The sequence below is a fragment of the Kaistella sp. CFF1-2 genome (assembly GCF_059509915.1).
In genome coordinates this window covers 576,715-634,385 of the sequence record NZ_JCAKLF010000002.1, presented here as the reverse complement: position 1 = coordinate 634,385, position 57,671 = coordinate 576,715, and the positions used below count along the sequence as shown (strand labels likewise).

At 36.4% G+C, this 57,671-nt stretch carries 54 protein-coding genes (1 of these 54 running past the window's edge); 19 read left to right on the top strand and 35 right to left on the bottom strand.

Annotated features, from left to right (window positions below):
- Window positions 1-886 carry the 5' portion of an aminodeoxychorismate synthase component I gene (locus AC5XHR_RS08065; RefSeq protein ID WP_495950265.1) on the bottom strand. It extends 89 nt beyond the left edge of the window, so only the first 886 of its 975 coding nucleotides appear in the window; it begins with the start codon at window positions 884-886; the stop codon falls past the left edge of the window.
- A gap of 89 nt (window positions 887-975) precedes the next feature.
- Here AC5XHR_RS08065 and AC5XHR_RS08060 point away from each other — a divergent pair, with 89 nt between their 5' ends.
- From AC5XHR_RS08060 to AC5XHR_RS08045, 4 genes are all read left to right on the top strand, one after another.
- Entirely contained in the window at window positions 976-1,701 is a 726-nt protein-coding gene (locus AC5XHR_RS08060; RefSeq protein ID WP_495950264.1) for a hypothetical protein, read from the top strand.
- 42 nt (window positions 1,702-1,743) lie between these two features.
- On the top strand, window positions 1,744-2,481 hold the full coding sequence (locus AC5XHR_RS08055; protein ID WP_495950263.1) for a beta-carotene 15,15'-monooxygenase: 738 nt from the start codon (window positions 1,744-1,746) through the stop codon (window positions 2,479-2,481).
- A gap of 82 nt (window positions 2,482-2,563) precedes the next feature.
- The gene (locus AC5XHR_RS08050) at window positions 2,564-3,640 is read left to right on the top strand and encodes an AI-2E family transporter (RefSeq protein ID WP_495950262.1); all 1,077 of its coding nucleotides are present in this window, start codon (window positions 2,564-2,566) and stop codon (window positions 3,638-3,640) included.
- A 3-nt stretch (window positions 3,641-3,643) separates the two neighbouring features.
- Entirely contained in the window at window positions 3,644-3,877 is a 234-nt protein-coding gene (locus tag AC5XHR_RS08045) for a DUF3820 family protein (protein ID WP_495950261.1), read from the top strand.
- Between the two features lie 23 nt (window positions 3,878-3,900).
- On the opposite strand, the gene uvrB is transcribed toward AC5XHR_RS08045, so the two are convergent.
- From uvrB to AC5XHR_RS08020, 5 genes are all read right to left on the bottom strand, one after another.
- Window positions 3,901-5,892 carry an excinuclease ABC subunit UvrB gene (gene uvrB / locus AC5XHR_RS08040; RefSeq protein ID WP_495950260.1) on the bottom strand — a complete coding sequence of 664 codons (1,992 nt, stop codon included), beginning with the start codon at window positions 5,890-5,892 and terminating at the stop codon, window positions 3,901-3,903.
- A gap of 66 nt (window positions 5,893-5,958) precedes the next feature.
- A complete protein-coding gene (locus tag AC5XHR_RS08035) occupies window positions 5,959-6,429 on the bottom strand; it encodes an energy transducer TonB (RefSeq protein WP_495950259.1) in 471 nt (156 codons plus the stop codon).
- 68 nt (window positions 6,430-6,497) lie between these two features.
- Window positions 6,498-7,901, bottom strand: a complete 1,404-nt coding sequence (locus tag AC5XHR_RS08030) for a M56 family metallopeptidase (protein WP_495950258.1) — start codon at window positions 7,899-7,901, stop codon at window positions 6,498-6,500.
- 1 nt (window position 7,902) lies between these two features.
- Window positions 7,903-8,271, bottom strand: a complete 369-nt coding sequence (locus AC5XHR_RS08025; RefSeq protein WP_495950257.1) for a BlaI/MecI/CopY family transcriptional regulator — start codon at window positions 8,269-8,271, stop codon at window positions 7,903-7,905.
- A gap of 114 nt (window positions 8,272-8,385) precedes the next feature.
- Entirely contained in the window at window positions 8,386-9,879 is a 1,494-nt protein-coding gene (locus AC5XHR_RS08020; protein WP_495950256.1) for a GFO_1087 family putative carboxy terminal peptidase, read from the bottom strand.
- An 82-nt stretch (window positions 9,880-9,961) separates the two neighbouring features.
- Between AC5XHR_RS08020 and AC5XHR_RS08015 the strand changes: the two genes are divergently transcribed.
- Window positions 9,962-10,294 carry a hypothetical protein gene (locus AC5XHR_RS08015; RefSeq protein WP_495950255.1) on the top strand — a complete coding sequence of 111 codons (333 nt, stop codon included), beginning with the start codon at window positions 9,962-9,964 and terminating at the stop codon, window positions 10,292-10,294.
- Window position 10,295: 1 nt separating this feature from the next.
- A complete protein-coding gene (locus AC5XHR_RS08010; protein WP_495950254.1) occupies window positions 10,296-11,522 on the top strand; it encodes a PQQ-dependent sugar dehydrogenase in 1,227 nt (408 codons plus the stop codon).
- A 17-nt stretch (window positions 11,523-11,539) separates the two neighbouring features.
- Here AC5XHR_RS08010 and tsaB read toward each other — a convergent pair whose 3' ends face one another.
- The 3 genes from tsaB to AC5XHR_RS07995 all read right to left on the bottom strand — a co-directional run bounded on the left by tsaB (window position 11,540) and on the right by AC5XHR_RS07995 (window position 15,201).
- Window positions 11,540-12,226 carry a tRNA (adenosine(37)-N6)-threonylcarbamoyltransferase complex dimerization subunit type 1 TsaB gene (gene tsaB / locus AC5XHR_RS08005; protein ID WP_495950253.1) on the bottom strand — a complete coding sequence of 229 codons (687 nt, stop codon included), beginning with the start codon at window positions 12,224-12,226 and terminating at the stop codon, window positions 11,540-11,542.
- A complete protein-coding gene (locus AC5XHR_RS08000; protein ID WP_495950252.1) occupies window positions 12,223-12,999 on the bottom strand; it encodes an SDR family NAD(P)-dependent oxidoreductase in 777 nt (258 codons plus the stop codon). The genes tsaB and AC5XHR_RS08000 overlap by 4 nt, the downstream gene beginning before the upstream one ends.
- Before the next feature lie 75 nt (window positions 13,000-13,074).
- Window positions 13,075-15,201 carry a carboxy terminal-processing peptidase gene (locus tag AC5XHR_RS07995; protein WP_495950251.1) on the bottom strand — a complete coding sequence of 709 codons (2,127 nt, stop codon included), beginning with the start codon at window positions 15,199-15,201 and terminating at the stop codon, window positions 13,075-13,077.
- Between the two features lie 130 nt (window positions 15,202-15,331).
- On the opposite strand from AC5XHR_RS07995, the gene surE reads away from it, so the two are divergent.
- Window positions 15,332-16,099 carry a 5'/3'-nucleotidase SurE gene (gene surE, locus AC5XHR_RS07990; RefSeq protein WP_495950250.1) on the top strand — a complete coding sequence of 256 codons (768 nt, stop codon included), beginning with the start codon at window positions 15,332-15,334 and terminating at the stop codon, window positions 16,097-16,099.
- A gap of 98 nt (window positions 16,100-16,197) precedes the next feature.
- On the top strand, window positions 16,198-17,238 hold the full coding sequence (locus AC5XHR_RS07985; RefSeq protein WP_495950249.1) for a GMP reductase: 1,041 nt from the start codon (window positions 16,198-16,200) through the stop codon (window positions 17,236-17,238).
- A 15-nt stretch (window positions 17,239-17,253) separates the two neighbouring features.
- Here the strand turns inward: AC5XHR_RS07985 and AC5XHR_RS07980 are convergent, their stop codons facing one another.
- Genes AC5XHR_RS07980 through AC5XHR_RS07940 form a run of 9 tightly spaced genes read right to left on the bottom strand, consistent with a single transcriptional unit; the run spans window position 17,254 to window position 24,855 of the window.
- The gene (locus AC5XHR_RS07980; RefSeq protein ID WP_495950248.1) at window positions 17,254-17,811 is read right to left on the bottom strand and encodes a 5'-methylthioadenosine/S-adenosylhomocysteine nucleosidase family protein; all 558 of its coding nucleotides are present in this window, start codon (window positions 17,809-17,811) and stop codon (window positions 17,254-17,256) included.
- Window positions 17,812-17,830: 19 nt separating this feature from the next.
- On the bottom strand, window positions 17,831-19,234 hold the full coding sequence (locus AC5XHR_RS07975) for a radical SAM protein (protein WP_495950247.1): 1,404 nt from the start codon (window positions 19,232-19,234) through the stop codon (window positions 17,831-17,833).
- Window positions 19,235-19,243: 9 nt separating this feature from the next.
- On the bottom strand, window positions 19,244-19,489 hold the full coding sequence (locus AC5XHR_RS07970) for a hypothetical protein (protein WP_495950246.1): 246 nt from the start codon (window positions 19,487-19,489) through the stop codon (window positions 19,244-19,246).
- Window positions 19,486-20,244, bottom strand: coding sequence for a prolipoprotein diacylglyceryl transferase (locus AC5XHR_RS07965; RefSeq protein ID WP_495950245.1), 759 nt, complete (start codon window positions 20,242-20,244; stop codon window positions 19,486-19,488). Before AC5XHR_RS07965 ends, AC5XHR_RS07970 begins: the two co-directional genes overlap by 4 nt.
- Before the next feature lie 58 nt (window positions 20,245-20,302).
- Window positions 20,303-21,046: a 3-oxoacyl-[acyl-carrier-protein] reductase gene (gene fabG / locus AC5XHR_RS07960; protein WP_495950244.1), complete on the bottom strand. Its 744-nt coding sequence runs from the start codon at window positions 21,044-21,046 to the stop codon at window positions 20,303-20,305.
- 10 nt (window positions 21,047-21,056) lie between these two features.
- Window positions 21,057-21,791: a 16S rRNA (cytidine(1402)-2'-O)-methyltransferase gene (gene rsmI, locus AC5XHR_RS07955; protein ID WP_495950243.1), complete on the bottom strand. Its 735-nt coding sequence runs from the start codon at window positions 21,789-21,791 to the stop codon at window positions 21,057-21,059.
- Window positions 21,791-22,396, bottom strand: coding sequence for an LbetaH domain-containing protein (locus AC5XHR_RS07950; RefSeq protein WP_495950242.1), 606 nt, complete (start codon window positions 22,394-22,396; stop codon window positions 21,791-21,793). Before AC5XHR_RS07950 ends, rsmI begins: the two co-directional genes overlap by 1 nt.
- Window positions 22,396-23,772 carry a UDP-N-acetylmuramate--L-alanine ligase gene (locus tag AC5XHR_RS07945; protein ID WP_495950241.1) on the bottom strand — a complete coding sequence of 459 codons (1,377 nt, stop codon included), beginning with the start codon at window positions 23,770-23,772 and terminating at the stop codon, window positions 22,396-22,398. Before AC5XHR_RS07945 ends, AC5XHR_RS07950 begins: the two co-directional genes overlap by 1 nt.
- A gap of 54 nt (window positions 23,773-23,826) precedes the next feature.
- Window positions 23,827-24,855, bottom strand: coding sequence for a DUF8457 domain-containing protein (locus AC5XHR_RS07940; RefSeq protein ID WP_495950240.1), 1,029 nt, complete (start codon window positions 24,853-24,855; stop codon window positions 23,827-23,829).
- Window positions 24,856-24,978: 123 nt separating this feature from the next.
- Between AC5XHR_RS07940 and AC5XHR_RS07935 the strand changes: the two genes are divergently transcribed.
- From AC5XHR_RS07935 to AC5XHR_RS07910, 6 genes are all read left to right on the top strand, one after another.
- A complete protein-coding gene (locus AC5XHR_RS07935; protein WP_495950239.1) occupies window positions 24,979-25,569 on the top strand; it encodes a thymidine kinase in 591 nt (196 codons plus the stop codon).
- A 2-nt stretch (window positions 25,570-25,571) separates the two neighbouring features.
- Window positions 25,572-28,019, top strand: coding sequence for a bifunctional UDP-N-acetylmuramoyl-tripeptide:D-alanyl-D-alanine ligase/alanine racemase (locus AC5XHR_RS07930; RefSeq protein ID WP_495950238.1), 2,448 nt, complete (start codon window positions 25,572-25,574; stop codon window positions 28,017-28,019).
- The gene (locus tag AC5XHR_RS07925; RefSeq protein WP_495950237.1) at window positions 28,020-30,185 is read left to right on the top strand and encodes a patatin-like phospholipase family protein; all 2,166 of its coding nucleotides are present in this window, start codon (window positions 28,020-28,022) and stop codon (window positions 30,183-30,185) included. It begins immediately after the preceding gene.
- A gap of 1 nt (window position 30,186) precedes the next feature.
- Complete coding sequence (gene ybeY, locus AC5XHR_RS07920; protein WP_495950236.1) at window positions 30,187-30,600, top strand: rRNA maturation RNase YbeY; 414 nt, start codon at window positions 30,187-30,189, stop codon at window positions 30,598-30,600.
- A gap of 72 nt (window positions 30,601-30,672) precedes the next feature.
- Window positions 30,673-32,535, top strand: coding sequence for a tRNA uridine-5-carboxymethylaminomethyl(34) synthesis enzyme MnmG (gene mnmG / locus AC5XHR_RS07915; RefSeq protein ID WP_495950235.1), 1,863 nt, complete (start codon window positions 30,673-30,675; stop codon window positions 32,533-32,535).
- Between the two features lie 71 nt (window positions 32,536-32,606).
- Window positions 32,607-33,425: a class I SAM-dependent methyltransferase gene (locus AC5XHR_RS07910; protein ID WP_495950234.1), complete on the top strand. Its 819-nt coding sequence runs from the start codon at window positions 32,607-32,609 to the stop codon at window positions 33,423-33,425.
- 109 nt (window positions 33,426-33,534) lie between these two features.
- Here the strand turns inward: AC5XHR_RS07910 and AC5XHR_RS07905 are convergent, their stop codons facing one another.
- A complete protein-coding gene (locus AC5XHR_RS07905; protein WP_495950233.1) occupies window positions 33,535-34,725 on the bottom strand; it encodes a phosphoglycerate kinase in 1,191 nt (396 codons plus the stop codon).
- A 647-nt stretch (window positions 34,726-35,372) separates the two neighbouring features.
- Here AC5XHR_RS07905 and AC5XHR_RS07900 point away from each other — a divergent pair.
- From AC5XHR_RS07900 to AC5XHR_RS07880, 5 genes are all read left to right on the top strand, one after another.
- Window positions 35,373-35,807: an RpiB/LacA/LacB family sugar-phosphate isomerase gene (locus AC5XHR_RS07900; RefSeq protein WP_495950232.1), complete on the top strand. Its 435-nt coding sequence runs from the start codon at window positions 35,373-35,375 to the stop codon at window positions 35,805-35,807.
- Between the two features lie 239 nt (window positions 35,808-36,046).
- Window positions 36,047-38,197: a ribonuclease R gene (rnr, locus tag AC5XHR_RS07895; RefSeq protein ID WP_495950231.1), complete on the top strand. Its 2,151-nt coding sequence runs from the start codon at window positions 36,047-36,049 to the stop codon at window positions 38,195-38,197.
- A 76-nt stretch (window positions 38,198-38,273) separates the two neighbouring features.
- Entirely contained in the window at window positions 38,274-38,954 is a 681-nt protein-coding gene (locus tag AC5XHR_RS07890) for a LysE family translocator (RefSeq protein ID WP_495950230.1), read from the top strand.
- A 6-nt stretch (window positions 38,955-38,960) separates the two neighbouring features.
- Window positions 38,961-39,893, top strand: a complete 933-nt coding sequence (locus tag AC5XHR_RS07885; RefSeq protein ID WP_495950229.1) for a S66 peptidase family protein — start codon at window positions 38,961-38,963, stop codon at window positions 39,891-39,893.
- A 4-nt stretch (window positions 39,894-39,897) separates the two neighbouring features.
- Window positions 39,898-40,263, top strand: a complete 366-nt coding sequence (locus tag AC5XHR_RS07880; protein ID WP_495950228.1) for a YraN family protein — start codon at window positions 39,898-39,900, stop codon at window positions 40,261-40,263.
- A 39-nt stretch (window positions 40,264-40,302) separates the two neighbouring features.
- Here the strand turns inward: AC5XHR_RS07880 and AC5XHR_RS07875 are convergent, their stop codons facing one another.
- From AC5XHR_RS07875 to mraZ, 16 genes are all read right to left on the bottom strand, one after another.
- A complete protein-coding gene (locus tag AC5XHR_RS07875; RefSeq protein ID WP_495950227.1) occupies window positions 40,303-40,713 on the bottom strand; it encodes a BrxA/BrxB family bacilliredoxin in 411 nt (136 codons plus the stop codon).
- A 203-nt stretch (window positions 40,714-40,916) separates the two neighbouring features.
- Window positions 40,917-41,363: a GatB/YqeY domain-containing protein gene (locus AC5XHR_RS07870; protein ID WP_495950226.1), complete on the bottom strand. Its 447-nt coding sequence runs from the start codon at window positions 41,361-41,363 to the stop codon at window positions 40,917-40,919.
- Window positions 41,364-41,378: 15 nt separating this feature from the next.
- Window positions 41,379-43,235, bottom strand: a complete 1,857-nt coding sequence (ftsZ, locus tag AC5XHR_RS07865; protein WP_495950225.1) for a cell division protein FtsZ — start codon at window positions 43,233-43,235, stop codon at window positions 41,379-41,381.
- A 52-nt stretch (window positions 43,236-43,287) separates the two neighbouring features.
- On the bottom strand, window positions 43,288-44,670 hold the full coding sequence (gene ftsA, locus AC5XHR_RS07860) for a cell division protein FtsA (protein WP_495950224.1): 1,383 nt from the start codon (window positions 44,668-44,670) through the stop codon (window positions 43,288-43,290).
- A gap of 42 nt (window positions 44,671-44,712) precedes the next feature.
- Window positions 44,713-45,552, bottom strand: coding sequence for a cell division protein FtsQ/DivIB (locus AC5XHR_RS07855; RefSeq protein ID WP_495950223.1), 840 nt, complete (start codon window positions 45,550-45,552; stop codon window positions 44,713-44,715).
- A gap of 1 nt (window position 45,553) precedes the next feature.
- On the bottom strand, window positions 45,554-46,072 hold the full coding sequence (locus AC5XHR_RS07850; protein WP_495950222.1) for a hypothetical protein: 519 nt from the start codon (window positions 46,070-46,072) through the stop codon (window positions 45,554-45,556).
- A gap of 2 nt (window positions 46,073-46,074) precedes the next feature.
- On the bottom strand, window positions 46,075-47,433 hold the full coding sequence (gene murC, locus AC5XHR_RS07845; protein ID WP_495950221.1) for a UDP-N-acetylmuramate--L-alanine ligase: 1,359 nt from the start codon (window positions 47,431-47,433) through the stop codon (window positions 46,075-46,077).
- A 21-nt stretch (window positions 47,434-47,454) separates the two neighbouring features.
- A complete protein-coding gene (murG, locus tag AC5XHR_RS07840) occupies window positions 47,455-48,570 on the bottom strand; it encodes an undecaprenyldiphospho-muramoylpentapeptide beta-N-acetylglucosaminyltransferase (protein ID WP_495950220.1) in 1,116 nt (371 codons plus the stop codon).
- An 11-nt stretch (window positions 48,571-48,581) separates the two neighbouring features.
- The gene (locus AC5XHR_RS07835) at window positions 48,582-49,817 is read right to left on the bottom strand and encodes an FtsW/RodA/SpoVE family cell cycle protein (RefSeq protein WP_495950219.1); all 1,236 of its coding nucleotides are present in this window, start codon (window positions 49,815-49,817) and stop codon (window positions 48,582-48,584) included.
- Window positions 49,818-49,823: 6 nt separating this feature from the next.
- Window positions 49,824-51,152, bottom strand: coding sequence for a UDP-N-acetylmuramoyl-L-alanine--D-glutamate ligase (murD, locus tag AC5XHR_RS07830; RefSeq protein ID WP_495950218.1), 1,329 nt, complete (start codon window positions 51,150-51,152; stop codon window positions 49,824-49,826).
- A 4-nt stretch (window positions 51,153-51,156) separates the two neighbouring features.
- On the bottom strand, window positions 51,157-52,398 hold the full coding sequence (gene mraY, locus AC5XHR_RS07825) for a phospho-N-acetylmuramoyl-pentapeptide-transferase (protein WP_495950217.1): 1,242 nt from the start codon (window positions 52,396-52,398) through the stop codon (window positions 51,157-51,159).
- A 15-nt stretch (window positions 52,399-52,413) separates the two neighbouring features.
- Window positions 52,414-53,874 carry a UDP-N-acetylmuramoyl-L-alanyl-D-glutamate--2,6-diaminopimelate ligase gene (locus AC5XHR_RS07820; RefSeq protein WP_495950216.1) on the bottom strand — a complete coding sequence of 487 codons (1,461 nt, stop codon included), beginning with the start codon at window positions 53,872-53,874 and terminating at the stop codon, window positions 52,414-52,416.
- Between the two features lie 2 nt (window positions 53,875-53,876).
- The gene (locus tag AC5XHR_RS07815; RefSeq protein ID WP_495950215.1) at window positions 53,877-55,868 is read right to left on the bottom strand and encodes a penicillin-binding transpeptidase domain-containing protein; all 1,992 of its coding nucleotides are present in this window, start codon (window positions 55,866-55,868) and stop codon (window positions 53,877-53,879) included.
- Complete coding sequence (locus AC5XHR_RS07810; protein WP_495950214.1) at window positions 55,852-56,220, bottom strand: FtsL-like putative cell division protein; 369 nt, start codon at window positions 56,218-56,220, stop codon at window positions 55,852-55,854. The genes AC5XHR_RS07815 and AC5XHR_RS07810 overlap by 17 nt, the downstream gene beginning before the upstream one ends.
- 19 nt (window positions 56,221-56,239) lie before the next feature.
- Window positions 56,240-57,133: a 16S rRNA (cytosine(1402)-N(4))-methyltransferase RsmH gene (gene rsmH, locus AC5XHR_RS07805; RefSeq protein ID WP_495950213.1), complete on the bottom strand. Its 894-nt coding sequence runs from the start codon at window positions 57,131-57,133 to the stop codon at window positions 56,240-56,242.
- A 47-nt stretch (window positions 57,134-57,180) separates the two neighbouring features.
- Complete coding sequence (gene mraZ / locus AC5XHR_RS07800) at window positions 57,181-57,651, bottom strand: division/cell wall cluster transcriptional repressor MraZ (RefSeq protein WP_495950212.1); 471 nt, start codon at window positions 57,649-57,651, stop codon at window positions 57,181-57,183.
- Between the last annotated feature and the right edge of the window lie 20 nt (window positions 57,652-57,671).

Here is a 57,671-nt window from a genome sequence, read left to right as displayed (position 1 = left end):
AATAAAGTTGATTTCCTTCCTTCTCTATAAACCGAATCATCACACAAGAATCGAGGTTTTCACCATCAAAATAACCACAAATTCCGGTATACCAACCTCTTTTTTCAGTTTCAGCTTGCTCAATAATCTGTTTGGTTTTGGGTTTTGGTGCGCCTAAAATTGAACCTGCTGGAAGCAATTTTTCCAAAACACTTCCTGTTTTTCCTTGAAAACTTGGCTTTATATCCCCAGAAATTTCAGAACTCATCGCAAGCAATGTTTTATCATGCGTTTTAAGAACGTCGATTCGCTGGAAATAATCAACTTGAACTTTATCAGCAACCATACTTAAATCGTTTCGCAACAAATCAACAACCGTATAATGCTCTGCTTTTTCCTTTTCATCATTTTTCAATAGCGTTTCCGCATCAGGAATAGAAGCGTCAACTGTTCCTTTCATTGGATGCGTATAAATTCGATTTTCTTTAATCTCAACAAACGTTTCAGGCGAGAAAAAAACAAAACGATTGGGATAGCAAACTTTATATTTTGCTTTAGAAACGGCAAAAATCTCTTCCAAACCAAGGTTGGTTTCAATGGGCGTTTTTCTAGTGTAGTTCGCTAAATACGAATTCCCCAATTTCAAATTCTCCTGAACAATGTCAAATCCTTTTTGATACGACTCTAAACTTTCAAAAGAGGCCTTAAACTTGAAATCGCTTTTTTCATGTTTGAAATCGCCAAGTTTAATATTTTGAAAATCAATCAACAAGCCTGAAACAGACAACTCATTTTCATCAAATAATTCGACAGTTTCCACATCAAAATCAACCATAAAGAAAAACGGTTTCTTTTGCGAAGAAAGCAAATCCATTTGTTGAAATCCGAGTTTTGAGTCCCACTTCATGGAGCAAAAATAATTTATTTCCGGAGAACTTCAACTTTAGGGTTCGTTCCGATTTTAAATTTCTATTTTTGCCTAAATTTTTTAGCATTATGCAAAATTATCCGCAACAGCAAGGAATAGATCAAATTTTACGAAACGCTTTTTTCTATTGGAAAAAAACATGGATGTACCAGTTTATGGTTGGCGCGCTGTATGTTTCTGTTTTGATGTTGGTTTATATTTATTTTGCATCAAAATTTGGAATTTTAGACCAATTTATTAGCATTTCTCAGCAGTATGGAAACGACTTTAAGAAAATGCAAACGGCTTTAATCGAGCTAACTAAAAATCCCAATTATGCCACTTTATCATTAATTATTATTGGAACAAAAGTCTTTCTATATCCTTTGGAAGTTGGATTACTTAAAATATATCGAAAGATTGATTTGAAAGAAGAATACAGTGTTCCCGATTTATTATCAGGATATTCCGGAGCTAATTTCTTTATCTATGCGGGTTATTATATGTTTTGGTATACGATTTTTACCTATTCTATTCCAACACTCATTTTACCATTGGTTTGGATCTTAATTACGCTTTTTGTAACTCCCCTGATGTTCTTTAAAAACATCCGCGTATTTGAAGGAATATCATTAAGTATCAAAGCATTAAAATCTAATTTTATTCTAATTTTAGTAGGCTTTCTTGTTGCTTTAATTTTCAAAACGGCTGGATTTCTATTTTTCTTTTTCGGATACTTAGTAACTTACCCATTTATGACTGCCATGGTTTATTCAATGTATCAAGCGTTATTTAAAGAGGACGAATTAGGATAAATTACTATATTTGATATCGTATTGATATTCAAACACAAAACAATGTCCGACTCTCATTTTCCTGGAAACCATCAAAATTCGGCTCCTGAACCGAGGACTTCGAGTATAATTTCACATGCTATAGAAATGTACAAAGGCGTTTTGGTGTATGCAGTAGTAGGCTTTTTAATTTATTGTGCGCTGAATCTTACCGCAGATGCGATACTGAATTTTGATTTGTTTTTTACGCTTTCCAATTTAGAAGAGAGCAACGGAAATTGGGCCATAAACATGATTAATGCACCCGGATTTTTTGGATATGCGTTGGTGTCTAATCTTATTTCCGTCCTAATTTCACCCATTTATATTGGTATTCTTTTTATCATCAGCAAACATAATTCAAATCAAAATGCCGAGGTTAGTGACTTATTCATTGGTTATAAACAGAATTTAGTTAATATTTTAATTTATAGCTTAATTGCTCATATTATATTAAGTATCGCATCAAGTTTTTGTGTTATTCCGATGTTTTTTGTTGCACCATTTTTGTTGTTAGGGTTTCCAATTTTACTATTTGAAAATGCAACCGCAACAGACGCATTAAGAAAATCTTTTGATGTAGCTAAAGAGAATTACGGCGTCTTTTTGGGCGTTTCCATCGTTGGATTTTTTCTTTCGATACTTGGCGTTTTTGTCTGCTTTATCGGCATTATAATTACGGCATTTTTCTTTGTGGCAATTATGTATTCTACGTACGTTGCCTACCTAGGAAAACCCAAACCGCTTCTTGATAAGGTTTAATTTTACAAGTTCTTTCATTTAAAATATAAAGGAAAGTCTTTTGCAGTAGCCTATTTTACCTATTTTTACAAAAAAATTAAGGATGGAAAAACAAATAAGCAGTACAGTAATCAAGCAGATCTTTCTCATCTTGCTGATTTTGGTTTTGGCTTTTCTCATTTGCTCCAATTTATCCATGTTTATCCCATCTTTATTGGGTGCGGTAACCTTGTATATTGTTTGTCGCAATCTAAATTTCTACCTTCAAGAAGATAAAAAATGGAAACCTGCATTGGCTTCCTTTTTCCTCTTATTTATTTGTTTAATTGTGCTCATCTTGCCTATTTATTTCTTGGTTGACTTATTGGTTGCTAAGTTGGGAGATTCACAACAATATCTGGCGAAATTCAATGTTTTTCTAAACAAAATTCAAGAGTTTATCATTTCAAAAACCAATATTGATGTTTTGAGCAAACAGAATATCACGAAAATTCAGGATTTTGCAGCAAAATTTTCAACTACGGCTTTGAGCGGAACATTTAATACGCTTTCGGTTGTCGCATCTATGTTTTTCATCTTGTATTTCATGTTTGAACGAGGAAGAGCTTTCGAACGTATGGTGAAAAATGCTATTCCTTTGAAGAAAGCAAACATCAATATGATTGGTGAAAAATTCAGAAAATTAGTGATCGCCAACGCTGTTGGATTGCCCGTAGTTGCCTTTGGTCAAGGCTTAGTTGCCTTGGTGGGTTATTTAATCTTTGACGCTCCGAGTCCAGCTTTGCTTTTTGCACTTACCGCCGTTGCGTCCATGATTCCAATCGTTGGAGCTGCAATTATCTATGTTCCGGTCGCCATTTTCATGATTGCGGAAGGAAATACAACCAATGGAGTTATCTTAGCGATTTACTGTTTGGTTGTTGTTGGGTTAACAGACAATGTTTTGCGATTTACGTTGCTTAAAAAGTTAGAAGATATTCACCCTTTGAATACCGTTTTTGGAATTATTATGGGTATGAACTTATTTGGATTTATGGGTTTAATATTTGGTCCTATCATGGTTTCCATCACAATTTTGTTGATTCAGGTTTATAAAAGTGAGTTTGCGAATGACGATAATGAACTAATCTTACCCGATAACGATCAAGAACTTGAAAAGAAAATTGATTTAACAATCTAAAAAATGGCAGAAATTAACGGACCTGATGTTGAAATTTTAAAAGAAATAGTCACCGTAAAAATGCCTTTTGGACGTTTTCAAGGTCGAATATTAGCAGATTTGCCGGTTTCGTATTTAGAATGGTTTTTAAGGAACGGCGGTTTCCCACCTGGAAAATTGGGAATGCAACTTTCAACCGTTTATGAAATCAAATTAAATGGACTCGAGCAACTTCTTGCTCCGCTACGAAAAAAATAAAAGCCGCAAGAATGCGGCTTTCTTTATGCTTTTAAGGCCATAATCTCATCTCGGATTTTGGCAGCTTTTATAAAGTCTAGATTTTTTGCGGCCGCTTCCATTTCCGATTGTTTTTCTTCAATCAATTTCTCGATTTCATCAGAAGAGTACGTACTTTTTGTTTCTGCAACTTTCTGCATAATTTCTTTTTGCGTGTATTTTTCGTCTGGAAAGTCTTTCGTACGACCAACTAAAGATTCGGATATTTTCTTATTTAATTGGGTCGGAACCATATTGTGTTCCTCGTTGTATTTCTCTTGTTTTGCTCTTCTGTAATTGGTTTCGTCAATGGTTGCTTGCATCGATTTTGTCATTTTATCTGCATACATAATCGCTTTTCCATTGATGTTACGCGCAGCACGACCAACTGTTTGTATCATCGAGCGTCGTGACCTCAGCATACCTTCTTTATCGGCATCGAGAATTGCTACCAACGAAACTTCGGGTAAATCTAAACCTTCTCGTAATAAATTCACACCAACCAATACATCAAACAATCCTGCTCGTAAATCGGTCATAATCTGAATACGCTCCAAGGTTTCAACATCCGAGTGAATGTATCGCGTTCGGATTCCAAATTTGGTGAAGTATTTGGTTAATTCTTCCGCCATTTTCTTGGTTAATGTCGTGACCAAAACACGCTCGTCTTCCTCAACGCGTTTATGAATTTCTTCAATTAAATCATCAATTTGATTCATCGTTGGGCGAACTTCAATAATCGGATCCAAAAGTCCAGTCGGACGAATAATTTGTTCCACATATTCCCCTTCCGTTTGCGTTAATTCATAATCAGCCGGAGTTGCCGAAACATAAATAACTTGATTTTGCATTCCCACAAATTCCTCAAATTTCAGCGGACGGTTATCCATCGCCGCAGGAAGTCGGAAACCGTATTCCACCAAAGCTTCTTTACGACTTCTATCGCCACCATACATGGCATGGACTTGCGGAATTGTCACGTGACTTTCGTCGATGACCATTAAATAATCCTTAGGAAAATAATCAAGCAAACAGAATGGTCGTGAACCTGGTTCGCGTCCATCCAAATAACGCGAATAGTTCTCAATACCAGAACAATAACCCAGTTCTTTAATCATTTCCAAATCCAATTCAGTGCGCTCCTCAAGTCGCTTCGCCTCCAAAGGTTTTTCAATGCTTCGGAAAAAGTCAACTTGCTTTACTAAATCATCTTGGATACTTCGAATTGCACCATTTAAGGTTTCTTTGGACGTAACAAATAAGTTGGCTGGATAAATTTGAATTTGATCAAAATTAGCCGTTACATTACCCGAAATTGGATCAAAAGTTTGAATTTTTTCAATTTCATCTCCAAAAAACTGAATTCGAACGGCACTATCTGCGTATGCTGGATACACATCGATCACATCGCCTTTAACACGAAATGTCCCACGAATAAATTCATTTAAAGACCTTGCGTACAGGGCATTAACGAGTTGATGAAGCAATGTTGTACGTGTTAATTTTTCACCAATACTTACGGAAATCAAAGATTTATGAAATTCGGAAGGGTTTCCGATACCGTAAATACACGAAACCGAAGCGACAATTAAAACATCACGACGCCCTGAAAGTAAGCTCGCCGTCGCCGAAAGTCGAAGTTTTTCTACCTCTTCATTGATACTTAAATCCTTTTCAATATACGTTCCCGTCGAAGCAATATAGGCTTCTGGCTGGTAGTAATCGTAATAGGAAACAAAGTATTCCACGGCGTTATCCGGAAAAAATTCTTTGAATTCCATAAACAGCTGAGCCGCCAAGGTTTTGTTATGCGCCAAAACCAAAGTTGGCTTTTGCACATTGTTCACCACATTGGCAACCGTGAACGTTTTTCCAGAACCCGTAACCCCCAAAAGCGTCTGGTATTTTTCACCGGACTCCAAACCATGCGTTAGAGATTGAATTGCTTTCGGCTGATCACCAGTAGGTTGATATTCGGATTGTAAGTTGAATTTCATACCACAAAAATACGAAATAAAAAAAGAGCTCGAAAAGAACTCTTTTGTTTTTGGTTAGATTTTAGCTTACTCAAAAATCATCGTGACAGGAAACTTGTATTCGCTTCGAACTACTTTATTATTAACTTTTGCTGGGTTCCATTTTTCTTTTTTTAGAAATTTTTCCAACGTATTTTTAGATTCTATATTGAAATTTTTGTTACTTCCAGAACTTTTCATATTCGTAATGCTTCCGTCCTTTTCAACAACAAAGGTTATCACCGTTTGTACCTTTCCTACTCCAAAAAGTTTTTTTACGTCTAGCTTATTCGCAAAGGCTCTTCGCAACTCATTCATGTCGTTTCCTTTTTTTGGCGAAGCCATTTCATCTACCCGAATGTGAATTTCGTCCGGATTTTCAACTTCTATTCCACGCATTGGTGGTGGGGCATAAACCGAAGGATTTTCACTGGTTTCCTTTTGAACTTGAGCATAGGCAAACTGACAAAAAATAAGACTTAAAATTCCACTAAAAAGAACTTTCTTTGAATAACGCATTTTCATTGTATGTATTTAATGCTAGCTAATCTACAAAAAAAGAGCTCATCTCTGAACTCTTTATTTTTCTACTTTTGGGGCGTTGGAACCTTTCCTTCAAACTTCATGGTTAATGGAAGTCTAAATCGACTACGGACATTTTCTCCTTTGCTTTTTGCGGGTTTCCACTTTAAACCTTCGTTAGCAAGTGTTAGCGCTTTTATTGCTTCCACGTTAAATACTTCATCTGCACCAGTAGCCGTGACATTGCTAATAGAGCCGTCCTTTTCAACAACAAAGGAAACGTCAGTTTTTATTGTACCGACTCCTTCCATTTTCTGAGCATTAAAGTTTTCAAGAACTTGTCTTCTCATAAAATTCAATCCGCCAGGAGTTAGTACATCTGCTCCCTCTTCTACCGTTTCATAAACGTCATTTTCTCCAACTTTCTGTTTTTCAGGATTGGCTGGCGAAACTGGTATCGCTTCTCCTTTCTTCTTCTTAATTGTATCTGAAACTTTTGGTTCTTCAATCGTTTGCGTAGGTTTATCTTGTTCTAAAACTGGAGTTTTTGAAACGATAACTTCGGCAGGAACTGCTAATTTTTTGAATGAATTGGTAACTTCTTCAAATTCTTTTGGTGTTTCTGCATTCACAAATTGAATGACTAGCAAGGAAACCCCTGCGATAATAGGTGTGATTCCTATTTTTTTCCAAATATTGAATTTGGATTTTTGTTTTGACATCATAATAAGTCTTTTTTTGGTGTTAGTAAAATTAAAAGTATGCACCAAATTGCTCGTCTGCAGCTTCACAATTTCGGATACTACTAGTTTTTGATAGGATTTTATATCATTTGACTTGGATAAAACGGCTTCGTCCGCTAAAAACTCGTGATTGGTTTTCATTGCATTTTTATAGGCATACAAAGCGGGATTAAACCAAGAAATAATCTTCAGAAATTCAACAAAAAGAATGTCCAAGCTGTGTCTTTCCCGAACATGGCAAAGCTCATGTTGAATAATTCGATTGTCAGTTTCTTCAATAGACATCGGCAAATAGACTTTGTTAAGAAAGCTAAATGGCGTTGTAACTTTCGCACTTCGAACAAGGGTTATTCCATCGTTTTTACTTTGATCTCCTCGAATTCTAAATAGTTGAACTAAAGCAATCGAAAATTTTATCAGTAAAATCATAGAAACTGCGAGAATTCCATACCATAGAAAATCAGCTATTTGAAATGGTGTTTTTTCTGGAACCTTCGAAATCGGAACTAAAACTTCTTGCGCAAATTCGCCAATAACTAATTGCGATTTCGTTGTCTCGGCAGTGGGAAGTGTGATCTTAATCCAAGGAGCGATGTACGATATCAGCAACGTAATAATTAAATACCATCGGTTGAACCGAAACATTTTTTCTTTTTGTAAAAACGCATAGTAAATCCCAATAAAAAGGATGGAACTCAATGCTATTTTTAATAAAATTAAAGCCATTTTAGTCTTCTATTTGTTGATCGATAATTTCACGTAGCTCTTTCAATTGCTTTTGGGAAAGCTGGGAATTCGATGTAAAAAACGAAGCAAATTTCGTTACCGAATTATCAAAAAAGCGGTCAATCATGGACGTCATTTCGTTTCCGAAATACGTTTCCTTTTGGATTATCGGATAATATTCTCTACTGTTTCCAAATGTTTTATAGCCAATCAAATTTTTGTTTTGCATTCGCTTAAGTAGCGTTGCAATGGTTGTGGTTGCCGGTTTCGGCTCGGGATATTCTTCGAGAAGGTCTTTCATAAAAGCCTTGTTTTTCATCCAAAGAATTTCCATCACATCTTTTTCTGCTTCTGTTAGTTTTTGTTCCATCTCTACAAACAATTATCTTGCTCTACAAATATAGAACAAAAATTAAAACGTGCAACTTTTTTCAAAAAAAAATTCGCAACATGTGCGAATTTATATGGATTTAGTTTATTTAACTTACTTCATTTCAGAAGGTTGAACATACATTTCGGTTCCGAATTTCTTCATTGTTTTGGTTGAATTTAGGAATGCTCTAGATCGATCAAAATCAACTCTTGAAGCTTGTTTCGCGACAACTTTACCCAAAATTAACTCCAACGCTTTGTTTAAACCTGGATCACTTGCATTACCAAATTCCTTTAATTTTCCGAAATAAGCAAACGGATTAATCGCATAATTAGGAACAATTCCTTTTACTGGATGCGGATCGTTTTTCCCATTAAAATACGAGAATGTAATTGGTTGCATTGCATAATTATGAGACTTATTACGCTCTTCATAGGATAGATAATCTTTGCTTGGCGAATCAAATAGCGTGATAGAACCAACAAATTTTCCATACGTTTCGCCACCAATCGTTACGACATCAATGTATGGTTTAAGTCCATCAATAGTCAACTCACTCGCAGACGCTGTTCCTGACGAAGTTAAAACATAAACTTTTTTCATCTGTAAGCTATTAATCGCCTCCTCTCCTGCTGGTTGATTATTTCCATTTACATAATTGAACAAAGGAACTTTATCTGAAAGTTTATCCGTTTCGTTGTATTGACTATGTTTATCGTTGAATTTTAAACTTACGAAAGGGCTACCTGTAAATTGGCCTGTAATCATTTGTCCCAACGCAACCGCAGAACTTACGGAACCTCCTCCATTATAGCGCAAATCTAAGATAAGCTCGGTTGCACCACCTGCTTTCAACTTGGCAAAAGCGGCGTTCAGCTCATCATTATAATTCGATTGGAAACCATTGTAAACCAAGTATCCAATTTTCTTATTGTCATAATTCAATACCTGCGCAAAGGCAACCGGATTTTCTTCTAAAACGACCGCCGAAATATTCACTGTTTTAGGTGTTCCAGAGGTCACCACTCCCGATGCTGTAACTTCCGTTTTTTCAGCAATTTCTACAGAATATTGGTCTTTTAGTAAATTGGTGTAATTATTAACCGTTAAAGCCGCACCGTTCACGGCTGTTAAAACATCCCCTCTTTTAATTCCCGCTTTTTCTGCTGGTGAGTTCGGCATAACGTAATTTACGATACCAACAACATTGGTGTTTCCTGCATCTTTCAAATATAAATTGAAGTCGTAACCTGCGCTTTTAGAAACTCCACTAAAACCACTCAACAATTCGTTTACATCTTCAACAATCCATGAAAAACGATCTGTATTTGGGTAATCATTTAACAAAGAATAAAACAAATCACTTGGCTTTTTACCATTTAGAAAATTCACATAATCCGAATTTGAACTAAAAGCTTTATCACCCAGCTTCGGAACACTGGATTGCCAAAAATACCAAGAATTAAGACCTTTCCAAACGAAATCTTGCACCTTTACATCTGATACATTTGGATTCACCGGTCCATCTGGATCATCATTATTCGAACAAGAAAGTGTTAATAGAGCTCCTAAAGCCAAAGCCCCTATTTTTTGATAATGTTTCATATATTTGGTTTATTATAAATTCAAAAGTATGAATTTCAATAAAATCTGCACTCTATTTACTTTAATTTTTTTATTCAAGTTATTGAGTTCTTGCACGAATGCTAATTTACCTGCAGATCTACCGAACGTATATAACGCAGAATATACGCCTTATGATATACGAGGTGAACGAGGATATGAGATTTATTTTGAACTCGACCCATCCGAATACGAACCAGTTTGGGTAACGTATAATAAAGTAAAATCGCCTATTCTAATAGAAAATAAAGTAGATAATTTATATCAAGTCAATATCATTGCACAATCCATGATTATCAATGAACAACGACCACTTGCATCGAAAGAAGTAAATGGCATCACCTTCAAAAAAGGAAATAATATCTACCATTTACCCGTTAATTTTAAAAAGAAATAATATGAAATTGAAGTCAAAATCTCTAGGAATTGCGTTACTAAGCTTTGCGTGTACCATTTCTTGTCAACAAAATACAGCCAGTCAGGAAGGTGAAAAGCCCAACCAAAATCCATCGGTAGAAACCAATAAACCGAACACCAATTACAAACCTGCATTTGAAGGTCAAACAAGAATTGGAGCTGTAAAAACAACCACTCCTTTTGAATTTAGTGTGATAACGGAAAACCTTGGAAAACCATGGGGGATTATCAATTTACCGGACGGTCGTTTTCTAATTACAGAGAAGTCAGGATTTATGAATTTAGTTTCAGCGGATGGTAAGAAAACATCTAAAATAACTGGACTTCCGCAAGTAGATGCTTCTGGGCAAGGAGGTTTGCTTGATGTTGCGCTGGATTCTGATTTCCAAACCAATCGTGTTATCTTTTGGTCCTATTCGGAGCCATTTGGAAAAGGAAATTTAACATCAGTTGCTAAAGGAAAACTTTCACAAGACGAAACGAAAATTGAAAATCCACAAGTTATTTTCCGAGCAACTCCCGATTATAAAGGAACCTTGCACTATGGAAGCCGACTTGCATTTGATAAAGACGGAAATCTTTTCGTGAGCACGGGAGAGCGTTCTGATAAAGAAACACGTGTTTATGCCATAAAACCGGACAATTATTTAGGGAAAATCATTAAAATTACCAAAGACGGAAAACCCGCACCAGGAAATCCATTTATTGGAAAAGAAGGCTACAAACCCGAAATATACACCTATGGACATCGAAACCCGCAAGGTCTGGCATTGGATGAAAAAGGCCAACTTTGGGAAACCGAATTTGGACCTCGTGGCGGTGACGAAATCAACCTCATCCAAGCTGGAAAAAATTACGGTTGGGGTGACGTAACCTATGGACTGGAATATTCTGGCGATCAAATTAGTGGAGGAACGACTCAAAAAGAAGGAACAGAACAACCTGTTTATTATTGGGATCCGTCTATTTCTCCAAGTGGAATCACCTTCTACACCGGAACTATTGACGAATGGAAAAACAATTTGTTTATTGGAAACCTCAGCGGACAACATATCGCGAGAATCGTTATTAAAAACAACAAAGTTGTAGGCGAAGAACGTTTACTTGAAAAAGAAAATCAACGTTTCCGAGATGTTCTTAATGGAAACGATGGTAATTTGTATGCCATCACGGACAGCGGAAAACTCTATAAGATTTCTAAAAAATAGAAAAAAGCTGAGAATTCTCAGCTTTTTTTTGTCTTATCCGCTAATTTCACCCCTTGAAATTCTTTCAAATAAAAAGGTTCAAAATACGCTATATCTTCGGTTTGATTGTTTTCTAAACGTTCGTTTCCTTCTCGAATCAAGAATTTTGCACTTGGATAAACATCGGCTTTGAATGTTGCATTTGGAAGTTTTAAAACCTCTTGTGCTTTCACACAACCGTCACCAACAAACAAAACGTTCTTATCTGAAAATTCAGCAAAACTGGTTTCATCCAAAATCAAATTGGTCGTTTCTTGAAGCTCTTCCCCTGAAGTTCCGTCGCTAACCAACGTATAGACTTCCATTCGACGTGCATCAACGAGCGGAATAATTACATCATATCCTTGTTTAAGAAACGGTTCTACCATAGAATGCATGGAATTAACCGCCACTAACGGAATTTGTAAAGCAAACGCAAAACCTTTCGCTGCAGAAGCGCCAATTCGAAGTCCGGTATACGATCCTGGTCCTTTTCCTAAATTCACAGCGTGAATGTCTTGCAAGGTAATTTCAGCGCCTTCCAGAGCCCACTCTACAAACGTATGTAGGTTTTCAGATTGTTTAAAACTATCCGAAACTTCTTCACACACACATAAAATCGTTTCGACATCGGAAATAGCAACCGAACAGTTTTTGGAAGAGGTTTCTAAATGAAGTATTTTCATGAGTTTAACTTTCTATAAATGGTTCTTGCTTCGCTTTGCGCTTGCGGATAAATGGTCATTTCGGCAATGGAAACATGTTTTGGAGCATTCACAATATAAGAAATTGCATCGGCAATATCTTCCGCTTTTAAAGCTTCATAACCAGCGTAAACCGCGTCCGAACGATCTTGATCGCCTTTAAAACGAACCATCGAAAAATCCGTAGCTACCGCTCCAGGTTGAATATTCGAAACTTTAATTCCGAATTCGGTAAGCTCCAAGCGCATGCCTTCTGAAATGGCATCAACCGCTTTTTTCGAAGCACAATACACAACGCCGTTTGCATAAGTTTGCCGTGCAGCAACCGAAGAAATATTCACAATATGACCGCTTCCGCGTTGCTTCATCTGTGGAAGTACGTTTTTAGAAACGTATAAAAGTCCTTTTACATTGCCATCCATCATCGCGTCCCAATCGGCAACATCGCCGTCACTTAACGTTGCTAATCCATGTGCGTTTCCGGCATTATTAATCAAAATATCAATATTCGAAAATGAACCGGGAAGAGATGCAAAAGCTTCATTCACTTTCTGCTGATCTCGAACATCAAAAACCAACGTATGCACTTCTGTTTGATTTTTTAATTCCTCTTTCAATGCTTCTAAAGCATCGTTACGCCTTCCACAAAGAATCAAACGATAATTTTGTTTTGCAAATAATTCGGCACTTGCTTTTCCAATTCCTGAGGTTGCCCCCGTAATTAAAATGGTTTTTTGATTTTCTGATATCGCCATAATTCGTTTCGATTAGGAAGCATCAAAATTACGGAACAAAAAAAAAATAAACCCGGTTTCCCAGGTTTATTTCTATTATTTCTTCGTCATATCTCCCATCACGTTTACCGCTTCTTGAAGATAGACATCTCGTTCTAAGTTTTTCTTCCAATTTTCAGTTTTCTTACGGAAAACTTCATCGGTTTTTTCTCGCTGAACTTCGTCCGGATGAACGGAGAACATCAAGCCGTTATTGAATTTCTCCAACGTTCTGAATTTCTCAATCTGCGCTTTTCTCTTTTTCATCAACTCGTTGAATTTATTTTGATTCAACGTAATGGTTTCTTCTTTATCTAAAGCTTCTTTCCATTGTGCCGATTCAATTAAAAGCTGATAGTTTTTATTTTGAGCCATTCTCGATTCGCTGTTTTTCATCAACGACGGGATGTTTAATGAATTCATTTTCGTGAAACTCGTCGCTGGAATTTTATCCCAAGCCAAAGCATAATCGTCATAACGCTCCCCAATTTCAGCATAGCTAAACAAATCTTTCAACTGAATATCCGAAGCTACCCCTTTTCTCTGAGTCGATTCACCAGTTACTCGATAATACTTTTGAATAGTTAATTTCAAAGATCCGAAATCATCATTTGAGTTTAAGAAACGATTCAAATCAACAAACGATTGTACCGTTCCTTTTCCAAAAGATTGAGGCGAACCAAAGATGACTGCACGACCGTAATCTTGCATTTGACCCGTTAAAATCTCAGAAGCCGAAGCAGACAATTCATTTTGCATAATCAAAAGTGGACCCGTCCAAACTGGAGCATTTCCTTTATTTTTCAGCGTTTGAATTTTCCCTTGTCCATCTTTTACTTGAACGTAAGCACCTTCATTCATAAACAAGCCCATGATATCACCAACCTCGGTTAATGAACCTCCACCGTTGCTTCTCAAGTCTAAAATTACCCCATCAATATTATTTGCTTTCAAGCGCTGAAGTTCTTTCTTCACATCATCAGAGGCGTTTCTTCCTTTCTCATCTTCAAAATCAGCATTGAAACTTGGTAAGAAAATAAATCCGTATTTCTTTCCGTCTTTTGCATTAACAATAATACTTCTAGCAAACGTATCTTCGATAGAAACTTCTTCACGAACCAAGGTTACTTCACGAATTGATTTATCTTTTTTCTCAACAGTTAAAGTTACTTTCGTTCCTAATTCACCACGAATCAAACGTACCGCTTCATCTACCAACATTCCTGAAACGTTTACGGGTTCAGCATTCGGTTTCGAGCGAACTTTTAAAATCTTATCGCCTTCGGTAAGTTGTTTTGATTTCCACGCAGGAGCACCAATTGTTAACGCACCTAAGAATAAGTTTCCTTTCTTTTCTTGAATAACAGCACCGATACCAATGACTTTTCCTTTGAATTGAACATCAAAATCTTCTTTATTGGTTGGTGAAAAATAGTTGGTATGCGGATCGAAAACTTCTGTGTACGAATTCATATACACCGTAAACCAATCCATTTTCTTTCTCTTTTTGAAACGTGTAAAGTATTCAGAAACATAATCTTTCACTTCATCCGTTGCTTTTTTCAACTTTTGCTCTTCTGTGAATTTTTCCACCTTAATCGTGTCTTTCAACTTATGAGCAATAACCGAATCTTTCTTTTTTTGCTGAGATTCTTGTCTTGCATTGATGGTCTCAATTTCTTGAAGAATATTGTATTTGATGAATTTCTTCCATTCTGCATACAACTCTTTATCGTTTGCTGGAGTTGCTTTTTTCTTAGGTTCCAAAGAAAGCACATCGTCCTCTTTCAAGTCAATCGGTTTGGTAAAAATGTCTTGCGTCATTTTATCAATTTGATCTATTCGCTGATACAAACGATCCACAGTCACTTTATAAAAAGTAAGCTCTCCAACTTTAAAATAATCGTCTAATTTGGTTTTATGCTTGGCAAACTCATCCATATCCGCCTTCATGAAAATCCTCTTTCCAGGATCTACCATTTCAAAATATTTATCGTACACCTGCTGCGAATACGCGTCATTTATCGGTTTCGGGTTATAATGCAAATATTGAAGCGTGTTTTTTACACTCTTCATAATTGTCATCATTTTTTCATCGTCATTTTGTGGCGAATTAAAACAAAAAACAAGCGTAGTTAGCGGGAATAATAATAGGAGTTTATTGAACTTAAAATTTTTAAACATACGTTACATTTATGCTATAAGTTATCAAAAATAGGGTTTCGTTACGAAAAGTAACAAATAATCAAAATTAATACCTTATTCCTATTAACCAATTTTTTTTTTTGATAATTTTGAAAAAAAAGTAAAGTTTATGCAAAAACCATTAATACTGGTTACGAATGATGATGGAATCACAGCGCCGGGGATTCGTAACTTGGTAGAATTTATGAATGAAATTGGAGAGGTTGTCGTTGTTGCGCCCAACTCACCTCAAAGTGGAAAAGGTCATGCAATCACCATTAATTCTACACTTACCTATGAAGAAATCAGCTTAGATGGTCCACAAACAGACTATTCGTTAAGCGGAACTCCTGTAGATTGTGTGAAATTTGCACTGGATAAAGTCCTAACTCGAAAACCAGATATTGTGGTGTCGGGAATCAATCACGGAGCCAATTCTTCGATCAATGTTATTTATTCTGGAACCATGTCTGCTGCTGTAGAAGCCGGTGTTGAAGGTTTACAAGCCATTGGTTTTTCGTTGTTGGATTTTTCATGGGATGCCGATTTTTCCCAAGCGAAAGAATATATTCAAGCCATCGTTAAAAAAGTTTTAGACAATCCTCTTCCGAAAGGAGTTGTATTGAATGTGAATATTCCAAAACTTAAAAAAGACGAAATCAAAGGAATCAAAGTTTGCAAACAAGCAAATGCGAAATGGGAAGAAAGTTTTGATGAGCGCATTAATCCGCACGGAAAAAAATACTATTGGTTAACAGGATATTTCAACAACATGGATCACTCTGAGAACGCTGACGAAACGGCTCTTTCAGAAGGATATATTTCCATTGTTCCGGTTAAATTTGATTTAACAGCGCACGAATACATTCAAGAATTATCAGATATTATGAAATTCTAAATCAAAAATTAAAAGAGCGAAAATTTCGCTCTTTTTTTATTTCATAATCTCCAAAAGACCAAATCTTTTTTCTAATTTTAATTAATATTTCTTCCCTTATGAGAATAGAATACGATATTAAATTAGGATTTAAAGATGTGATGTTTCGTCCAAAACGATCTACATTGCAATCCCGTTCTCAGGTTCAATTGGAACGTGAATTTTTTTTCAAAAATTCAAAAAAGACCTGGAAAGGCGTTCCCATTATTGCTGCCAATATGGACACTGTTGGAACGTTTGAAATGGCAGTTTCTCTTGGAAAACAACAAATTATTACCGCGATCCATAAACATTATAGTCTTGGCGAATGGAATCAGTTTTTGGAAGGAAAACCCGATTCTTTTTACGAGTATATTGCCCTAAGCACAGGAACAGGAAATGCAGATGCAGAAAAAATTGCAATGTTACTTCAACGACATCCGAAAATTCAGTTTTTATGCATCGATGTTGCGAATGGTTATTCCGAGCATTTTGTTGATTTTGTTCAGAAAGCGAGACAACAATATCCTGATAAAACCATTATCGCAGGAAACGTCGTAACGGGGGAAATGGTAGAAGAACTTCTGCTTGCCGGCGCCGATATTATCAAAGTGGGTATTGGTCCTGGTTCTGTTTGTACGACTCGTGTAAAAACGGGTGTTGGCTATCCTCAACTTTCTGCGATTATTGAATGTGCAGACGCAGCTCACGGACTTGGCGGGCATATTATTGGCGATGGCGGTTGCAAAGTTCCAGGTGATGTCGCTAAAGCATTTGGTGGCGGTGCTGATTTTGTTATGTTAGGCGGAATGCTTGCTGGACACGACGAAAGCGGTGGTGAATTAATTGAAGAAAACGGAAAAAAGCTTAAACTTTTCTACGGAATGAGTTCAAAAATGGCGATGGATAAACATTCTGGTGGTGTTGCAGAATACCGTGCTTCCGAAGGAAAAACGGTAAAAGTTCCATACAAAGGTAAAATCGAAGAAACCATCAAAGATATTCTCGGTGGCGTACGATCTACATGTACCTATGTTGGAGCTTCTCAACTCAAGGAATTAACGAAGCGTACGACATTTATACGCGTGCAAGAACAAGAAAATCAAATCTTTAACCAGTAATCGGTTTCAAAAAATTTAAATTGCTTCTAAGGCATTTCGTAATGCAATGGAGGCTTTTTTTATTTCTAAATTCCAATCGTCAACGGCATTTCCATCTGCTCCATCCGAAATATATTTCAAACATAAAAACGGAATGTTTTCTATGAGAGCGACTTTAGCCAAAGCATACGCTTCCATTTCAATCACTTGATATTCCGAGTTGGTGTGCTCCATTTCGAATTGATCTCCACTTCCGCATGTTCCTTGGGGAAGGTTTTCAACTTCAATTCCGTTATTTAAAACTATTGGAATTGACTCGAAAGGCGTTTGAAATTTCTCAAAACCCAAAGCTGAAACTTCCATATCTCGTTGGATAAAATTGGTGCAACAAACCACGGTTCCACGATTGAAAGTAGTACTTCCAGCCGTTCCCAAATTAATAATCATTTCAGGTTGAAATTGCGCAATTCCCTTCATTAACGCATGTGTAGCATTCACTTTTCCAACACCTGTAAAAATACAATTGTAGTCTTGGAACGCATCTGCAGCTTCCTCCTTCATGGCAAAAGCCAATAAAACGTTTTTCCTATCCATTAGAATTTATCTATACTATTTAAAATAACACTTTATCATCTTTTCGTAACTCCTCTAAATATTTCATTTTATCGTCTCGATAAAACAAATTCATGGTTTCAAAAGGAATCATTTTAAGATCTTTATTGATGATATGAACACATGATTTTTTTACCGCACGAACATCAAAATCATGAGCATCCATAAAATTCATGATGATGATTCTGAAAAGATTATCGTAATCTAAATTGGGGGCCGAAACATCTGGTAAACAACACAATAATTGATTAACCTTTGGTTTTACTTTATCGACCGAAATTCCAGTGCTAAAAATATCCAAAAGCTGCATTTGCAATCCCGTATCTTGTTCGTAAACAATTGTGTTTTTTGATTGATTGTTCAACAAATCTGCTGGATTGATGTATCGAGTTAGCGGAATAATTTCGCCTTCCAATTTTAAAATATAGCCCATCGCCAAAGCATCGGGATTGCATGGAACCGGAATTAAATCTTCTGAAGTTAAAAACGGAGATTGCTTCAAAATTTCGGTTCGAACTTCTGTTAACGTCATTTTTTCAGAAGCCGAATCTTCGCGGTTTCGACCCGCAATTTCCACCGGTTGAAACGTAATTCCGCGAACGCATTTTTGCTTCAATGCAAAATCGATAATCTTTCCTATTTCCTGATCATTTTTTCCTTTTTGAAGAACCACAACCAACGTTGTCGAAAGATTGAGCGCATTTAGTTTTTCTAAAGCTTTCATGCGAACATCCTTTAAATCCTTTCCTCTAAAATCTTTTAGAACCTCAGGATCAAATGAATCAAATTGAAGATAAATTTCGAATTCTGGAGCGTAGGTTGCCAACTTTTCTGCAAAACCGGGATCATTTGCAATTCGAATTCCGTTGGTGTTCAACATCAAATGCTTGATCGGTTTTGTCTTAGCAATATCCATAATTTTAAAAAACTCGGGATGAATTGTTGGTTCGCCACCGCTAATTTGCACGACATCGGGTTCGCCTTCATTCCGAACAATCGTATCGAACATGGCTTCAATTTCTTCCAACGTACGATGGCTTCCATAATGCGGCGACGACATGGCGTAACACGTTGGGCAAGTTAGGTTACAACGATCGGTAACTTCCACAATGGACAAGCAGCTATGTTGCTCATGATCAACACATAAGCCACAATCATAAGGACAACCATACTCCACATCTGTCCCAAAATGAACGGGCGTTTCTGAGGCTTTATTATAGTTTCTTATATTTTTATAATAATCAACATCCGTAGCGATTTTGGTTCTAAAAAAACCATGATCTGGACAGCGTTTGTGCATAAAAACTTCATTATCTTGGATGACAATTTTGGCTCCAACACGTTTTAAACATTCCGGACACAAACTAATGGTATAATCGTAATACGTATAATCTCGAACTGGCATAATTCTATTTTATAATCCACAAACAAAACCACTTATCAAGCCACAAATTGCTAGACAAAGCAAAACAACACGCCAAAAATTTCCACGAGACATTTTTCGATCACCTTTAGATTCGTAAATAAATTTTAAAATTGCTGCGACGATCAATGAAATAACAATAGAAGCAATAATCATCATTGAAACAATTGCGACCACAATTCCAGTAAAATCACCTCCTTCTAACAGGATCACTAATGGTAAAGAATGTACTATCATGCTCGTTTTTTTATAAATGGTTTAGCAGAATTCACTTTATAAATGTAGTAAAATATCATCAACATACAGGTGATTTGTATCGCACCCAAACTCAAGAAAATCTCGTTTCTAGGTTTAAGAAAGTCTAACAAAAACCGAAAACTAAAGTAACTCAACATAAAAAGTTGAAACAAAAAGCCGGAAGGATAAGCCCATTTTTTCTTAAACCTATTCAACTCAATCCAAAGTAAAATGAGAAATCCAATTTCGTATAAAGCAACGGGATGTCTATGTAAACCATCTCCCAAATCCATCCCTAGGAAAAAGGTTGTTGGAATACCGTAGGTTTGTTCATAAATCCCCGTAAAAAAGCAACCAATTCGGCCTACAATCATAGCAAGAATTAGAGGAAAAACCATGATGTCTCCCGTACTTTCTTTGTGACCGACCACCTTCTTAGCCAATTCAACTCCGAGTAAACCAAATGCTAATCCTCCAACAATCGTATTATTTGTCCAGAATTGTTGAAAAGTGAGATTTCCAGAAAAAAGTAAAGCTGGATTCTCTAGATTTCCAATTATTTTTGAACCAATCAAAGCTCCCAATGTCGCTCCCAACAAAACAGCAAGTGACGTTTTTAAATCGTTCTTGGATTTTGATTTCCTTTTCAAGAAATAGTAATAGCGCATCCCAAGAAAAATCCCCAAAGTTTCTGTAATGGGATGAAGCAAAATATCTTTTCCGAAAAGATGCAACGTCACTGGGAAATCTACCATAGGATGAAGATAAAAAAAGCAGCCCGAAAGCTGCTATAGTATTTATAAAAAATGTTGATTACGTCAACATTCCTCCGTCAACATTGATTACTTGACCTGTAATGTATTCCGACATGTCGCTTCCTAAAAACACACATGCGTTTGCAACATCTTCTGGTTGACCACCACGCTTTAATGGAATTGCTTCTCTCCAACCTTTTACGGTATTTTCATCCAAAACAGCAGTCATTTCCGTTTCGATAAATCCTGGTGCAATCACGTTACAACGTATATTACGAGAACCTAATTCCAAAGCAATTGATTTAGAAAATCCAATAACGCCCGCTTTTGAAGCTGCGTAATTTGCTTGACCAGCATTTCCTTTCACCCCAACAACAGAACTCATATTGATGATAGAACCTGCTTTTGCTTTCATCATTGGTTTAATCACCGCTTTTGTCAAGTTGAAAACCGAATCCAAATTCACTTTAATAATTGTATCCCAATCTTCTTTCGACATCCGAAGCATCAAATTATCTTTCGTGATTCCTGCATTGTTGATCAAAATATCAATTTGACCGAATTCTGCCATTACATCATCCACCAATTTTTGCGCAGCTTCAAAATCCGATGCATCCGATTGATACGATTTTGCGGTTGTTATCTTAGAAAGTTCTTCTTCCAAAGCTTTTGCTTTATCAACAGAACCTGCATACGTAAACGCTACTTTTGCTCCCTCTTTAGCAAAAACCTCTGCTATTCCTTTTCCGATTCCACGTGTAGCTCCCGTAATAAGTGCTACTTTTCCATCTAGTAATCCCATATGATTTAGTTTAATTTTCTATGTTTTTATATTTGTTTTTGAAAGTTTTTTTCTCCGTTTCTTCTTCAGAACCACCGACATTATTGATGATTAAAACAATTTCTCCTTTTAAAGTTTTACTTTTGGAAAAGTCAATTAACTCATTGATTGTCCCACGTTTCGTTTCTTCAAACTTTTTTGAAATCTCGCGGCTCAAACTCACTTTAGTTTCTTCCCCAAAAAACTCTTTGATTTGTTCTAAAGTCGTATTAATCTTATGCGGACTTTCGTACAAAATAATCGTTTTTTTCTCTTCAGCGAGTTGTTTCAATTTGGTTTGACGACCTTTTTTCTGAGGTAAAAAACCAGCAAAATAAAAATCGTGATTCGGTAACCCCGAAACCACCAAAGCGGGAACAAATGCCGTCGCTCCTGGAAGACAAATCATTTCCAAATCTTCGTCTGCTCCAGCTTTTGCAAGTAAATAACCTGGATCTGAAATCCCTGGAGTGCCTGCATCCGTGATAATCGCAACACTTAGTCCGTTCTTCAAATCCTTAATCACATTTTCGGTCGCCTGATGCTCATTATGAAGATGATACGACCGAAGCGGTTTTGAAATTTCAAAATGCTTCAACAAAATTCCTGAAGTTCGTGTGTCTTCACACAAAATATAATCTACTTCCTTCAGAACTTTAATCGCTCTGAAAGTCATGTCTTCTAAATTTCCGACCGGTGTCGGTACAAAATACAATATCCCTGACATTAATTGGGTATTTGTTCTACTAATTCTAAACGTTTTACAATGGATTTCTTTTCTAAAATGCTTCCTGGCGAAAGTACGGCATTGGCGCCAATTTTAGAAAAATCACCAACTAAAGCACCAAATTTATCAATTTCCGTTGAAATGACTTGATCGAAAACTTTCACCCAAATATTCTTTTCATCTCGATCATTATGATGATTCGCAATTAAAGATCCTGCTTCAAAATTGACGTTATTTCCAACGATGCTGTCTCCAATATAGTTGAAATGGGCAATTTGAGCATTTTCAAACAAAAAAGCGGTTTTTAACTCACTTCCGGGTCCAATTTTGCAATTTTTGCTTAAAAAAACACCATTTCTGAAATAATTACCCGAAGCTACAAAACAGTTTTCTTCGATGATAATTGGTCCTTTCAAAACCACATTGTCTTCAACAACAGCTGATTTATGAATCGCTATTTGATTTTGAATGACATACTCGGAAGTCTTCAATGTTTTTTGTTTTTCCAAAATCCATGCTTCCAAATTTCGGGTAACGTCCCAAGGATTCGGGTTTTCTGTAAAAACTGACGAATACGACGCTATAAATTGACTCCAATCAGCCATTAAAGTTCTTGATATACTTTTTTAGAAAAATCTTCTAAACTAGGATCGCGAGCTCCCATCAACAGAAGAACATCGCCTTCTTGTAAATGGTTTTTCAAATGCTCAACCAAATCATCTCGATTTTCAATAAACTTGGCTTGACTTCCTTTCGCCTTTAAATCTTCAATTAAATCATTCGCCGAAATATCTTTCACCGCCGTTCCTCCAGCATAGAAAATTTCACTCATCCAAATTTCATCTTGTGGACGAAGCGCATCTGAAATTTCTTGAACAAAATCATTGCGCAAAAAACGAGTTGGCTTGTATCCATGCGGCTGAAACCATGCAATTAAACGCTTCGCAATTGGCTGACAAGCACGAATACTTGCAGCGCATTTTGCAGGATTGTGCGCATAATCATCAATCACCCAAACGTCATTTTTCTCGCCTAAAATCTGATGTCTTCGGTAAATTCCTTCATACGAGCTCAAACTTTTTGCACACGTTTCAAGTGAAACTCCAATTTGATTGGCTACAGCAACTGCTGCTGCTGCGTTTTCTGCACTATGTTGTCCCAAAGCGTTCATTTGAAACGCTTGTTCTTTTATCTTAAATTCTAAAGAAAATCCATTTTGATGAAAATCCATTACATTAAATCCGGCCTCCGAATTGTTGAAACCAAAATCCTGATCTGCGTTTTCAGACAAGGTTTTCGCTAATGCATTGGATTGATTTACAACAAATAAGCCTTTAGAATTTAATTTAAAAATTCCAAATAAATCCATCAATTCCTCAATTTCTTGATGATCTTTATCTACATTCAACAACAATCCAATTTCGGGATGGTATTGCACGACTGAACCATCGCTTTCATCGGCTTCAATAATCAACCAATCGCCTTTTCCAACGGCTGCATTTCCAATTTTTCCGTTCTTAATAATGCTCGTTAAACCAGCGCCAGAAATAATACTTGGTTCTAGTTTCGCATCCAAAAGAATCTGATACAACATTGCCGAAGTCGTGCTTTTCCCCGAAGTTCCAGCCACCGCAATGGTTTTCTTACTTTTCGCAATTAAAGCTAAAAGTTCACTTCGTTTGATAATCGGAATGTTGAGTTCTTTTGCTTTTTGAACTTCATATACGGTGTCTTCAATCGCTGTAGACACAACGATTAAATCCGTTTCTGGAGTAATTCCAGAGCCGTCTTGAAGAAAACATTGGATGCCTTCGGATTCCAATTGTTCTTTGGTTTTGTTGTATTCAACAGGATGAAAATAGCGGTCGCTTCCCGAAACTTCCTTTCCAATTCCCTGTAAATATTGGGCAATTGCACTCATTCCCGAGCCTGCAACGCCTATAAAAAAAACACGATTAAAATCGTTAATATTCTCAATCATAAGTAAATACAAAAATAAAAAGCATTTGAAAAAAATATCAAACGCTCTTCAGTTTTAATGAAATTTATTTTCCACCAACGTCCAAAGTCGTTGGGCAACATCGTCCGCTTTCTTCCAATTACGAGCGTAATATAAGTCTGAAAGATATTCTTTGGCTTCGTCTAATGTCTTGCAATCGTTTAAATTTCTGATAGCGTCATTCAATTCTGATTGACTTCCATCAAACAAAACTTTTGAAAAAGCGATTTTGTCATTTAAATCCAAACGAAATTCTTGACGAGGTTTGGCGGCTTCCATAAAATCCGTTGAAACATTCGATTTTAAAATACTTCCTGACTCAGCCTCGTGTTTTTTCTCTTCTTCGATCATTTCCTCCAACGGATCGTCATCAAAAAGAGACTGAACCGCCTTCATACCTTTGATATTCGATAATTTGAATTTCTTTTCTTGAGTTTCAGGAGATTCTACATCTTTGTCTTCTTCCTTACTTTTCTCAACTTCGACAATTTCCTGAGGTTCTTCTTTTAAAAGTTCCGAAACAGGTTCTTGAATTTCAACTTCTTCCTCTTCAACACTATTTTCTTCAACATGAAGATCGTCACTTTTCTCTAAAACTTCATCAATCTCTTGACGGAATCCTTCTTCTTGTTCAACAACATGTTCAGCATAGACCTCTTCCTCAGCTTCTTTTTTTTCAGCTTCGTTAACGATACGCATCGGAATTTCCTTTTCCTCAATAGCTTCAACAACTTCCTTTTCCTCGATTGCATAATCTTCAACCAATTCAAATTCTTCGACCAATTCTTCCGAATTTTCTTGATTCAAATTTTCATTAGGATCAATTTCATTCAGTTCATTGTTGAAAATAACCTCTTCTTCGATTTCTTCTTCGAAAATATTTTCAGGTTTTTCATCTATAAATTCTTCCTTTTCTAGTAAAGAACTTGGGGTATCTACAGCAACTGGAGCCGTAAAGCTGCTTTTGTTTTTATCTAAATATTTCAGGACATTCATCCTGTCATTCAGTTCGGTAATCAAATCGTGTTTTCTCAATAACTCGTCATGCGAGCTAATTTTAGACACGGTATCCAGAATATTTTTACACTCAAAAAAAAGTTTGTCCTGTAAATCCTGTATCGTTTGCATAAAAATTGATGATTAAAATTGCGTAATTTTGGAAACTAAATCTTACGGCTAAATTAACAAATGTTTTTAGAAAATACAATTAATCATTCCAAGCAAAGTGGATGGATGGAAGTAATTTGTGGATCGATGTTTTCCGGGAAAACCGAAGAACTCATTCGCCGATTGCGCCGCGCAGAAATGGCAGGACAACATGTGGAGATTTTTAAGCCCAAGGTAGATACCCGATATTCGGACGAAGAAGTGGTTTCCCACAACCAAAATAAAATACGCAGTACGGCCGTTGAAAGTCCCAGTGAGATTGTTCTTTTAGGATCAAATTGTGATGTTGTTGCGATTGATGAAGCGCAGTTTTTCGACGATAGTATTGTTGAAATTGCAAATCAACTAGCGAATTCGGGAGTTAGAGTCATCGTCGCTGGGCTCGATATGGATTTCTTGGGTCGTCCCTTTGGACCAATGCCAGCCTTGATGGCCACTGCCGAATATGTGACCAAAGTACACGCTATTTGCAAACGAACCGGAAATCTTGCAAACTATTCCATGAGAACTTCCGCGAATCAAGATCTTGTACAACTTGGAGAAACCGAAAGTTACGAAGCCGTAAGCCGTAGAGTCTTTGTAGACGAAGTTATCAATAAAAACCTTGAATAATAATGAATTACACCACTAAGCAAATCTCCGAAATTACTCAATCTCAACTAATTGGGAATCCAGATTTGCTGGTAAAAAACATCGCTTTTGACAGTAGAAATATCTACTCTACCCAAAACACAGCATTCCTTGCACTTACTACCGAAAAGAATTCGGGACAAAAATATATTGCATCTGCAGTTGAAAAAGGAATCGAAATTATTATTACAGAAAGGCCGCCCACAATCGAAGATCACATAACGTATATCGTAACAGAAAACGGTCTCAATTTTATCCAAAAATTAGCAAAATACCACTTCAATCAATTTTCTGACTTGCAAACCATTGGAATTACCGGAAGTAACGGAAAAACAGTGGTTAAAGAATGGTTATATCAAAGTTTGAATGAAGATTTTTCTGTTGTGAAAAGTCCGAAAAGCTTCAACTCTCAATTAGGTTTACCGCTATCATTGCTTCAGATAACAGAAAAAAATGAAATCGGAATCTTCGAGGTTGGAATTTCGAAACCCAATGAAATGCAGAAATTAGAATCCATTTTCTCACCGAAAATTGGAATTCTTACACATATTGGAACCGCTCATTTGTCCAATTTTGAAAATGAAAATCAACTATTAGATGAAAAACTTAAACTTTTTGAAAACACCGATTTACTTTTCTACAATGGCGATCTTCAACTCGTTCGAGACAAAATACAAGAAAAGTATTCCGATAGAAAAACAATTTCTTACGGTTTAAAAAAGGAAAATGATGTTCACATTGTAAACGACTGGAAGGACCGAAAACAAAATATTCAAGTTCAATACTTTGAAGAAATACTAGAATTTCCAGTTCAACAAAGAGATGAAGCAACTTTAACTAATGCATTGTCTATAATTTGTTTACTCAAATATTTTAATTTTAGTAATGAGAAAATTATTCAGAAAATAAACCAACTGAAATCCGTAGAAATGCGTTTGGAAAGTGTGGTTGGTTTGCGGAATAATTTAATCATCAACGATTCATTCAATTTGGATTTTGATTCGTTGGTAATTGCATATCAATTCATCAAAGAATACACAAAAAAGGAAAAGGTTCTTATCTTAACCGATTTTGTTGATCAAAGGCAAAGGGAGGAGCTTTACAAAGAAGTTGCAGCGTTAACAAACGAACAAGGTTTCACCAAAGTTTTACTTATTGGAGACGAAATTATTGAATTTGAAAGTCTTTTCAATGCTGAAACCTACACTTTTAATACAACAAATCAATTACTTGATAGTCAAATAATTCAATCCATTTCAGATTCTTTGATTTTACTGAAAGGCGCACGAAAATTTGAAATTGATAAAGTAAAACTTTCTTTAGAATTACAAAAGCACGACACGGTTTTAGAAATCAATTTAAATTCGATCCTGCATAATATCAATGTTCATAAATCTTTGCTGAAACCAGAAACTAAAATGATGGCTATGGTAAAAGCATTTTCGTATGGATTAGGTGGTTATGAAATTGCCGAATTTTTGCAACACCATCATATTGATTATCTTACCGTTGCCTACGCTGATGAAGGCGTTGATTTAAGAAAAAATGGGATAACAACACCGATTATGGTGATGAATCCTGAACAACACAGTTACTCCACTATTATCGATTTTAATTTGGAACCGGAAATTTACAGTTTCCGAGTTTTAGATTTGTTTGTGGAACAACTTCGACAAAAAGGAATTACAGATCGATATCCTATTCATATCAAGTTAGAAACAGGAATGCATCGTCTTGGTTTTAAAGACTTTGAATTGGATGAACTCATTGAAAAATTGAATATGTATCCCGTAAAAGTTGTTTCAATATTTTCGCATTTGTCAACGGCGGATGTTCCTGAAGAAACAACATACGCGATGCACCAAATAACCACTTTTGATAAAAACTCAACAAAGTTGATTGAAGGTTTAGGTTACAAACCTTTGAGACATATTCTAAATTCTCCTGGAATTGCTAATTTTACTGAACATCAATTCGATATGGTACGAATTGGAATCGGAATGGTTGGAATTTCCCAAAATGCCGAAGTTCAGAAAAAGTTGCAAAGTGCGGTTAGCTTTAAAACCGTAGTTTCTCAGATTTCGGAAGTTCATGCAGGCGAATCTGTTGGATACAGCAGAAAATATAAGCCCGATCATACGACTAGAATTGCGACGATTCCCGTGGGTTACGCAGATGGAATTCCAAGAATGATTGGTAACGGAGTTGGAAAAGTGAGCATTAAAGATCAGCTTGTTCCTATTGTAGGAAACGTTTGTATGGATATGTTGATGTTAAATATCGAGGATTTACCAATTAAAGAAGGTGACGAAGTCATTTTGTTCAACTCTAATCCTTCATTACAAGATTTTGCAAATTATTGTCAAACAATTCCGTACGAAGTTTTAACTTCGATATCGCGACGCGTTAAACGAATTTATATAAAAAACTAGATGAAAAAGCACCTCACCCTCCTATTTGTGTTCATCATTTTGGGCTTATTTAAAGCTCAGGTAAAGGAAAATTTAGTTATTCCGCCCAATCCAAAAATAGGATTATCGCTTGCAGGTGGAGGTGCGAAAGGATTTGCCCATGTTGGCGTCCTTAAAATATTGGATTCTCTTGGTGTTAAAGTAGATTACATCTCGGGAACAAGTATGGGAGCCATTATTGGTGGTTTGTATGCATCGGGTTACACTGGAAAAGATATTGAAGAAATTATCCTAAATACGGACTTTTACACCTTGATTGCGAATGAAAAATCAAGACAGGAATCCCCATTTTTTAATAAAAGTAACGACAAATATCTACTTACGGTTCCTGTTACCAATGGCAAATTAAATGTCGTTCCTAAAGCGATATCTACGGGTCAACAGAACATTTACATGTTAAAGGATTTGTTTAACAATGTTTCTTCAGTAACTGATTTCTCAAAGCTTCCGATACCATTCATGTGTGTTGCAACCAATTTGGAAAGCGGAAAAATGGAAATTTTTGAAAAAGGAGATTTAGTAAGTTCCATTATGGCGAGCTCCGCATTTCCTTCATTAATGGATCCAGTGAAAATTGGAGATAGCTTGTATATTGACGGAGCGATGACAGTTAATTATCCCTCAAAACCTTTAAAAGATAAGGGAATTGATATTGTTATTGGGGTTGATTTAAGCCAACCTTTAGCAAAAAGAAGTGATTTAAACTCAGCAATCGCTATTTTAAATCAAGTCATTGATTTCGGGATTAAAAAAGAAACTCAAAATCAATATAACTATACGGATGTGAATATTCATCCGGATTTAGAAGGTTTTTCGGCAACTAGCTATGGCGACAAAGCCAAGATTCTAGAACAAGGTTACACCGAAGCGCAAAAATACACCTCCATTCTTAGCCAATTACCAAAACGTGAACATCAACTTTTACGAGCTCCGTTGAACCCTATTTACTCTAATGTGTACAAAATTGATAGTTTAGAATTGGTTAACCATCAAATCTTTAACAAAGATTATGTGATGGGAAAGATGAATATGAAAATTCCGTCGATGCAAACCTATGGTAGCATTAATAAGATGATTGATAAATTGTATGCAACTAATAATTACACGCTAATTAATTACGATATCGTTCAGCGAAATAATCAAAATATATTGAAAGTTGATGTTACTGAAGACGAAACTCGGTATTTTCTGAAATTCGGATTGCATTACGATGATATTTTTAAAACAGGATTGCTCCTTAATGCAACGATGAAACGTTTGTTATTTAAAAATTCAACACTTTCATTGGATATAATTGTTGGAGATCAACCACGATATTACTTTAATTACTTCGTTGACAATGGTTATATTCCTGGTTTTGGGATCTATTCTTCAGGAATGAACTTGGATTTACGCGACTCTAAAGGAAATAATGTAGAAAAGTACATTTGGTTTCGTAATGAAGCTTTTTTACAGTCTATTTGGATGGATAAATTTGCTATTGGAGCTGGTATTAGCCACGATTATTTCGAATCTAAAATAGGTTCTGGTCGCTACGAAAATGCTCAAAATTATTTTAATCCATATGTGTTCATTAAAAGTGATACTCGGGATGATAAAGATTTTGCAACCAAAGGCTTTTATTTGGATGCTAGCGGAAAATTAATCACGACACTAGATGCTGACGATACAGAAAAAAAGGTTTTACAAGTAAAATCTAATTTGCAATTCAATATCAAAGCGGCAAAATGGCTTACGTATCGAATGTCCTTTTTTAGTGGTTTGACTTTAGCTGATGATATTTCGCAATACTATCAGTTCCGACCAGGAGGCATATTTGGTCAGAATTTAGGAAATTTCACATCCCTTCCTGGACATCATTTTGGTGAAAGTGCACACAATAATTTACTCGTTTTGCGAAACGATTTACAATTTAAAATAAAGAAAAATCTATTTGTTACTGGGCATTTCAATATGGTTAATTCTTTTGAAGATATTACATTCAAAAATTTTCTAGATATCAAGGAAACTACGGCAGGTTTAAATGTGGGTTACAAATCTCCGTTTGGCCAAATAAAATTGGATGTAAGTCGATCATTAGAACGAGGCAAAGGAATATTTACCGTAATACTTGGACATTGGTTTTAATATGATAAACTATTTTTTTGAAAACATGGAAGCAATTACCCTTCCTACTAATACCTCCTCTTGGATAGAAAATTTGATTCTAGAAGAAGGAAAAAAGTTGGGCGAAATAACCTATGTATTTTGTGATGATGTCTATTTATTAAAGGTAAATCAAGATTATTTACAGCATGATTATTATACAGATATTATCACTTTTGATTATGTAAAGGGCAAAACAATAAGCGGTGATATTTTTGTATCTTTGCAGCGGATTTCAGACAATGCTTCTACCCTATCCAATTCTTTTGAAAAAGAACTTCAAAGAGTAATTGCCCACGGCGTCTTGCATCTTTGCGGTTACAAAGACAAAACGGAGGAGGAAGAAAAATTAATGAGATCCAAAGAAGATTATTATCTCTCCAAATATAAAGAGTAAGTAAATTTTTAAAATGTTTCACGTGAAACATTTTTTAGTTTTAGTTCCTTTTTATTTAAAATTTTAGAAAAAATGATTTCAGAAATATACGATGTAATCGTTGTTGGCGGTGGTCATGCAGGTTGTGAAGCTGCAGCCGCTGCAGCCAATTTAGGTTCGAAAACCTTATTGGTAACAATGAATATGCAAACAATCGGACAAATGAGTTGTAATCCAGCAATGGGTGGAATTGCAAAAGGACAAATTGTTCGGGAAATAGACGCCATGGGAGGTTATTCAGGAATAATTTCCGATAAATCTGCAATTCAATTCAAAATGCTAAATCGTTCTAAAGGTCCTGCAATGTGGTCTCCAAGAACACAAAACGACCGCATGCTTTTTGCAGAAGAATGGAGATTAGCATTAGAAAATACGCCAAATCTAGATTTCTTTCAGGACATGGTAAAAAGCCTACTTATTGAAGGAAATAAAGTAACCGGTGTTGTTACTTCATTAGGAATTGAGATCAAAGGAAAAGCTGTTGTATTAACCAATGGAACCTTCTTAAATGGCTTAATTCACGTTGGTGATAAACAATTAGGTGGTGGTAGAATGGGCGAACCTCGAGCTTTCGGAATTACAGAACAATTGGTTTCTTTAGGATTTGATGCGGGAAGAATGAAGACCGGAACACCACCAAGAATTGACGGTAGAAGTCTTGATTACTCCAAAATGGAAGAGCAGCCGGGTGATGAAAATCCACAAAAATTCAGTTATTTAGATACACCCAAACTTACAGAACAAAGAAGTTGTCACATCACCTATACCAACGAAACGGTTCATGATATTTTACGTTCAGGATTCGATAGAAGTCCGATGTTTAATGGAACTATCCAAAGTTTAGGTCCACGTTATTGTCCAAGTATTGAAGATAAAATCAATCGTTTTGCAGAGCGTAATCGCCATCAATTATTTGTGGAACCAGAAGGTTGGAAAACTATCGAAATCTATGTCAATGGTTTCAGCTCTTCCCTACCTGAAGATATTCAAGTTAAAGCCATGAAACATATTCCTGGATTTGAAAATGTAAAAGTTTTCCGTCCTGGTTATGCGATTGAATATGACTATTTTCCACCAACTCAATTAAAGCATACTTTAGAAACAAAAATTATAAACAACCTTTACTTTGCTGGACAAATTAATGGTACAACAGGATATGAAGAAGCAGCTGGGCAAGGATTAATTGCAGGTATTAATGCCCACAATAAAGTTCACGAAAAAGATGAATTCGTTTTAAGTCGAGATGAAGCTTATATTGGTGTTTTGGTGGATGATTTAATTACAAAAGGGACAGAAGAACCATATAGAATGTTTACTTCTCGTGCCGAGTATAGATTACTTTTAAGACAGGATAATGCCGATATTCGTTTAACAGAAAAAGCATTCAATCTTGGTTTAGCAAAAGAAGAACGATTGAAAAAAGTTGAAGAAAAAATTGCTAAAAGTACCGAATTGGAAGAATTCTTAAGAGAACATTCTTTGAAGCCCGGCATCATTAATCCTATTCTTGAACAGAACGAAAGTTCACCTGTTGACCAAGCCTATAGAGGTTCTCAAATTCTAACAAGACCTAATATTAATTTAGAGAAATTAAGTGCTATCGAAGCAATCGGAACTAAAGTGAATGAATACAATCATGAAGTTCAAGAGCAAGCAGAAATCAACATTAAGTACAAAGGTTATATCGATAAAGAACGTGATAATGTAGCTAAGTTAAGTCGAATGGAAAACATCAAAATTCCGCAAGATTTTGATTATACAAAAGTATCTTCCCTATCAACTGAAGCCAAACAAAAACTAAATTTAGTTCGTCCTTCGACTATTGCGCAAGCATCTAGAATAAGTGGAGTTTCTCCTGCCGATATCAATGTTTTATTGATATTCTTAGGAAGATAATTCATAAATGTTTCACGTGAAACATTTATGAATTCAAGGAGAAAAAAAGTATTTAAAGTCAAGAAAATAACATGAAAATTCAAGATCATTTCTTAACCAAAGAAACATTTGAAATTCGCGAAACCAATATCCCTGGAATTTTAAAAACAGATCCTCTTCCAGAAAATTTGGGTAAATATTATGAAAGTGATCAATACATTTCACATCATCAAGACCAAGGAAGTTTAAAAGAAAAATTGTATAAATTCTTACAAAAGTTTAATCTAAATTTTAAAAGAAATACAATTGCTTCTGAAATTGGAATCAATTTAAACTTGTTAGATTATGGTTGCGGAGCTGGTTCTTTTTTAGAATTTATGGAACCAGAATATAAAACTTTTGGTTTTGAATTGGATCAAGATGCTTTGAAAATTGCAAAGTCAAAAGCTAAAAATACCGCGTTTATTTCCAATCTTGATGAATTAGAAAACGAAAGTTTAGATGTCATTACGTTGTGGCATGTTCTAGAACATATTGAAAACCGAGATGAAATGATCCAAAAGTTTCATTCGAAATTAAAGAAAAATGGACTGCTTATTATTGCCGTTCCGAATCATACTTCATACGATGCAAAAAAATATAAGAACTTTTGGGCAGCTTATGATGTACCAAGACACATCTGGCATTTCTCAAAAACGGGAATGGAAAATTATTTTTCGAATGAAAATTGGAATTTGAAAAAAATCAAACCGCTCCTACTCGATTCATTTTATATTTCTATGTTGAGTGAAAAATATAAAAAATCACCACTTTTTTGGGTTAAAGGTTTCTTTTTCGGCGGGATTTCTAATTTTAAAGGGTTAAAATCAGGCGAATTTTCCAGTTTGATATATTTAGTCGAAAAGAAATAGAAAATCGAAATTTAAGCTATTTCTGAAGGTCAATTTTGAGCCTTTTTCAGTAAAAAATAAAAAATCCGAGAAAATTCTCGGATTTTTATTTTATAGAGTAAAATATTTTTTACTTATTGATCGCTGCAACTCCAGGAAGTTCTAAACCTTCTAAACTTTCTAACATCGCTCCTCCTCCAGTTGAAACATAAGAAACTTGATTATCATATCCATTTTGTTTTACAAAGGCAACACTATCTCCTCCACCAACTAATGAAAATGCTCCCATTTTTGTCGCTTCAGCTATACTTTCACCTAAAGCTATAGTTCCTGCAGCAAAATTAGAAAGTTCAAATACACCAACTGGTCCATTCCATAAAATCGTTTTTGAATTCAAAATTACATCATGGAAAATTTCTCTTGATCTTGGTCCAGCGTCCAAACCTTGCCAACCTTCTGGAATTTCAAAAATATTAGCTTCTTCAATCGCTGCATCATTACTGAAAGCATCAGCAATAACAACATCTACAGGTAAATATACTTTTACATTTGCAGCTTTTGCTTTTTCTAAAATTTCTAGAGCTAATTGCAATTTATCTTCTTCTACAATAGATTTTCCAATCTTACCACCTTCTGCTTTAACGAATGTAAAAGCCATTCCTCCACCAATAATTAAATTATCTACTTTAGGAAGAATATTCTCTATAACGGTAATCTTCGATGAAACTTTAGATCCACCTAAAATCGCAGTAACCGGCTTTACACTATTATACAATACCTTATCGATAGCTCCTAATTCTTTAGCGAGTAGTAAACCGAAAAATTTAGTTGAAGGAAAATAATCCGCAATAATTGCTGTAGAAGCATGGGCTCTATGCGCTGTACCAAAGGCATCATTAACATAAGCATCACCTAGTTTACTTAATTTTTCTGCAAAAACAGTATCTCCTTTTTCTTCTTCATTATGAAAACGAAGGTTTTCCAAAACTAAGATTTCACCAGGTTTCAAAGCAGCTGCTTTCTCCTCTGCTTCACTTCCAATACAATCAGAAGCAAACTGAACCGAATGCCCTAAAACCTTCTCAATTTCGGGAAGAATATGTTTTAATGAAAACTCATCACTAACTTGTCCTTTAGGTCGGCCTAAATGCGTCATTAAGATCACTGAACCACCATCGTTCAATATTTTATCAATGCTCGGTTTTGCCGCAACAATTCGGGTATTATCCGTCACTTCTAGAGCGTCGTTTTGCGGAACATTAAAATCAACCCTAACTAAGGCTTTTTTATCTTTAAAATTAAAATCGTTAATGGTTTTCATAAATTTTTTCTTTGTTTGAATGCTTCACAAATTTAGCATTTCTCGATTTGATTCGGAAACAAAGAATCAAAAACTTTCCCCAACCCCAACAATATTTATTATCTACATATTTTCTTATTTAAAAAAAAGATTGTTGACTGTTGTTGTTATGTATTGTTAGTTTTGCGGATAAGTTTCTAGTTCTATTTTGCCACAAGGAATCTCTCGGAATTCCCAGTTTTATTAACATTGTAAAGTATTGAAAATAAAGGAATATTAGTAGTTTTAAACAATTGTTGATAAAACTAATGTTATCAAACTATGAACAAAAGTATCGTGAATACTTCGTCGAATTTGATGAAGATAATTCCACAAAAGAATTTGAATTTTCCCGAGAAATAAATCTCATTACGAATTTATTTTGGGTAAAAACGAATGGATTTATTCTCTTTTATCCACATTGATTTTTGCACTTTTTAACAAAGCATTTTAACAAAATGTTAATTTACTCGATATGAAGTAATTAGTCAATTCACACAAACTATAAAGTTACAGACTTTCAATAGATTACATTTTATAGAATTTGAATATTCTTTTCTAGGATTGTTAGTAAATCTAAAATTCCGTTTTTTGGAGTACCTTTGCTAGGAATAAATCTAGAAAAGAAAATGAAAAAAATTGCAATTGCAGCTGATCACGCTGGTTACGAACTTAAAGAATATCTTAAAAGTCAATTAGGCGAGTCGTATGAAATTACGGATTACGGAACGCATTCTTTGGATAGTGTAGATTATCCTGACTTTGTTCATCCAGCAGCTTCTTCAGTTGAAGACGGAACTAATGTTTTCGGAATTTTGGTTTGTGGAAGCGGTCAAGGTGTTGCTATGACGGCAAACAAACATCAGCAGATTCGTTGCGCTTTGTGTTGGATACCAGAATTGGGTATCTTGGCAAGACAGCATAATAATGCGAATATGGTGGCTCTTCCAGCACGTTTTATTGCAAAGGAATTAGCACTAGAAATTGTTGAGAAATTTCTAACAACAGAATTTGAAGGCGGCAGACACCAAAATAGAGTAAACAAAATTGCTTGCGGATTATAAAACTAAAGCTTACCAATTTTGGTAAGCTTTTTTATTAAACTTTGTTTATCCAAGGTAGTTTAGCATACTTATTGCATATTAATCAAAGAGAAATTTACTTTTGTATTTTACCTTATTTTCTTCGCATTCTTTTCTATTTATCAGTATATTTAATCCGTTTAAAATTTTACCCTACCTAAAATTTGCTGTATTAGTAGAATTTCAAGGGTCGAAATTTCTTAAACTAAATTTTTAATTGAATGAAAAAAAGTAAATATTTCAGTTCCAAAAACGATAACAAATTAAAAGATATTGGAAAGAAAATTTTGCAATTTATGACGCAGAATTCTTCTAAAATCTATAATTATAAACATATATCGGACGGAATTGATTATAAAAACCCGAGACAAAGGGAACAAGTAATCCAAGCATTACATCAACTAAGAGCCGAAGATAAAATCCAAGAGGTTGAAAAAGGAAAATATATTATTAACCTAAAGATTTCGGGGACATTAACCGGAATTATTGATTTTAACCAAAGTGGAAATGCATATGTAGCTGTAGAAGGCATGGAAGATGATGTATTTGTCCATGCTAAAAACGTAAAAAACGCGATGCAAGGCGATCAAGTGTTGATTGTTACGTATCATTATAAAGGAAAAAAACTAGAAGGTTCGGTTGTAGAAGTACTAGACCGTAAAAGAGAAGAGTTTGTCGGAACTTTTGAATTTATCAAGCATAAAGATTTTGGTTTTGTCGTTGGTGATAAAAAGTCCGTAAATACAGATTTCTTTATTCCGAAAGACAAAATTAATGGCGCTGAAAACGGCGATAAAGTATTAATCAAAATGATTGATTGGGCGCCCGATTCTAAAAATCCAGAAGCCGAGATTATCAAGATTTTAGGAAAACCAGGTGAGCACGAAACGGAAATCCATTCTATTCTTGCAGAATACGGGCTTCCCTATGCTTTCCCTGATGAAGTGGAACAGTATGCAGATCAGTTAGATCGTACGATTGGAGGTGAAGAAGTGAAGAAACGTTGGGATATGCGTAATGTGTTAACATTTACGATTGACCCGAAAGACGCGAAAGACTTTGATGATGCGATTTCTATGCGTAAACTAGAAAATGGAAATTGGGAAATTGGGGTTCACATTGCGGATGTTTCGCATTATGTAACACCAGGATCGGTGTTAGATGAGGAAGCTTATGAAAGAGCAACGTCCATTTATTTGGTTGACCGCGTGGTTCCCATGCTTCCTGAGGTTTTGAGTAACGGAGTTTGTTCGCTTCGTCCGAATGAAGATAAATATACGTTTTCTGCTGTTTTTGAAATGACCGATAAAGCTGAAGTTGTTAAAGAATGGTTTGGTAGAACGGTAACGCATTCCGATCGTCGTTTTGCGTATGAAGAAGCTCAGGAACGTATTGAAATGGGTGAAGGAGATCTTGCAGAAGAAATTCTGGTTTTGGATCGTTTGGCTAAAATTATGCGTCAACAACGTATCAAAAATGGAGCAATAACCTTTGATAGAAGCGAAGTTCGATTCAATTTGGATGAGAAAAATGAACCGATTGGTGTTTATTTCAAGATTTCCAAAGATGCCAATCATTTGATTGAGGAGTTTATGCTTTTAGCAAACCGAAAAGTATCCGAATTTGTGTCAGTTAACCAAAGACATGAGCCAACGAATAATACCTTTATTTACCGTATTCACGAAGATCCAGATCCTGCGAAATTGCAGTCTTTGAAGGAATTTGTTTCCACATTTGGATACACTATGAATATCACCAATACGAAGAAAGTTGCGGAAAGTATGAATAAGCTTTTAGCGGATGTAAAAGGGAAAGGTGAAGAAAATATGATCGAAACCTTAGCGATGCGCTCGATGAGTAAAGCGGTTTATTCTACCAATCCCATTGGGCATTACGGACTTGGATTTGAGTATTATTCCCATTTTACATCACCAATTCGACGTTATCCCGATTTAATTGCGCATCGTTTGCTTCAACATTATTTGGATAAAGGAAAATCGGTAAGTAAAGACGAAGTCGAAGCGCAATCAAAACATTGTTCGCAAATGGAGCGTTTGGCAGCGGATGCTGAGCGTGATTCCATCAAATTCATGCAAGTGAAGTTTATGGAAAAACATTTGGGTGAAGAGTTCCAGGGAGTTATTTCCGGTGTTGCCGAATTTGGTTTCTGGGTTGAAATTCCAGAAAATGGAGCCGAAGGTTTAATCAAACTTCGAGATTTAATGGATGATAGCTACCAATACGATGCAAAAAATCACGCTGTTTACGGTACACGAACTGGAAAAGCCTATCAATTGGGTGATGAAGTTAAAATCAAAGTGATGAAAGCCAATCTTATCCAAAAGCAATTGGATTTTAAAATTGTAGACTAAGTTGTTTTAAATACAATTAACAAAAGTTCTACCCTAGAAATACCTAATTTATTTTTAAATAAGTAAATTTGTTTCTATGGTAGAACTTATATTTTCTGCAATGGGCTTGGGAATCATGCTGAGTTTGGTCTTTATTGGACCGATATTTTTCCTGCTCATTGAGACCAGTTTTTCTAGAGGAGCCAAACACGCTTTAACCCTCGATTTGGGTGTTATTTCCGCAGATATCCTGTGTATTGTCGCTGCGTATTATGCCAGCGCCGATTTGGTTTCGTTGATTGATAAACATCCTGGTTTTTACCGTATAACAGCTCTTATTATCTTTATTTATGGTATTTTCATGATGGTTTCCAAAACGAAAATGCATATTTCGCACGAAGATAAAATCGTTGGAAAAAATTATTTCAAAACCTTTTTTAATGGATTTTTACTCAATCTTCTCAATGTAGGTGTTATCTTATTTTGGTTGGTGACGGTGATTTCCGTGCGTAATCAATATCCAAAAACCGAAGATTTCTTCCTGTATATCGGGATTGTAATCACGGTGTATTTAATTATTGATTTATTTAAAATCTTTTTAGCGAAACAATTTCATCGCAAGATGACGCAAAATATTGCCAACAAGATCCGAAAAGGGGTTGGTATCATCCTTATCCTATTCAGTTTTTTCATCTTTTTGCAGAGTTTCAAACAGTTTAATCAGTTTGATAGACAACTCGAAGAAGCCGAAAAAAAAGAACAAATACAACGAAAGTAAATTTTCATGAACAGCATTCAGTATCCAAGAAGTATAAAAAAAGGAGCTAAAATTGGGATTATTTCACCCGCAGGTTCCGTTTCCGAAGAACAATTATCAACGCAAATTGAAAGTCTAAAAAAGCAAGGTTTTGAACCTGTTTTTGGCAAGCATGCGTTGGGAAATTTTAGTTTTGGTTATTCGTATTCGGGGAATGAAAAGGAGCGAATTCAAGATTTGAATTGGGCTTTCAATGATCCTGAAATCGATGCAATTTGGGCAACACGAGGTGGTTATGGTTGTCAGCATTTACTTCGTCATTTGAAATTAAATTCGTTTCGCAAAACCCCAAAATGGTATATCGGCTATTCGGATAACACGGTTATTCAAAGCTTTTTGTTGAAAAATGGTTTTGCTTCCATCCACGGACAAACTATTAAAACATCGTCTTTTGGTGTTACCCCAGAATCCTACGACGGAATTATCGATATTTTAAAAGGAAAGAAACCTAAATACACGATTGATAGTAGTGAATTCAATCGCAAAGGAAAAGCCGAAGGAATGTTAGTTGGTGGTAATTTATCGTTGATTTATGCGCTTTTGGGAACGACGTACTCGTTTGATTTTAAAGATAAAATTTTGTTTATCGAAGAAATTGGCGAGAATTTTTATGCGCTGGATCGAATGTTAATTTCGCTTGATTTGGCGGGAGTTTTCAGAAAAATTAAAGGCTTAGTTGTGGGAGGAATGACCAATATGGGCAAAGAAGCGGATAACAAAGAGTATGAAGCGAGTTTCGATGGTTTTGCAAATGAAATCATTCAACATCGGGTTGCGAAATACGATTTCCCTGTACTTTATGATTTTCCAAATGGACATATTTACGATAACCGTCCACTTATTATCGGTGGAACGGCAAAATTGGATTGCGGAAAAGACTCAAAATTGACTTTTATCTAAAATCATGGCCGAACATTACGATTTCGGGAAAAAGGCGGAAAATGAAGCCGTATTGTATCTCAAACAAAACGGATACGAGATTCTCGAGCGTAATTATTATTTCCAAAAAGCAGAAATTGATATTATCGCTAAAATAGATGCGATTTTGGTAATTGTTGAAGTAAAAGCGAGATCATCCGCATTTTTTCAAGAACCTGAAGAAGCAGTGAACAAAAAAAAACGAGGTTTATTGATTGCTGCCGCGGATGCGTACGTAACACAGCATAATTTGTACGAAAACGTTCGGTTTGATATTATCTCTATTCTCAAGGAAAAAAGTGGAGAATTGAAGATCAATCACATTCAAAATGCGTTTGATAGTATAGAATAAAAAAACGACAGAAATCTCTGTCGTTTTTTTGTATGCTGTTTAGCAATATTCTTCGTAAGCTGCTTGAAGGTTTGCTGCAATTGCACCTGCAGGATTTCCTTCAATGTGGTGTCTTTCTAGCATGTGCACCAATTCACCATCTTTGAAAAGCGCTACACAAGGAGAGCTTGGTGGGAATGGAGCCATCAATTTTCTAGCTTCAGCAACTGCATCGGTATCAAAACCTGCGAAAGCCGTTACCAAATGATCTGGTTTTTTGTCACCTGTTAATGAAAAAACAACGCCTGGTCTTGCAGCTCCAGCCGCACATCCGCAAACGGAGTTAATCATAATTAGCGTCGTTCCTTGTTGTTTCAAAGCGGCATCTACTTGCGCTGCCGAAGTTAGATCTTCGAAACCTTTATCTGTAAGTTCAGCCTTCATAGGCATTACTAAATCTGCTGGATACATATTTCTATGGTATTTAAAGTTAAACGTTTTCTAATTTGAGGTACAAAATTAAGCAATAATAATGGAAATCCTCTTGTGCTTTTATCTATCAATATAATGCCAAAAGCCAATTGGTGCCATTGTGACACAAAAAAGCCTAGAACAATTGCGTTCTAGGCTCAATCAAATCGATATGCAAAGGTTGAATATCCTTATTTACAAGGCTAAGAAAGAAGTTTCTTCGCCATTTCTGAAATGCTTTTTCCATCGGATTTTCCAGCCAAAGCTTTGGATGCAAGACCCATTACTTTACCCAAATCCTTGATGCTTTCTGCTTTCGCTTCTGCAATGATGTTTTTCATTTCAGTTTCTAGTTCTTCTGCCGAAAGTTGTTTCGGTAAGAAGGTTTCTATCACTTTCATTTGCGCTTCTTCTACTTCAGCTAGGTCGTTTCTACCTTGTGCCGCAAATTGCTCGAAAGAATCTTTTCTTTGCTTAATCATGCGTTGCAAGATGGCAATTTCCTGTTCTGCAGAAACCTCGGCACCTTTAGCTTCGGTTTTTAGCAACAAAATTTGTGCTTTTACGGCGCGTAATGAGTCTAAAGCCACTTTGTCTTTAGCACGCATTGCCGTTTTAATTGCTTCTGTTATGGTATTTTCTAAACTCATTTTTCGTTAAAATAATTAGTCAACATCCTTGTTTAGGAAACGATTCTCTCGAATTTGAATATCGCCTTTATCGTTTTCTGACATAAAGAAATTGTTCTGCTGACTAGACGCATTCGGCATGTCTAGGTTGATGTTTTTTCTTTTAAATGCAGGAATCGTCTCAAATTCCATATCGTTATCTACATTTTGATAACGGGAATTGAATTCCTTCAACTTATTACGTCTTTCGGATACTTTTTGATCGTGCTCTGAAGTCGTTTTGTTGATGAACGTAAACTCTTCCGTTTGCGTAATTTCAGGCTGCTTTTCAACCGGTTTTTCCTCAACGATAGGTTCTTCTACTTTTTTAGAAATAGGTTCTTCGATTGAGAAGTTAAACGCTGTTTTTTCAAACGTATCTTCTACTGGTTCTTCCAAAATTTCTTCATTCACCACTTCGTTCGTTACTTCAAACGTCTCTTCGGTATCAAAAGAATCATCTAAGCTGAAATTAACCTGTACTGGCTTCTCTTCTTGAACGCTGAATGTGGTTTCTTCCTTTGCAGGACGATCTTCAACATCAAAAGAGAAAGATTCGGATTCTAAATCGTCATCATAATCTCCGTACGAGAAAAGGTTTAGTTCTTCTTCAGGTTCGTTATCGTGTTCTACGATTTGCGTTTCCTGATATTCTTCAATAGCAACTTGCGTTTCAATCGCCGATTGTGCTTTGAATTGAGGTGTATTACTTTCTTCGTCGTCTAGCCGAAAGAAATTTTGCTTCGGTGCTGATTGATTAGAAACCTCATTACGATCAGCCTTGCTTTTGAACGGAGATTCACGGTTTGATCTTTCAACCGGATCGTTTAGTTTAATCGTTGTTTTTTCAATAGGACCCGAATGTTTCCAATTGTCTTTAGAAAAACCCGTAGCAATAACCAATACGCTGATTCCGTCGCCTAATTCTTCATCCGAACCAACTCCGAAAATAATATCCGCCGTATTTCCTGCTTCTCTTTGGATATAATCGTTGATAATTCCGATTTCGTCCATCGTTGCTTCTTCGCTTCCGCTTCGGATTAATAATAAGACATTGCGAGCTCCCGTGATTTTGTTATCGTTCAACAATGGAGAATCCAATGCCTTGCGAACCGCTTCCTCTGCTTTGTTTTCACCAGATGCACTTCCTGTAGACATTAATGCCGTACCAGAATTTTGTAATACCGATTTCGCATCTCTAAAGTCAATATTGACATCGAAATAACCCGTAATAACTTCTGCCATTCCTTTTGCAGCGTTCGTTAACACTTCATCCGCTTTAGAAAATCCTTGTTTGAATCCTAAATTTCCGAATTGTTGTCTCAACTTATCATTGTTGATGACAATAAGTGAATCGACATTATTACGTAGTTTTTCAAGACCCAATTCGGCTTGATCAAGACGTCTTTTACCTTCAAAACTAAACGGTACGGTAACGATACCCACCGTTAAAATGCCCATTTCTTTTGCCACTTTCGCGATTACTGGCGCAGCACCGGTACCGGTACCACCACCCATCCCGGCAGTAATGAACACCATTTTTGTATTTTGACCTAGAGAAGCTTTGATGTCATCGATGCTTTCTAGAGCTGCTTTTTCTCCCACTTCTGGATCTGCTCCTGCTCCTAGACCTTCGGTCATGGTAATACCCAATTGTACTTTGTTGGCTACCGGATTATTGTCTAAGGTTTGAGCGTCTGTATTGCAAATAACGAAATCTACCCCATGAATACCTTTTTCGTACATGTGTCTCAAAGCGTTATTTCCACCGCCACCAACACCAATTACTTTGATGATGGATGAATTTCCCTTTGGTAAGTCAAATGAAAATCCTTGTGTGCTGAATCCTTCCATATCTTGTTTTTCTTTATTCTTATTAATTAAAAAATACCTGCTATTGCTCGTTCTACTCTACTTCTTCGAAGAATTTTTTTACTTTTTCCATCAAAGCTTGTCCGAAAGTCGGTTTTCCCGTTCCTCCTTTTTGTGGCTTTTGTGGAGCTTGTGGCTCTTCTCTAGTGTCAACAACGGCAGCAACCTCTGTTGTAGCAGTTTCTGCAGTTGGTGTTGTTGAAGTTGTAGGAAGAACTTCTTCTTCAAAAATATCAGCCGTACTTGTTTTCTTATCACGGATTTTCAAGCTTTCCATCAACAACCCGATAGACGTAGCAAATTCAGGACCTTTTAGCAATTGATTTTTATCGTTTGCGATGTATTCATTGGCAAAACCTAAACGGCTATCAAACCCAGTTGTGTAGTTGGCTAATTGACGAATGTGCTTCAAATTCGAACCACCACCAGTCAATACAATTCCAGCAATAAGTTTTTTCTTTTGTTCGTATGCTCCGTACGCTTTCAGTTCAGTATTTACCATATCCAAAACCTCTTCTACACGAGCATTGATGATTTGCGCCAATGTTTTTAGCGAAATCTCTTTGTCTTGTCTTCCGTGCAAACCAGGAATCGTTACAAACGTACTGTCACGCTCCATTTCTGGAAGTGCAGAACCGAATTTAACTTTCAACTGCTCGGCATGCTTTTCAATGATAGAACATCCTTCTTTGATGTCATCTGTAATGATACCTCCACCGTAAGGAATGACGCATGTATGACGGATGATATTGTCTTTAAAAATCGCAATATCCGTTGTTCCACCACCGATATCTACGATGGCAACACCTGCTTCTTTTTCCTCTTTGGTAAGAACGGCTTCCGAAGATGCTAAAGGCTCCAACGTAAGCGCTTCCATTTCTAGACCCGCTTCTTTTACGCAACGAGCGATGTTTCGGATGCTTCCCATTTGGCCTACAACCACGTGGAAATTAGCTTCCAAACGCTTTCCGTGCATCCCAATTGGTTCATGAATTTCCCCTTCAGAATCAACCTTATATTCTTGTGGAAGAACATGGATAATTTCTTCTCCTGGCAACATAACCAATTTTTTCACTTGATCTTTAAGCGCTTCGATGTCATCTTCCGTGATGAAATCTTCTGGCTTCTCACGCATGATGTAATCCGAATGCTGTAATGATCTAATGTGCTTGCCAGCGATACCTACCGTTACTTTGTGGATAGGTACTCCTGCACTTTTCTCTGCCTCCCCAATCGCTTTTTTAATAGAGCTGATGGTTTGCGAAATGTTGTTCACAATTCCCTTGTGAACGCCAAGACTTTTGGAGCGGCCTACTCCGAGAACTTCAATTTTCCCGTGAGCATTGCGCTTCCCGACAATGGCGACAATTTTGGTTGTCCCAATGTCCAGTCCTACTGAATACTCTTGATTTTCCATTTGTTTATATCGATTTGATTTGTTTGTATTTATTATTTTCTATCAATTGGTTTTCTGTGTTGTTTTTGGTTTCACCGTTTGTGTTGGTGTAGGCACCACAATCTCTTTGGCTAAACTCTTCTTTCCTACTTGGATAATGCTGTCATTACCCTTAAAATAGGGATTTAATGTCGTTACAATTTGATTTTGATAACGTACCGAAATCTTATTGTATTTCTGAGGATCTTGATACACCAAATACTTTTCTACAAAGGTTTTGAAGCCTTTTACTTTGAATTCGATATGATCTAAATCTCCAATTTCTACTTTATAATTTCCTTCGCTGGTTAATAAATTATAGCTTCCTTTTTCTTTGGAAACCCCGATGAAATACTTCTTGCTGAAGTCATCCGCATTAATTTTTTTCACCAATTCTACCAATTTCGGATAATCTTCTTTTTTAATATTTCCTGTAACCAACATGCATGGATGCGAATAGTTTTTCGAAATCGGAAACTCGACTCCTTTTTCATCCACATAAAAATCTTGGTCTTTATAATTCATTCTAAACACAGGAACACGTTGCTTGATATCCAAGTTCAATTTTCCATTCAGGTTTAGATAAACATTAGCGCTATCCACAGCTGGCATTGCGTTTATTTTCTTTTCTAATTGTGGGATATCAACATCTCCAATTCGTTGCGAAGGATTGTTTTTTTCTACAATTTTTTTGATGTCTTTTTCATCGACAAAATAAACGGGCGTGCTGCTGTCGTTTAGCTTTACAGATACCATTTCCTTGGTCATTTTCTGATTGCCGAAGCGCTTCAACGAGAAGCTTAGCAGAAACCCTAAAAGGATTACTGTAACCAAGATTTTTAGTATTCTGTACTTATTTTTCATTTTATTTTTGACCTCCTTTTTTTTCGTCTTCTTTTCGTACGGTTTTCAACATAAACTCAAAGTTTTCTTTTAGTTCTTTGTCGTAATCCCAACTATCATCTTCTGTTTTCCCGTGTCCTAAAGACGTTATGTTTATCACTTCATTGTTCTTGATCCAAAAGCGGCAATTCCAAATTCCACCGTCTTCCGAATCGTTTTCTTTTTGATAGCTTACTGCGTCCTCAGCAAATACTTTTTTTCCTTTTTCTAGGTAGAAATATTGTTGATACGTATCAATATATTCTCCGTTTTTTAGTTCCCATCTCCGTTGAATTCGTACAATTTCATCCCCCAGTTTTGAGTATTCATATTTGATTATTTTCTTGCCATCATTTCTTTCAAAATGATAGTCTTTTACTTTTTTATTTAAACTTTCAACATACTTGTTAATTCTTGCGACTTCCGTTGTATCCGTTTTGATTTGCGAATGCACAAATCCAAAATAACAACTGAGCAGTATGATGAAAAATTTAGATTTCATTGTTATTCTCTTTTACTAAGCCACTCTACAATAGGATCATAAAGCGTATCGATATTTCCTGCTCCCACCGTTAAAAGAATGTCAAAATCTTTCGATTTAATCTTGTCAAACGCTTCCGCTAAAGAGGAAATTTCTTTCGCTTGCAAATCCACTTTTTCTAACAACCAATCCGAGGTGATCCCTTCGTAGTTTTCTTGAAGTTCACGCGCTGGATAAATGTCCAAAAGGATGAGTTCATCGGCACTTTCTAGGCTTTCTGCAAAACCATCTGCGAAATCGCGAGTTCGGCTGAACAAATGCGGTTGAAATGCCACTAACAATTTTTTCCCTGGGTAAAAAGTTTTAATGGAACCAATCACCGCATTCAATTCCGTTGGATGATGCGCATAATCGTCAATATAGATTTTCCCCGTATCGAAAATATGTTTCGTATATCTTCTTTTAATTCCTTTAAATGATGCAATTGCCTTTTTCAACGTGTCATAATCAACACCCATTTTTCTAAGCATAGCAATTGCTACCGTTGCATTTTCAACATTATGGATGCCTGGAATTTGCCATTGAAATGCATGACTTTCCGTTCCGTCATGAAAGTTGAAGAACATCGTGTCGCCTTCAATTTTCAACCCATCAGAATAAAAATCGGCTTCTTGGTTTACCGCATACGTTTGATGAGGTCGCCCAATATCAATTCCTTTTCGAACGAACAATTGATTGTCATTCGGAACCAAAGCCGCAAAATCTCTAAAACTTTGCTCAATATGCTGCGTATCGCCATAAATATCCAAATGATCCGCATCAATAGACGTTACCACCGCCCAATTGGGATGCAAATTCAGAAAGCTACGATCGTATTCATCGGCTTCAACAACCGAGATTTCGTTTCCGTTGTAAAGAAAATTCGATTTAAAATTCTCCGAAATTCCACCCAAAAAACATGAAAACGGAAGATTTGCTTCTTTACACAAATGCGCAACTAAAGTTGACGTTGTGGTTTTTCCATGCGTTCCTGCAACCGCAATACAGTTGGTATGCTCGGTGATTAAACCTAAAACTTTTGCTCTTTTCAGAACCGTAAAGTTGTTTTCCATTAAATGTTGAAGAATATCCAATTTCTTGATGGCTGGCGTGTAAATCACTAACGTTTTTTCAGGGTCTAAGGTCGTTACTTTATCATCGATGAGGTCTTGAAAAACAATTTCAATTCCTTCTTGTTGCAAGACTTTGGTAAGCTTTGTTTCGGTTTTATCATAACCCAAAACGCGACCACCCGACGAATGAAAATAACGCGCTAAAGCGCTCATTCCGATTCCGCCGATTCCTACAAAATAGAAGGTGTTGTATGTGTTTAAAATACTCATCGTTTTATCTATTAACTCTGGTTAAAGAGTGATTTTTACTTTCTTTAAAATTTCGTCTACAATTTGCTCTGTTGCTTTTGGTTTCGCAAAGAAGCCGAGATTGTCGGACATGGTTTTTCTTAATTCAGCATCCGAGCAGATTTCCGTTAATGTAGACCAAAATAAGTCATTCATTTCCGTGTCTTTAACCATTCTTGCTGCATTTTTTTCGACTAATGTCAATGCGTTTTTGGTTTGATGATCTTCCGCTGCAAACGGAAACGGAACCAAAAGCACGGGTTTTTGTGCCACTGCCAATTCTGAAATTGCAATTGCGCCCGCTCTCGAAACAATAACATCTGCTGCAGAATACGCTAAAGGCATATCCAAAATAAATTCACGAACTTGAACCTGATTTCCCAATGCTTTAATTTCTTCGTTCGCATTGATTTCCTGATAATCGGTTTTACCCGTTTGCCAGATCACCTGATAGCCCGCTTCTTTTAAAGCCTTAAGATTCGACTTCCAACCGTTGTTTAACGTTCGTGACCCTAGAGAACCACCAACGGAAAGTATGGTTAGTTTAGATGGATCTAAACCAAATTTTTCTTTAGCCGCCGCCGTTTCCAATTTATCAGTCAAAATGTTTTGACGAATTGGATTTCCTAAAAAAGAAACGGGTGTTCCTTTGAAGAAATGCTCCATATTCGGATAGGCAGTGAAAACCGTTTGCGCTTTTTTACCCAAAAAGATGTTGGTTTTCCCAGGCAATGAGTTTTGTTCTTGAACAAAAATAGGGACGCCCAATTGCGATGCTTTTTGCAACGCTGGTCCACTCGCAAAACCTCCTGTTCCTACGGCAAAATCAGGTTTGAATTCCTGAATTAGCTTTTTCGCTTTCGCAAAACTGGAAAGAACTTTGAAAGGTAAGCTTAGGTTTTTCAAAAGGTTTCCACGATCGAATCCGGCGATGTTTAAGCCTTCAATTCGGAATCCTGCTTGCGGAACTTTTTCCATTTCCATTTTACCCAAAGCACCGATGAACAAAAACTCAGCATCCGGATATCTTTTTTGGATTTCCTGCGCAATAGCAATCGCCGGGAAGATATGTCCTCCGGTACCACCACCACTCATGATTACTTTCAATTTTTTGTCCATTTTGTTTGCTTTTAAGCGATATCGTTTATTTCTGTAATACTTTGTTTTTTTCCTATTCCTTCTTCATCGTAAACTTGGATTCTGGAACTTACATTCAGGATAATTCCTAATTGAATGTAGGTTACCAACATCGATGTTCCTCCATAACTAATCAGCGGTAAAGGCTGCCCCGTAACCGGAATGAGATTCACGGCGACGGCAATGTTTACTGAGAGCTGAACGAAGATCATTAAGCCCAAGGCAATCACGAGCAACGAGCCGAAAAAGGCTGGCATTTTACTCGCAATCATCACAATCCGGATGATCATAATTAAATACAATGCAATGAGCGTAAAGGCACCAAAAAAGCCATATTCCTCGACAATAATCGCAAAGATGAAATCGGAAGCCGACTGAGGAAGCATCTGTTTTAATGCACTTTTTCCAGGTCCCATTCCCGTAATTCCACCATGCACGATTGCTGCTTTGGCTTGCATTACCTGATAGTTTTTGGCTTTTACGCTTTCGTCCTCAACATCGGCATTGGCTTTCGAACTCGTAAATGTTTCAATACGACTCATCCATGTGTGAACACGGTTTCCACCAATCATGTTCGTATTTAAAGCCACCAAAAGGAATAGTATCGTTGCTACTACAGCTGTTGATATAAATCCGGCGACGTATTTCCAATTCAATTGTCCCACGATTAAAACAGCGATAGAGACCATCATAATCATCAAAGCGGTTGATCCGTTATCTTTTGCAACCAAGACAAAAACCAATAAAATAGGTCCAAAAATATAGAGGATATTCTCTATTGGAAGCCGTTCTCGGTTGATTTTTTTTGTTAAATAACGACACAGATAGATGATTAGCATCAAATACGCAAACGTCGATGGTTGAAAGGAAATCGGTGTTCCCGGGATTTTAAGCCATCTGCTCGCACTCGCTCCATCAATCGTCTGACCTGAGAAGAACGTTAATCCCAACATGACAATGGTGATAAAAAGCAAAATACTGCTGAGCTTCCCTATGTATTCGTATCGGAAAGATTGTACGCCTCGCATGATGAGTAAGCCCACAACAACAAATCCCATATGTTTAATCACATGGCTGGTTGTTGTTCCGGTATTCACAACATATTCTAGATTGGAACTGGCAGAATACACCGGAAATATGGAAAACATGGAGATTAAGATAATCACCGTCCATAAGACCTTATCGCCTTTCAGCCAATCTATTTTCTTTTCTGTTGTTTGCTCGTTCATCGTAACTTAGTTTGCCAACACGGCTTTTTTAAACTGCTCGCCTCGATCTTCATAGCTGTTAAAAAGGTCGAAACTTGCACAACATGGAGAAAGCAATACGGTATCGCCACTTTCTGCTAATGATTTGCACACTTTTACGCAATCTTCCATAGAAGATGTATCGTAAATTTGTTCCTTTTTATCGCGGAAGAAATCAATAATCTTATCGTTGTCTAATCCTAAACAAACAATCGCTTTTACTTTCTTCTTTACCAAGTCTTCAATCTCGGTATAGTCGTTTCCTTTATCTTTTCCACCAACAATCCAAATCGTTGGTCTGGTCATACTTTCCAAGGCGTAATACGTTGCATTTACGTTAGTAGCCTTACTATCGTTGATGTATTGCACACCGTCAATTTCACCAACAAACTCCAATCGATGTTCTACCGCTTGGAAGGTCATTAATGAGTTTCTGATACTTTCGTTGCTGATGTTTAAAAGCTTCCCTGCAATAGACGCTGCTAAACTGTTTGCGACGTTATGTTGTCCACGGATACTCAATTCTTCTACATTCATGGTGAAATCGTTTCCGATTTTTACCACCATTTTTCCTTCATCAAAATAACCACCTTCTTTCACTTTTTCTTTCATGGAAAAAGGAATTTTCTGCGCCTTAATTTCCAATTTTTTCAAAAGATTTTGACTCATTTCATCGTCTTTGTTGTAAATGAAGTAATTGTCATTCTCTTGATTTTCTGCAATTCTGAATTTCGCTAAAGCATATTCTTCATAATCGTAGTTGTATTGATCCAAATGATCCGGAGACAAATTCAACAACAGAGAAATATATGGTCTAAAATTTTGAATATCATCTAGTTGAAAAGAACTTACCTCCAAAACATAGTATTCAAAACTTTCATCAGCGACTTGCTTTGCAAAGCTTTTTCCGATATTTCCACCTAAACCAACATTCAATCCGTCATTTTTTAAAATATGATAGATTAAAGACGTGGTCGTTGTTTTTCCGTTACTTCCTGTAATCGCAATGGTTTTTGCCGTTGTGAATTCGGATGCAAATTCAATTTCAGAGGATAGTCGAATTCCTTTCGCTTGAATCTTTGCAATGATTTCCGCTTTTTTAGGAATCCCTGGAGATTTTACAATCCAATCAGCAGCTAAAATTCGGTCTTCGTCATGTTTTTCCTCTTCAAACGGAATGTCATTTTCCTCTAAAAGCTTTTTGTAGTTGTCGCGTATCTTTCCCTTGTCGGATAAGAAAACCTCCAATCCTTTCTTTTTGGCAAGGTACGCTGCACCAAAACCACTTTCTCCACCGCCTAATACTACTATTTTCATACTGTTATCTTACTTTTAGAGTGATGAGACATACAATTGCCAACATAACTCCAATAATGATCATTCTGTTCACAATTTTGCTTTCATGAAAACCTCCTTTTTGGAAATGGTGATGCAAAGGAGACATTCTGAAAAGTCTATTATTTTGAGCATATTCCAGCCCATATTTTCTTTTTCTGTATTTGAAAACCGCTACCTGAAGCATTACAGAAAGGTTTTCGATTAGGAAAATTCCACAAAGAATTGGTATTAGCAATTCCTTTCTTAGAATAATCGCTAAAACCGCGATAACTCCACCCAACATTAAACTTCCCGTATCGCCCATGAATACTTGCGCAGGATAGGTGTTGTACCAGAAAAATCCGATGACCGCACCCACCATGGCGACGGCAAAAATCGTTGTTTCACCCATATTGGGGAGGAACATGATGTTGAGATAATCTGCAAAAATGATGTTTCCAGAAACGTAGGCGAAAAAGGCCAATGTTAATAAAATGACCGCACTTGTTCCGGCTGCTAAACCATCAATTCCATCGGTAATATTGGCTCCGTTAGACACGGCAGTTACGATGAAAATTACAATGGGAATAAAAACTATCCAAGCCCATTCCTGACGCTCATCTTCATCCATCCAAAATAGAATTTGACTGTAATCAAATTCGTTATTTTTCGCAAAAGGAACGGTAGAAACCACTTCTTTTTCTGCTGGCATAAAGTTTTGCTCAACATTATTTCGGTTGACAACATTGTTGTCAGAATACTTTCTTTTAATGGTAATATTGGAGTTGTAGAACATGGTTATGCCCACAATTAGTCCCAATCCAACTTGACCAATAATTTTAAATTTTCCGCTAAGTCCGTCTTTATTTTTCTTTATTTTCTTCAGATAGTCGTCTAAGAAACCGATGGCTCCCATCCAAATTACCGTGATAATAAGCAATACGATATACACATTGGTAAATCTTGTAAACAAAAGAACGGGAATCAATGTTGCAATAATGATGATTAGTCCACCCATCGTTGGTGTTCCTTCTTTTTGTTTTTGCCCCGCTAAACCAAGATCACGAACCAATTCGCCCATTTGTTTTCTACGTAAAAAATTGATGATTTTTTTCCCGTAAACCAAGGCGATGAAAAGAGACATCAATACCGCCATTCCAGCTCGGAAGGAGATGTATTTTAGCAAGTTCATTCCCGGAATGTGGATTCCGTTTGCTGAAAGATATTCGTATAGATAGTATAACATGCGTTCTCTTTTTGTTTATTTACCCATTAACTGTAGCAGTTCCTGTATTGTTTCTTTGTCATCAAAATGATGCTTCTGCCCTTTGATTTCTTGATAGTTTTCGTGGCCTTTTCCGGCAACAACAACGATATCTTTAGGTTCGGCAAATTTGATGGCCATTTTTATCGCTTCTCTTCGATCCGGAATCGAAGTATATTTGCTGAAATACTGAGGCTCTACCCCGTTTTCAATTTCTTTTATAATTTGACCAGGCTCTTCACTTCGAGGATTGTCCGAAGTGATAATCGCTAACGTCGATTTTCGAGTCGCAATTTTCCCCATTTCGGGTCTTTTTGCATGATCGCGATCACCTCCACAACCGAAAACCGTGATTAAACGTTCGTTTTTTGTTCTGATCTCGTTGATCGTGTCCAAGACATTCGCCAAAGCATCTGGCGTATGCGCATAATCCACGATGAAGAAAATCCCTGATGGTGATTTGATTGTTTCAAATCGACCTTTCACACGGTGTAAACTGGAAATGGCTTTCAAAACATCGGTTTCATCAAAACCTAATTCAACCGCCGTTGCATACGCTAAAAGCAAGTTGTAGGCATTGAATTTCCCTGTTAATGTTGTCCAAAGTTCATGTCCATTAAAGTTCAACAACATTCCATTCAGATCCGCTTCTAAAAGCTTTCCGTGGAAATCTGCTAAAGTTTTTAATGCATACGTTTTTTTCTTTGCTGATGTATTTTGCAGCATCACCATTCCGTTTTTGTCATCAATATTGGTGATGGCAATTGCTTCCGATGAAAGTTCATCAAAAAAGCGCTTTTTAGCTTTTAAATATTCATCAAACGTATGGTGATAATCCAAATGATCATGCGTAAGATTGGTAAATCCAGCAATTTTGAAATGTAAACCTTCGGTTCTGTTTTGATGTACGCCGATAGAACTAACTTCCATAAAAGCGTATTCACAACCTGATTCCAAAGCGTCATTTAAAATTCTATTGATATTCAGAATATCTGGAGTGGTATGCGTTGAAGGAAAAAATTGGTTTCCAATACGAATTTCAACTGTTGAAATCAACGCACATTTGAAACCTAAATTGGTAAAAAGTTCAAACAACAACGTTGTTGAGGTTGTTTTTCCATTCGTTCCTGTAATTCCAATTAAGTTGATTTTCTCAGAAGGATTTCCGTAAAAATTGGAAGCTAATTTTCCTAATGCTTTCGAAGAGTTTTTAACTTGAATATAGGTTACTACTTCATTTCTTGTTGAAGGAAGAGTTTCACAAACAACAACGTTCGCTCCTTTTTCAATCGCAGAATCTATAAACGAATGCCCGTCAACTTGAGTTCCAGGAATGGCAACATACAGCGCGTTTGCTTTCGCTAAACGGCTGTCGAAAACGATGTTTTCAATCTCTTTTTCAAGAGTTCCGATCGTTTCCAAAGTGGGAATTCTATTTAAAAGTTCTGTTAGTCTCATTCTTAATTTTGTAATGTTAGGTAGATTCTTTGGTTCTTTTTGATTACAGTTCCAGCGCTAGGAAACTGATCTTTAATCTTTCCAACGCCTTTATAATCTACTCTATAGCCATCGTTTTCCAATTGTGGAATCACGTTTTTTCCTATTAAACCGACAACGTCGGGCATACTTCCTTGGCTCACTTGCACTTTCGTGTTTGGTGCAACCATTTTTCCTAAATCCACCTTACGATCCACCAACATTTCTTTTTCGATGTTTTGTGGTGTTTTTAAGAAAGTTTTACCAGCAATTTCTTTAAAAACTGGTGCGGCAACGGTTCCGCCGTAAAAACCTTTAGAAACATCCGGTTCACTAACCATGACATAACATGTATATTTTGGTTTGTCTGCAGGATAAAAACCAGCAAAAGACGCACGGTATTTCATTGGGCCAGGCAGCCAATACTCGAAACGAGCGGTTCCTGTTTTCCCTGCCATTTTCAGGTTAGGCGTAAAAATGCTTCGTCCAGTTCCTTTTTCGACCGCTTTTGTCAAAGCACTTGTCATCATTTTTATGGCTTTTTCTGAAGCCATTTTCTTCACCATAACTGATGGTTGGGACTGAAACGTTACTTTACCATCTTTCATGATTTTATCAATGAACAAAGGCTTTAGCATAGTTCCACCATTCGCAACTCCATTGTAAAAAGTGGTTAATTGCAAAATATTATAGTTGGTTGCGTATCCAAACGATGTCGATGCAAAAGTTCCTTTGCTCCATTTAGAATGCCCAGGGGTATAAACAAACGGTTTTGTTGCTCCCGGAACTTCTAAATCCAATCGATCCATCATTTTCCAACGCTTCAAATGATCTAGGAACACTTGAGGTTTATCCGCATAGTATTTTGTAATTAACTTGGCTGTTCCGACATTACTTGATTTAGCCAAAACATCGCTGATGTCGTACGTTCCACCGCCATGACCATCAGAAATTCGTTGTCCAGCGTAATTCCAAACGCCACCACCAACATTTACCGTTGTATTTTCATCAATAAACCCATCATCCATTGCCGCCAAAAGCGAAACCGTTTTGAATGTTGAACCCGGCTCAATTCCATCTTTCAATGCGTAATTGTAGGCATCAACATAAACTCCAGATTCGGTTCTTTTAAGGTTGACTAAAGCTTTAACTTTCCCCGTTTCGACTTCCATAACAATCACAGTTCCGTGTTCTGCATCGAATTGAGTCAATTGTTTTTCTAAAGCTGAACTTGCAATATCTTGAATTCGCAAATCCAACGTCGTGTAAACATCTTGTCCATCGATCGGGTCACGAACTTTCCAGTAATCAATTGGTTTCCATTGAGAAGAGTTGACTCTTTGCTCGTACCGTGTTCCGTCAACACCAGAAAGATATTTGGAAAAAGCACCTTCTAAACCTGATTTGTAGGTTCCATTGTCCATTCCGATGGTTCCAGCTCCAATTTCGGAGGTTGCTAGTTCTCTACGATATTTTCTATCAACGATAAATCCACCGCGATTTTTTCCTTTTTTGAAGATTGGGAAATTTCGAATTCGATCGTATTCATCGAAATCTAAGCCTTTTACCAAACCATAATATTGGTTTTTCTTCGCTTTTTGTTGATCAAAAATAGAACGGTAATGACTTCTTGGTTTTCCAAACATCGCACTTAACGAATCCGTTAGAGCCCCAATATTATTTTTGTAAACGGTATCGCGTATTGTTTTGAAATCCAAATAGATATCGTAACGCATAACGGTTGTTGCCAAGATGGATCCGTCCGCAGCATATAAGTTTCCACGAGCTGCTTTTAAAGTTGCTTCACGATAATTCTTGTTGATATAATCAGCTTTAATTTCCTCAACATTGGTGTTTTGAAGAATAATAATTCTCCCAAGGAAAATAGCGAATAAGACGAATGCTGCCGCCGTAAAAAGGTAGCCCCATCGCAATGTTTTTTTGCGCTTTAGATCGTACTCATTTTGTTGTGCCATTCGCTGTGCTGTCCAATTTTATTAATAGCTTATGTGGGTGACTTTCAAGTGGTAAAAGCGAGTCTTTCACCATTTGCTTCCCAAGCTCAGATTCCATTTTTACTTTAATCAACTTACTTTGAGCGTATGCATTTCGAGATTTGTATTCCTCGGTTTGCTCTTTTAGCTCATTTACCCTTTCGATTTTGGCTCCTACCAAGTGGTTGGAGTAAATCATGATCATCATCAACACAAAAATCAACAAGAAATACTTGTAATGCGTTTTGAGTTCGTCACGATTCAAGAAATTTCCTTTTATGATATCCATAAAAGTGAGTTTCTTGCTGGGTTTATATGTTCCTTTTTTCGCCAAAGCGGTGTTTATCTATTTTTTATACTTTGATTCCGATTCTCATTTTTGCACTTCGTGCACGAGAATTTTCCTCGATTTCATCATCATTTGGGATGATGGCTTTACTCTGAAGCAACTCAAATGCTTTTTTGTAATTTCCATAAATATCCCGTTCTGGTTCCCCTTCAAACATTCCGTTTTTCAAGAAACGCTTTACCAATCGATCTTCTAGCGAGTGATATGAAATCACCACCAATCGTCCTTCGGGCTTCAAAACATTGTATGCTTGCTGCAACATTTCCTTCAAAACCTCCAATTCTTCATTTACTTCAATACGGATGGCTTGAAATATCTGCGCAAAAAATTTATTTTGCTTGTGAGCAGGAATAAAACTGAATACTTTTTTCAAGTCTTCCGTTGTTTTTAGTTTTCCTGTTTTTCTATGATTAACAATGGTTCTTGCTAATTTTCGTGCTTCGCGAAGCTCTCCATAATGGTAAAAAATGTCCGCCAATTGTTCTTCTTCATACTCATTAATTACTTTTTGAGCATTTAGCGTTTGCAAAACATTCATTCGCATATCCAATGGGCCATCGTTTCTTGTGGAAAAACCACGTTCTGCTTCGTCAAATTGATGCGATGATACACCCAAATCCGCTAAAACACCGTCCACTTGAGAAACGCCATACATTAAAAGTGAATTTTCTAAAAATCGAAAATTCTGATTAATTAGGGTAAAACGAGGGTCGTCGATTGTATTTTTTAAGGCATCCAAATCCTGATCAAAAGAATACAATTTACCCTTTTCGGAAAGTCGGCTTAAGATTTCTCGTGAGTGGCCGCCTCCACCAAAGGTGCAATCCACATAGATTCCGTCTGGATTGGTCACCAGATCATCCACACTTTTCTTCAGCAAAACCGGATTATGATACATTTTCTTTTAGTTTTTGATGTTGTGCTTTTTTATGTGCTGCAACACAATTACGAATTATCTTCTGTAAAATCGATGGAACCCATCACCTCTTCTGAAAGCGATGCAAAATCTGCTTCATTGGTTTTGATGTTTTCTTCATAAGCTTCTTTATCCCAGATTTCAAAAAATTCACCAACTCCCGAAATCACAATTTCTTTCTGAAGGTTAGCAAATGTTTTTAGATCTTTCGGAACCAAAATTCTTTCCGCTTTATCAACTTCTACTTTTTTCACTCCAGCTGTAAAAAGACGGATGAAATCAGCATTTTTCTTAACAAAACGATTCAGTCCATTGATCTTGTTCATGAGCTTATCCCAAGGTTGCAGCGGGTAAACTTCTAAACATTTTTGAAACACGGCTCTCTTAACAACGAGCTCGTTGTCAGGAAAGTTTTGCAAATGTTTCATAAGAGCAGTCGGCAATTTCAGCCTGCCTTTCTCATCAATTTTGCATTCGTATGTCTCAAAAAAATAATTCATTTGGGACAAATTTATATAAT

What these genes read in the sequence shown, in the direction of transcription:
- AC5XHR_RS08060 (WP_495950264.1), top strand. Translation starts at nt 976, where the DNA reads ATGCAAAATTATCCGCAACAGCAAGGAATAGATCAAATTTTACGAAAC.
- AC5XHR_RS08055 (WP_495950263.1), top strand. Translation starts at nt 1,744, where the DNA reads ATGTCCGACTCTCATTTTCCTGGAAACCATCAAAATTCGGCTCCTGAA.
- AC5XHR_RS08050 (WP_495950262.1), top strand. Translation starts at nt 2,564, where the DNA reads ATGGAAAAACAAATAAGCAGTACAGTAATCAAGCAGATCTTTCTCATC.
- AC5XHR_RS08045 (WP_495950261.1), top strand. Translation starts at nt 3,644, where the DNA reads ATGGCAGAAATTAACGGACCTGATGTTGAAATTTTAAAAGAAATAGTC.
- uvrB (WP_495950260.1), bottom strand. Translation starts at nt 5,892, where the DNA reads ATGAAATTCAACTTACAATCCGAATATCAACCTACTGGTGATCAGCCG.
- AC5XHR_RS08035 (WP_495950259.1), bottom strand. Translation starts at nt 6,429, where the DNA reads ATGCGTTATTCAAAGAAAGTTCTTTTTAGTGGAATTTTAAGTCTTATT.
- AC5XHR_RS08030 (WP_495950258.1), bottom strand. Translation starts at nt 7,901, where the DNA reads ATGGCTTTAATTTTATTAAAAATAGCATTGAGTTCCATCCTTTTTATT.
- AC5XHR_RS08025 (WP_495950257.1), bottom strand. Translation starts at nt 8,271, where the DNA reads ATGGAACAAAAACTAACAGAAGCAGAAAAAGATGTGATGGAAATTCTT.
- AC5XHR_RS08020 (WP_495950256.1), bottom strand. Translation starts at nt 9,879, where the DNA reads ATGAAACATTATCAAAAAATAGGGGCTTTGGCTTTAGGAGCTCTATTA.
- AC5XHR_RS08010 (WP_495950254.1), top strand. Translation starts at nt 10,296, where the DNA reads ATGAAATTGAAGTCAAAATCTCTAGGAATTGCGTTACTAAGCTTTGCG.
- tsaB (WP_495950253.1), bottom strand. Translation starts at nt 12,226, where the DNA reads ATGAAAATACTTCATTTAGAAACCTCTTCCAAAAACTGTTCGGTTGCT.
- AC5XHR_RS08000 (WP_495950252.1), bottom strand. Translation starts at nt 12,999, where the DNA reads ATGGCGATATCAGAAAATCAAAAAACCATTTTAATTACGGGGGCAACC.
- AC5XHR_RS07995 (WP_495950251.1), bottom strand. Translation starts at nt 15,201, where the DNA reads ATGTTTAAAAATTTTAAGTTCAATAAACTCCTATTATTATTCCCGCTA.
- surE (WP_495950250.1), top strand. Translation starts at nt 15,332, where the DNA reads ATGCAAAAACCATTAATACTGGTTACGAATGATGATGGAATCACAGCG.
- AC5XHR_RS07985 (WP_495950249.1), top strand. Translation starts at nt 16,198, where the DNA reads ATGAGAATAGAATACGATATTAAATTAGGATTTAAAGATGTGATGTTT.
- AC5XHR_RS07980 (WP_495950248.1), bottom strand. Translation starts at nt 17,811, where the DNA reads ATGGATAGGAAAAACGTTTTATTGGCTTTTGCCATGAAGGAGGAAGCT.
- AC5XHR_RS07975 (WP_495950247.1), bottom strand. Translation starts at nt 19,234, where the DNA reads ATGCCAGTTCGAGATTATACGTATTACGATTATACCATTAGTTTGTGT.
- AC5XHR_RS07970 (WP_495950246.1), bottom strand. Translation starts at nt 19,489, where the DNA reads ATGATAGTACATTCTTTACCATTAGTGATCCTGTTAGAAGGAGGTGAT.
- AC5XHR_RS07965 (WP_495950245.1), bottom strand. Translation starts at nt 20,244, where the DNA reads ATGGTAGATTTCCCAGTGACGTTGCATCTTTTCGGAAAAGATATTTTG.
- fabG (WP_495950244.1), bottom strand. Translation starts at nt 21,046, where the DNA reads ATGGGATTACTAGATGGAAAAGTAGCACTTATTACGGGAGCTACACGT.
- rsmI (WP_495950243.1), bottom strand. Translation starts at nt 21,791, where the DNA reads ATGTCAGGGATATTGTATTTTGTACCGACACCGGTCGGAAATTTAGAA.
- AC5XHR_RS07950 (WP_495950242.1), bottom strand. Translation starts at nt 22,396, where the DNA reads ATGGCTGATTGGAGTCAATTTATAGCGTCGTATTCGTCAGTTTTTACA.
- AC5XHR_RS07945 (WP_495950241.1), bottom strand. Translation starts at nt 23,772, where the DNA reads ATGATTGAGAATATTAACGATTTTAATCGTGTTTTTTTTATAGGCGTT.
- AC5XHR_RS07935 (WP_495950239.1), top strand. Translation starts at nt 24,979, where the DNA reads ATGTTTTTAGAAAATACAATTAATCATTCCAAGCAAAGTGGATGGATG.
- AC5XHR_RS07930 (WP_495950238.1), top strand. Translation starts at nt 25,572, where the DNA reads ATGAATTACACCACTAAGCAAATCTCCGAAATTACTCAATCTCAACTA.
- AC5XHR_RS07925 (WP_495950237.1), top strand. Translation starts at nt 28,020, where the DNA reads ATGAAAAAGCACCTCACCCTCCTATTTGTGTTCATCATTTTGGGCTTA.
- ybeY (WP_495950236.1), top strand. Translation starts at nt 30,187, where the DNA reads ATGATAAACTATTTTTTTGAAAACATGGAAGCAATTACCCTTCCTACT.
- mnmG (WP_495950235.1), top strand. Translation starts at nt 30,673, where the DNA reads ATGATTTCAGAAATATACGATGTAATCGTTGTTGGCGGTGGTCATGCA.
- AC5XHR_RS07910 (WP_495950234.1), top strand. Translation starts at nt 32,607, where the DNA reads ATGAAAATTCAAGATCATTTCTTAACCAAAGAAACATTTGAAATTCGC.
- AC5XHR_RS07905 (WP_495950233.1), bottom strand. Translation starts at nt 34,725, where the DNA reads ATGAAAACCATTAACGATTTTAATTTTAAAGATAAAAAAGCCTTAGTT.
- AC5XHR_RS07900 (WP_495950232.1), top strand. Translation starts at nt 35,373, where the DNA reads ATGAAAAAAATTGCAATTGCAGCTGATCACGCTGGTTACGAACTTAAA.
- rnr (WP_495950231.1), top strand. Translation starts at nt 36,047, where the DNA reads ATGAAAAAAAGTAAATATTTCAGTTCCAAAAACGATAACAAATTAAAA.
- AC5XHR_RS07890 (WP_495950230.1), top strand. Translation starts at nt 38,274, where the DNA reads ATGGTAGAACTTATATTTTCTGCAATGGGCTTGGGAATCATGCTGAGT.
- AC5XHR_RS07885 (WP_495950229.1), top strand. Translation starts at nt 38,961, where the DNA reads ATGAACAGCATTCAGTATCCAAGAAGTATAAAAAAAGGAGCTAAAATT.
- AC5XHR_RS07880 (WP_495950228.1), top strand. Translation starts at nt 39,898, where the DNA reads ATGGCCGAACATTACGATTTCGGGAAAAAGGCGGAAAATGAAGCCGTA.
- AC5XHR_RS07875 (WP_495950227.1), bottom strand. Translation starts at nt 40,713, where the DNA reads ATGTATCCAGCAGATTTAGTAATGCCTATGAAGGCTGAACTTACAGAT.
- AC5XHR_RS07870 (WP_495950226.1), bottom strand. Translation starts at nt 41,363, where the DNA reads ATGAGTTTAGAAAATACCATAACAGAAGCAATTAAAACGGCAATGCGT.
- ftsZ (WP_495950225.1), bottom strand. Translation starts at nt 43,235, where the DNA reads ATGGAAGGATTCAGCACACAAGGATTTTCATTTGACTTACCAAAGGGA.
- ftsA (WP_495950224.1), bottom strand. Translation starts at nt 44,670, where the DNA reads ATGGAAAATCAAGAGTATTCAGTAGGACTGGACATTGGGACAACCAAA.
- AC5XHR_RS07855 (WP_495950223.1), bottom strand. Translation starts at nt 45,552, where the DNA reads ATGAAAAATAAGTACAGAATACTAAAAATCTTGGTTACAGTAATCCTT.
- AC5XHR_RS07850 (WP_495950222.1), bottom strand. Translation starts at nt 46,072, where the DNA reads ATGAAATCTAAATTTTTCATCATACTGCTCAGTTGTTATTTTGGATTT.
- murC (WP_495950221.1), bottom strand. Translation starts at nt 47,433, where the DNA reads ATGAGTATTTTAAACACATACAACACCTTCTATTTTGTAGGAATCGGC.
- murG (WP_495950220.1), bottom strand. Translation starts at nt 48,570, where the DNA reads ATGGACAAAAAATTGAAAGTAATCATGAGTGGTGGTGGTACCGGAGGA.
- AC5XHR_RS07835 (WP_495950219.1), bottom strand. Translation starts at nt 49,817, where the DNA reads ATGAACGAGCAAACAACAGAAAAGAAAATAGATTGGCTGAAAGGCGAT.
- murD (WP_495950218.1), bottom strand. Translation starts at nt 51,152, where the DNA reads ATGAAAATAGTAGTATTAGGCGGTGGAGAAAGTGGTTTTGGTGCAGCG.
- mraY (WP_495950217.1), bottom strand. Translation starts at nt 52,398, where the DNA reads ATGTTATACTATCTATACGAATATCTTTCAGCAAACGGAATCCACATT.
- AC5XHR_RS07820 (WP_495950216.1), bottom strand. Translation starts at nt 53,874, where the DNA reads ATGAGACTAACAGAACTTTTAAATAGAATTCCCACTTTGGAAACGATC.
- AC5XHR_RS07815 (WP_495950215.1), bottom strand. Translation starts at nt 55,868, where the DNA reads ATGGCACAACAAAATGAGTACGATCTAAAGCGCAAAAAAACATTGCGA.
- rsmH (WP_495950213.1), bottom strand. Translation starts at nt 57,133, where the DNA reads ATGTATCATAATCCGGTTTTGCTGAAGAAAAGTGTGGATGATCTGGTG.
- mraZ (WP_495950212.1), bottom strand. Translation starts at nt 57,651, where the DNA reads ATGAATTATTTTTTTGAGACATACGAATGCAAAATTGATGAGAAAGGC.